Raw genomic sequence first — 57671 nt, forward strand, 5'->3', positions numbered from 1 at the left:
CATGCTGAACGGTCTTTAAGACCAATGACAAACTGTGGCTTGGCCCAATGGGGTACCACCACAAACATATGATGACGTTCATCTGTTTAGCCCCGCGTTACTCCGATTCGCTGCCGTCGGGCCGGCCCCGCTTGGGGCCTTTGATGATGCCGCGCGTGGCGGCGCGCACAAAGTCAACGGCCGTGTCGCGCTCCGGAGTAGCCGGCAATTCCCGTTCAATCTGGGCCAGGGCGTCGTGGTTGTTGAGGCCTCCCAAAAAGAGCGTGCGGTACAGCTGTTGCACCAGGTTGATGGCGTCTTCGCTGAAGCCACGGCGGCGCAGGCCCACCGAGTTGGCCCCGGCGTAGGAGAGGGGCTCCCGGCCGGCTTTCACATACGGCGGCACGTCCTTGCGTACGAGCGAGCCGCCCGAAATCATGGCGTGGGCGCCGATTTTTACGAACTGGTGCACCGCCGACGAGCCGCCGACAATGGCGTAGTCCCCGATTTCGACGTGGCCCGCCACCTGCACCGTATTGGCCAGAATGCAGTGGTGGCCAATGATGCAGTCGTGCGCTACGTGCACGTAGGCCATGAGCAGGCAGTGGCTGCCCACGCGGGTTTCGCCGCGCTCCACGGTGCCGCGGTTCACGGTCACGCACTCCCGAATCACGGTATGGTCGCCGATAACGGCAGTGGTTTTCTCCCCGGCAAACTTCAGGTCCTGCGGCACCGCGCCCACCACAGCCCCCGGAAATACCTGGCAGTGCGCCCCAATGCGCGCCCCGCTCATGACGGTCACGTTCGGCCCAATCCAAGTGCCCTCTCCAATTTCGACATCGGCCGCAATGGTCGTAAACGGTTCAACGATTACGCCCGGCGCAAGGCGAGCTTCGGGGTGAATATGGGCAAGGGGAGAAATCATTCTACTCAATTAACAATTAACAATGAGCAATTAACAATTATCAGACAAGGAGCGTGAAAGGTTTAGTAGCCAATTGCTCATTGCTCATTGATAATTGTTCATTGATTTTTAGGCGTCTTTGCGGACGATGGCAGCGCTCATCTCGGCTTCGCACACCACTTTGCCGTTCACGAAGGCTTGGCCCCGCATTTTGGCAATGCCGCGCTTGATGGGGGCCAGCAGCTGGCAGTGGTAGATAATGGTGTCGCCGGGCAGCACTTTTTTGCGGAAGCGGGCATTTTCGATGCCCAGAAAGTATTGCCAGTAGTTTTCGGGGTCCGACACGGTGTTCATCACCAGAATGCCGCCGGTCTGGGCCAGGCCCTCAATCTGCAGCACGCCGGGCATCACCGGGTTGCCGGGGAAGTGGCCCTGGAAGAAGGGCTCGTTGATGGACACGTTTTTCACGGCCGTCACCACCTGGTCGTCCAGGTGAATGACTTTGTCAATCATCATGAACGGGTAGCGGTGGGGCAGCACCTGCATGATGCGGTTGATGTCCATCACCGGCTCGCGGTTCATGTCGTACACCGGCACGGGGTTGCTGCGCGCCTCCAGCATCTTTTTCTTAATCTTCTTGGCGAAGGCGACGTTGGCCGCGTGGCCGGGGCGGGCGGCCAGAATCTGGCCTTTCAGCGGGCGGCCCACCAGGGCCAGGTCGCCCACAAGGTCGAGCAGCTTGTGGCGGGCCGGCTCGTTTTTGTGGCGCAGGTCCACGTTGTTCAAAATGCCTTCCTTCTTCACCGACACGCGGGGCTTGCCCAGCATCTTGGCCAAGTCGTTCAGCTCGTCGTCGGTCACCACGCGGTCGACCACCACGATGGCGTTGCTCAGGTCGCCGCCCCGAATCAGGTTGTTTTTGTAGAGCATTTCCAGCTCGTGCAAAAAGCAAAAGGTGCGCGACGAGGCAATTTCTTCGCTGAACAGGCCAATATCCGTGAGCGTGGCGTGCTGCGAACCCAGCACCGGCGAGTTGTAGTCCACCATCACCGTCAGGCGGTAGTCGGACAGGGGCAGGGCCGCGATTTCCACGCCACGGGCGTTGTCGACGTAGCGAATGCTTTCCGGGATTTCGTAATAGTTGCGCAGCGCATTCTGCTCCTCGAAGCCCACCGTCGTCAGCGCCTTAATGAACTCCGCCGACGACCCGTCCATGATGGGCGGCTCGGGGCCGGAGAGCTGAATCAGCACGTTGTCAAGCTGCAAGCCCACCAAGGCGGCCAGGGTGTGCTCCACGGTATTCACGCGGGCTCCGTTCTGCTCGATGGTGGTGCCGCGGCTCAGGTCCACCACGTTGTCTACGTCGGCATCCACGATGGGCTGGCCGGGCAAATCCACGCGTTGAAACTTATAGCCGTGGCCCACCGGGGCGGGGCAAAACGTCATGGTGGCTTCCACGCCGGTGTGCAGGCCAATGCCGCGCACGGTCACGGGCGCCTGAATGGTGTGTTGCTTGTCGTTCATTTCGGTTAGTTGTCAGTTGTCAGTTGTCAGTTGTGAGCACGCTAAGCCGGAAAAGCCCTAGCAACTGACAACTAGCAACGAACAACTAAGAGACTACAAAGCTAGGGCTTTTCCGTCGCGTTTTTTGCCTTTTCCAACTCGCTCACGCGCTGCTCCAATTCGGGCAGCCGGCGAAAAACGATTTGGGCTCGCTGGTTTTGCTTGAAGTCGAAGGCGGTAGACCCCTGCAGAATGGTGCCTTCCTGCTTCACGTTCTTGCCGATGCCCGACTGGGCCGTGACGGTGGTTTTGTTGGCCAGGGTGACGTGGCCGGCCATGCCCACCTGCCCCGCCAGCACGCAATGGTCGCCGATTTTGGCCGAGCCCGCGATGCCGGTTTGGGCCGCGATGACGGTGTGCTGGCCGATTTCGACGTTGTGCGCCAGCTGCACCAGGTTGTCGATTTTGCTGCCCCGGCCCACGCGGGTTGAGCCCAGGGTGGCGCAGTCGATGGTGGCGTTGGCCCCGATGCTCACAAAATCTTCCAGCACCACGTTCCCGATTTGGGGAATGGCCTTATAACTGCCATCGGGCTGCGGCGCGAACCCAAAGCCGTCGGTGCCCACCACGGCGCCCGCCTTGACGACGCAAAACTGCCCGATGACGGTGTCCGAATAAATTTTGGCCCCGGCGTGGATGATGCTGCCCGCCCCAATCGTGACCCGGTCGCCGATGTAGGCGTGCGGAAAAATCAGTACGTTTTCGCCCAGCTTGCAGCCTTCGCCGACGTAGGAAAAAGCGCCCCGGTAGTGCCCGGAACCTATTTCGGAACTTGCGCCAAAGTAGGAGGGCTGCTCCACGCCGCGCTTGCCGGTGCGGGTGGCCTGTGCGTAGAATTCGAGCAGCTGGCTGAAAGCAAGGTAGGGATTCTCGACCCGGATGAGGGTGGGCTTGACGGCTTCGCGCAGTTCCTGCTCGCGGCCCACAATGACCGCCGAGGCCCCGGTGGTGTACAAAAAAGGCTCGTATTTGGCGTTCGAAAGAAACGTGAGGGAGCCCGCCTGGGCTTCTTCAATCTTGGCCAGGCTGGAGATGCCCTGGGAAGCATCGCCCTGAACGGTGCCGCCGAGAACTTCGGCAATTTGCTGAACGGTAAATTCCATAGGCAGCAAAATTAGGGGGCGGTTGCTATCCAGAACGTCATGCCGAGCGCAGCGCAGCATCTTTACGGCTGTAGTAAATCAATCGATTGGATTAGTATCGAGGCAAAGATGCTGCACTGTGCTCACCATAATGCTCATTTACAATTGATTATACTATTTCTTTTGGGTAGCAGATGTAGAATTTCTCAACCCGTTGGCTCAGGGCTCGAATGTTGGGCAGGTCGGAGGCTTCCATGACGTTTACTACATCGCCTTTTTTGGTCAGTATTTCGATGGGCTCGCCGCTGGGATTATAAGCGCTATTGCTCAGGCGGCCGGATATCATCAGCAACTCGGCTTCTTCGGGCGACAAGCCGAATTTCTCTTCGATTAGCTCGCGGATGCCCAGGCGGAACTCTTCGTCGAAGGCCTCGGGCGCCAGCACAATTTTGAGCAGGTTGCGGTGCAGAATGCTTTTGGCGAGGTAGCTGAGCACCTTATCGGGGTGGCCGGCCCAGGCCTTGATGGCCGACCAGATATCGTAGTCGTCCAGCTCCACAAAATGGCTGAGGATTTTCTCGTTTTTCTCGAACTCCTCCAGGCTCACGGCCCGGCCCAGGAAGTAGCCCAGGCAGGTATTGGCGGGCACCTCTACGCCGCGCCGGGCCAGGTCGCGGGCGCGTTGCACCACCCGGATAACCATTTGCTCGGCCGAAGTCACGGTTTTGTGCAGGTACACCTGCCAGTACATCAGCCGCCGGCTCACCAGGAAGTTCTCGACCGAGTAGACCGCTTTTTCTTCGAGCACCAGCTGTTCGTCGTGCACGCGCAGCATTTTGATGAGGCGGTCGGCACCGGGGCGGCCTTCTTCCACGCCGGTATAAAAGGAGTCGCGGTTGAGGTAATCGAGCCGGTCCATGTCGAGCTGGCTGCTCACGAGCTGATGAAAAAACGGTCGGGCATACGTGCCGTCAAACATGGCAATGGCCAGGCTCAGCTTGCCGTGAAACTCGGCGTTAAGCCGCTGCATCAGAAACAACGAAAGCTGCTCGTGCGGCACGTCCTGAAAAATAGCCGTTTCAAGCGCGTGGGAGAGGGGGCCGTGCCCCACGTCGTGCAGCAGAATGGCGGCCAGCGCCGCTTCGCCCTCGGCGGCCGAAATCTTTACCCCTTTGTCCTTGAGCGTGCGCAGGGCCAGCGACATCAGGTGCATGGCACCCAGCGCGTGGTGAAAGCGCGTGTGCAGCGCCCCCGGATACACAAACCCCGTGAGCCCGAGCTGCTGAATGCGCCGCAGCCGCTGAAAGTAGCGGTGCTCGATGAGGTCGAACAAAAACTCCGTGGGGATGGTGACGAAGCCGTAGACGGGGTCGTTGAAGATTTTTTTCTTATTCACAGAGGCGGCCAAAAGGGGAAGGAGCGGAAGGCAGAAAACAGAAATGCGGGCATACTGCCACGAAACAGGCAACATTTGCACCCGCCGCCCGTCCCTGACTGAACGCGAAACTACGGCGCACCGTTTGAGCAAGCTCATCACTCCGTAGCTGAACGCAATTGCGTTTTACGATATCCATTCGGGACGTCTTACGTTACTAACGCAAACCAAGACCCCAAGTCCCCAAGACCCTCAGTCCCTATCTATGCAACAAACCACCATTCTCTGGGCCGACGACGAAATCGACTTGCTCAAGCCGCACCTGCTGTTTCTCAAGGAGAAAGGCTACGACGTGACCCCCGTCAACAGCGGGGCTGATGCCATCGAGGAAATTCAGGAGAAGAGTTACGACCTCGTGTTTCTTGATGAGAACATGCCCGGCCTCACCGGCCTGCAAACCCTCACCGAAATCAAAGCCATCCGGCCTACCGTGCCCGTGGTGATGATTACCAAGAGCGAGGAAGAGCACATTATGGAGTCGGCCATTGGTGCGAAAATCGCCGATTATTTAATTAAGCCGGTTAATCCGAGCCAGATTCTGCTGTCGGTGAAAAAGGTGCTGGATAACAAGCGCCTCATCAGCGAAGCCACCAACTCGGGCTACCAGCGCGATTTTCGCCAGCTCGGCATGCAGTTGTCCGACCGCCTTTCGCCCTCGGAGTGGGCCGAGGTTTACAAGAAGCTGGTGTATTGGGAGCTGGAAATCAACGAGACCGAAGGCAAAAGCATGGCCGAAGTCTTTAACATGCAAAAGGACGAAGCCAACTCGTATTTCGGCCGCTTCATCACCGAGAATTACGAGGATTGGGTGAACGGCGACGACAAGGATGCGCCGCTCATGTCGCACCAGCTGTTCAAAGAGCGGGTATTCCCGACGCTGAAAGCCACCGGCGACACCCCCGTGTACTTTGTGCTCATCGACAACCTGCGCTACGACCAGTGGAAAGTGCTCGAGCCGATTATCACCGAAATGTTCACCGTGGACAGCGAGGAAATGTACTACGCCATTCTGCCCACCACGACGGCTTATGCGCGCAACGCCATTTTCTCGGGCATGATGCCGTCGGATATCCAGAAAAAATACCCCAACCTCTGGGTGACCGACGACGACGACGAAGGCAAAAACCTGCACGAGGCTGAATTCATGGAAATTAATTTCCAGAAGAATAACCAGAAGGCCAAGCACAGCTACCACAAGGTAACGAACCTGCAAGCCGGCAAGGATTTGCTGGGCAAAATGAGCAACCTGCACAATAATTACAAGTGCAACGTCATTGTCTACAATTTCGTGGACATGCTCTCGCACGCCCGCACCGACATGGCCATGATTCGGGAGCTGGCGGCCGACGAATCGGCCTACCGCAGCATCACCCGCTCGTGGTTCCTGCACTCGCCGCTGTATGAGATGATGCAGCAGATTGCCGAGAAAAAAGGCAAGCTCATCATCACCACCGACCACGGCACCATCCGCTGCAAGCGCCCGTATAAGATTGTGGGCGACCGCAATACCAACACCAACCTGCGCTACAAGCACGGCAAAAACCTGGGCTTCGACGACTCGCGCGACGTGTACGTGGTGCGCAAACCGGAATCGATTTTCCTGCCGCGCGAGAATGTGAGCACGGCGTACGTATTCACCATTGGCGACTACTTTTTCGCCTACCCCAACAACTACAACTACTACGTGAACTACTACAAGGACACGTTCCAACACGGCGGCATTTCGCTGGAAGAGTGCATCATTCCTTATGTGACGCTCACGCCGAAAGGGTAGTAATTGCCTTATGCAAACAAAGAAGAAAGCTGCCTCAATTGAGGCGGCTTTCTTCTTTTGCAGGCTGATAGAGGTATTTTCGGGGGCGGTGTTTCAGCGTGATTATAATGGCTCCGTTGGCAGCCCTGCTGCCGTAAAGGGCAGTGGCGGCGGCCCCTTTCAGTACCTGCAGGGCTTCAATGTCATTCGGGTTAATTGACTTTAGGTCCTGTTCCTGCATCAACTTTCCATCTACTACACACAAGGGCATATTGCTGGCGGTAAGCGTGCTGGCGCAGGTTATTCGAATGGGCTTATTCTGTGGTTTCGCCAATTCAGCGGATTTTGTGACCTCGATACCGGGCTTGCCCTGAGCAGATGAATCATCGGATGACTGCGCCTGGGCACGATTGATAAGCATCGTTCCCAGACTCAACAACCCGGCTAAATAAGTTGTCCTGAACAGCATGTTGGAAAGAATTGAAGTGAGAAGGGACACGCCAGAAGTGGCGTATTGATAGGATGCCTTTTTCATTCAAATGACACATTGCTGGTGTTAAAAGTGATTCAGCATGGTTGCCCTGGTATGTTGAATGCCACCTGCAACCAGCCTGACTTATGCACCTTGCCGGCCTACTTTTAGCGCCCTTTCTGCTGACGCGAGGGCTTGGGTGTAGCCATCAGCTCGCTGCTGCTGGCCAGGCTGTTGAGGTACTCTTCGAGGCGGGTGTAGCCAGCGGTACCAAGGGCGTTGCGGTCGGCTTCGTTCCTGGGGTTCAGGCCGTGGCTGGTTTCCCAGGCATCGGGCATGCCGTCGTGGTCGGCATCGGGGGGCGCAGTGCCGCCCCTGTAGGCGGGCCAGCCGCCGACATCTGTTTGCGTGTCGATAATGCCCTGATGCAGGCCATACGTGGCGCTGCCGCCCGGGCTGCTGCCGCTGGCCGTGCCGGTGCGGGTTTCCTGCACAATGCGCGCGTCCACCGCGTCGCGCACCGGCACGGTGGCCCCGGCGTCGGCCAGTACGGCACGGTAAGCGGCCTCGGCCGATTGGGTAGTGATGGGCGCCAGATTAGGCGTTTCCGCCTTTTGCCGGAAGCGAGCAAAGTTGGCCGCTGTCTCGGGGTAATAATGCAGCCGGATGCCCTTCCAGTTATCGGCCGTGACGGCGGGGTAGCCCGCATCGTAATTGCCTGCTGTGTATACTGTAGCAACCGGCTTATCCGGCTTGGCGGCATCGTAAGCTTCGGTAATGTCGAAGATAACGGCTGCCCGGTCCGCCGGGGTCGCCGGCCCGCTTTTGTAGTAGTTGTTCACCATGTTCAACTGGCCCGCGCCGCCGTTGATTTTAACTTCGTTGCCGTAGGCGGCGCGCATGTTACCCCAGTTGTAAATCACATTGTTGCGGTAGTCGACCACGGCCGTGGTGTCGTGGGCCCGGGCGCCGTTGAAGCGGATGGCGCGGCTGTGGTGGTGCGCCACCAGGTTGTGGTGGTAGGAGGCGTACTGCCCGCCCCACACACCGGCGTAGCCGTGGTCGCCCTTGCCATTGAACGACGAGTTCAGGCTTTCGCTGATGATGCACCACTGCACGGTGGAGTACTTGTTGTCGTAGAACGTGGCCGCTTCTTCAATCGACCAGCTCATGGAGCAATGGTCGACGATGAAATTGCGGCAGTTTTCCATGTTCAGCCCATACACACCAGACACGTTGGCCCCCGACGTATTGCCGGGCCGCGAGCGCAGGTAGCGCACAATCAAGTTGTCGCCGTGTAGTTTAAAACTATAGTTTTTCAGGCAGATGCCATCGCCCGGCGCCGTCTGCCCCGCAATGGTGACATTAGAGCGCGAGGGTTTCAGGGCAGATTTAAGCTCAATCAGTCCGCCCACCCGAAACACAATGGTGATGGGCTCGCCGGGGTACTGCGCGAAGGCTTCCCGGAAACTGCCCGGCCCCGCGTCGGCAAGGGTGGTCACCTCGACAACTTTGCCCCCACGGCCACCGGTGGCCAAGCGACCGAACCCCTCGGCTCCGGGGAAAGCAACGACTTGGGCGTGAGTAGGCATAGCGGCTGCCGCACCCATTGCCAGGGCCAGCGAAAAGGTGTGCAGGGGGTGGTTGCAGGAAGCAGTCATGAACTGAACAAAGTGGTAAAAGAGGCTGATTCACGCGCGGTAGGTAACGGACGCGGTGTCGGTGCAAGTCGGCTGAAAGCAGTCGCAATTTCTCCCTTTACTCAGTTCATATAGCTATAGCATCTTAGCCCCTTACTGGTCGGCATTCACTATTTCATTGCAGAAAGAGGCCCATGCATCAATCAGCTTTCACACCTAATGAAGTAGAACTTAATTCAGGCGCCTACAATTTGGCGTGAGCCTGCAGAGCCCGCTTTATTCAGCTTTATCCTCATAATGAGGAAGAAGGAAGTAAAAAAGGTATAATCCAACAGAAAAGTGCAAAATTAATTTGCACTATCACCGAAACTCACTATACATTTGTGACGTAATATGTGAGAATAATTAGTGCTTTTGCAAGAATACTATCCGGTATTTGCGCTGTCAGTAGAACTATAATTAGCTAGTCACAAAACGCTGGTATAGTACGTGTTTATAAATTATTATATTTTATCATTAGGTAAAAGCCAATTTGCGACCGGTGAAACTGCTTGATTAAGCAAGAAAGCAGAGTACTGATTTGCATTTGGCCTTGCTCAAAGGCTGTCAGCACTGCTGACAGCCTTTTTTGCACTAAAAGAGGGGCGTCGGTAACGACGTCCCTCTTTTACATAGTTATCTTCCTTAGCCAAGCGTAAGTACCGGCTAAGCTAGTTTCCCCTACTTCAGCTTGTCCAGGGCCGCTTTCAGACGCGGCAGGGCTGCCAGAATCGATTCTACGGTTTCAGCGCCAACCGAGGCGCGGAACCAAGGCTCTGAAGCGGGCGAGCCGAAGGCGCTAAAAGGCACCAGCGCCAACTTTGCTTCCGAAATGAGGTAGGAGGTGAGTTCGGCCGTGGTGGTGAGCGCCGTACCGTCGGGGGCGGTGCGGCCCAGCACGTCGATTTTGGCGGTGAGGTAGATGGCGCCGGCCGGAGCCACGGCATCGACGGGGTAGCCCTGGGCTTTGAGTTCTTTCAGCCCCTCGAATAGCGCAGTGAGCGAGGTTTGCAGGCGGCCTTTAATACTGGTTAGAAACTCATCGACGGCGTCGGTTTGGGGCAGAAATTTGCCGGTGGCTACCTGCTCGGCCTTGGGCGCCCAGGCGCCGACGTGGCCCAGGATGGACTTCATCTTGTTGATGATGGTGGCCGGACCGAAGCTATAGCCCACGCGCACGCCCGTGGCAGCGAAGCACTTAGAAGTGCCGTCGATGTAGATGACGTAGTCGCGCAGCTCGGGGCGCAGGCTCACGGGGTCGAAGTGCTTGGCCTGGCCGAAGGTGAGGAGCCAGTAAATCTGGTCGTAGAGAATGTAGAGGGGCTTTTCGTCGGGGCCGCGGCGCTTGTTTTCGGCAATCACCAAGTCGCAGATTTCCTCCAGGCCTTCCTTGGTGAATACCGTACCGGTCGGGTTCAGCGGCGAGCACAGGGCCAACAGGTTGGCGCCCGCTACGTGCGGCGCCAGGTCGGCCGCCGTGGGCATGAAGTTGTTTTCGGGCTGGGTAGCCACGGCAACGGGCGTGGCCCCTACGAGGTGGCAGTAGTGGTTGTTGTTCCAGCTGGGAAGTGGAAAAATGGCCCGGTCGCCCTCGTCGAGCAGCGCCCGGTAGGTAGCGTAGATGAGCGGGCGCGAGCCGCCAGCAATCAGAATATCGTTGGGGCTGTACACCAGGCCCTGGCGGTTTTTCAGAAAGTCAGCCACACTTTGGCGCAGGTCGGCCATGCCGGCAGCGGGCGGGTAGTTGGTTTGGCCGGCCTGGTAAGCCCCGATGATGCCGCTGGTGAGCCCGGCCGGAATCGGAAAAATCTTGGAGTCGAAATCGCCAATGGTCAGGTTGCAGATGTTCGCGCCCTGGCGCACCTGTTCGCTTACCTGGTTGCCAATTCGAATGATTTCAGAGCCGATGAGTCCGGCTGCCATTTTAGATACTTGCATGAAAAAACGGGGGTATAAATGCCGCTTCGGCCCACGAAGGTAAAGGACTGGGTGGGGAAAGAAGGAGGAAATGTTGCCACCAAGGCTCCGGAAATACCCCGTCGGCCCTTAAATCCCATGGTTTTGGATTCGTTAACCGATGCGCTGCTCCGGGTTTTCTCCAGGTTTGGAATCAGCCGGAGCAAAAGGGAAAAGGCCGTTGCAACCCGAATTAATCCCGCTTACCTCCGCCGTATGTCGCGGGCAGGGGGTAATTTTGTGGCATGTCGCCTTTGTCAATCCCTATTCCCACCCAGGCAGCGCTGCCGGCTGCCGCTGCCCAGCTACGCGCCGCCATTGCCGAAGCAGGCTGCTCGGTGGTTGCTTTCGAGGGCGAAATGGGAGCGGGCAAGACCACGCTGATTCGTGCCCTGGCGGCGGAGCTGGGCGTGGCCGACGACGTGAGCAGCCCCACTTTTTCCTTGGTCAACGAGTACCGCGACGGCCACGACGAACCCGTGTACCACTTCGATTTCTACCGCATCGATTCGGTGGAAGAAGCTGAGCGAATGGGCGCCGCAGAGTACTTTGATTCCGGGTATCTTTGTTTGGTGGAATGGCCCGCCCGTGTGGCGGAACTGTTGCCGGCGCCCCATCTCAAAGTTCAATTGGACGTGCTGAATGCCGAAAGCCGGAAAATCGAAGTAAAAATTATCAATTAAGAATTAGCGATGACGCATTAGCAGTTGATAACCGATGCTTGGCGTCAGGTTTCAATGCTCAACGGCTGCATTTTGAATTCACACCGTCCCCATGCCCGAACAGCTACCCTCCGGTTTTGAGTCCCTGGCCACGAGCCGCGCCTATTTCACGCAGGAATCGATGCTGGCGGTGGAAACGCGCAAGCGAAAACTGTTTATCGGCCTGCCCCGCGAAACCTCGCTGCAGGAAAACCGCATCGGCCTCACGCCCGAAGCCGTGCAACACCTCGTGACCGAAGGCCACGAAGTGCTGATTGAAGCCGGCGCCGGCGAGCCCAGCAAGTACGCCGACCACGCCTACTCCGAAGCTGGCGCTCAGATTGCCTACTCCACCGAAGAAGTTTTCAAGGCCGATGTGCTGCTGAAAGTGGCCCCGCCGACGCTAGAGGAAATTGAGCTGCTACACCCCGGCCAAACCCTGATTTCGGCCCTGCAAATGGGTTCCATGACCCAGGAATACATTGCGGCGCTGGCCCGCAAAAAAATCAATGCCATCGGCTTCGAGCTGATGAAGGACCCCAGCGGCGCCCGCCCCGTGGTGCGCGCCATGAGCGAAATTGCGGGCTCGACGGTGATGCTGATTGCGGCCGAATACCTGGCCCGCTCCAACGAAGGCAAGGGCATTATTCTGGGCGGCATCACGGGCGTGCCACCGTCGCAGGTCGTCATTCTCGGGGCCGGCACGGTGGCCGAATACGCCGCCCGCGCCGCCACTGGCCTCGGGGCCGAGGTGAAGGTGTTCGACAACCACCTCTACAAGCTGCGCCGCCTTAAGCACAACCTGGGCATGCAGCTCTACACCAGTACGTTGGATACCTTCGCGCTCAGCCAGCAAATCCGTCGGGCTGATGTGGTGATTGGAGCCTTGGCCGTGGAGGACGGCCGCATTCCCTTCATGGTGCCCGAGGAAATGGTGGCCAGCATGTCGCCCGGCTCCGTGGTTATCGACGTGAGCATCGACCAGGGCGGCTGCTTCGAAACCAGCGAGATGACCAGCCACAGCAAGCCCGTGTTTCGCAAGTACGACGTGGTACACTACTGCGTGCCCAACATTGCCTCGCGCGTGCCCCGCACCGCCACCAACGCGCTGAGCAACATCTTCACGCCCATTCTGCAGGAAATCAGCCAGCACGGCGGTATCAACGAGGTGCTGTTCACCAACGAGCATTTCCGCAGCGGCGTGTATATCTACCGCGGCTCGCTGACCAATGCGATGATTGCGAAGAAATTTAATTTGCGGTACAAGGAATTGGGGCTGTTGATTGCGGTGCGGAATTAATTATTGAATTTTGAATAAGGTAGCAGGTTCATTATTTCCGGATTATAATCCCACAGTAGAAAATTGTGTTCTCACCCCCGCGCTCAAATGGGCGGGAGGCAAGCGTTGGTTACTGCCATACTTACAGCCTATTTGGCAGCAGTTTCATCGCCGCCGACTAGTAGAGCCATTTGTTGGGGGAATGGGCGTTGCGTTGGGTTTGAAACCGAGACAAGCACTATTGTCAGATAGCAATGAGCACCTGATAAATTTTTATCAGTGGTTACAGAAAGGCTTGGTGACAAATACCGATTTCTATAATGAAGAATCTGCGTTTTATGAGGCGCGGGCACAATTCAACAGTTTAATTAAAGCGGGCCAGGCGCATTCTAAAAAAGCAGCCGAGTTATTCTATTATTTGAATCGAACGTGCTTTAACGGTTTGTGTCGTTTTAATAGCAAAAATGAGTTTAATGTTCCGTTCGGACGATACAAGAAAATCAACTATACACAAGACTTTACTTCGTACCAGTCAGGCTTGAACAAATGGCAGATAACGTGTCATGACTTTGAACACACGAAAGTGGCAGGCAATGATTTTCTCTACGTTGACCCGCCCTACGATACGCCATTCAGTCAATACGGAAAAGAGGATTTTACTTGGGACGACCAGTTGCGTTTAATAAACTGGCTAAATCGCCAGGAAATACCGATGGTCGTTACCAACCAGGCAACGGCGCGCATTATAGAGACTTATAAAGCTGCCGGTTTCTCGATTATTACCTTACTGGCGCCCCGACGCATTGCTAGTTCGGGTGACAGAACCCCGGCGCTAGAAATGCTGGCTACCAAGAACATCTAAATGGAGAGAGCCGACGCGGTCAGACTGTTGAATCAGCTAATTAATAAGGACTTGGTGCAGGTCGCTCACGCCCATGGGGTCACTATTTTTAAGGGTGGCAAAAAAAACAAAGGTTGGGCCGGTCACACGCTGGAACGGTTTTTGTCCCTGCCATTAAATAGCTCGCGGGCGCCCAATTTTGGAAGTTGGGAATTGAAATCGACTTCACTGGTGCGTAGCAAGCGCGATGGTAGCCTGCGGGTAAAAGAAACCATCGCCATCACGATGCTCGACCCTGTGGAAATCACACAGAAAGAGTTCGAGGAAAGTCATCTATATAACAAGCTGCGCAAGACGCTGATTGTGGCCCGAATCCATGAAAACCAACGGGAAGAGCAATCCTTGTTGCATAGCATTGCCGAATTTGATTTAACCAATCCAGCACTGCACCGGGCTTTAAAAGCCGATTATGACCTCATCCGGGAAAACGTGCGGCAAGGTAACCCCCTGTCTGGCCGCTTAGGGAAATATATTCAGCCGCGCACCAAGGGAGCGGGGCACGGCAGTACTTCCCGCGCCTTTTATGCCCGACCCGTATTGGTGGCTCATTTGCTCAATATTGCGCCTATACGATTTGATGACGAATCGGTGGTGTCTCTCAAATAGAGGGAAATTTAATTAGCAACACCTTCCACGCCTCCACCAGCCGCCCCTCAGCTAGAAACTGGCGACCCAGCAGCAACAATTGTTTCTTGAGTTCCGGCGCGTCGTCGCGGTATTTATTTAACAGGTAGGCCACCATCGGCTCGGATTTAAATTCCTCCACTTGCTCCGGTGTGGGCAGGGCGTCGCGCTCGATGTTGGCAAGGCGGCCCAGCTCGTTGCCGGTGAGCACGTCGGAGTTGCGCAGGTGCTCAGGTAGCTGGTCGATGCCGATGCCAATGTGGCGGTTGGGCTTGGGCACTTCGAACAGGCTGGCGCCGCTGGCGCGGCAGTACCAATCGCCGCCCAGGCGGGCCACGGCGTCGAGCTTGTACGGGTCGATGCCGGTGGCGTCGGGCAGGAGGATGTCATGGCGAAAGTGGGCGCGCACGACGCGGCAGATGATGAGGTTACCGGCCCCGTTGTTCTGGCCCAGCTCAATTACTTGCTCCACTACGCACTCGAAGGCGGCCGGCGCTTCGGCCACGCGGGGCGGGCGCACGAGTTCGGAAGCCAGCTCGGTGAGGCCGGCTTTGGTGAATTCGTTCACGCCCTTGGCGTACTCGGTGCTGGCCAGCGACATCTGCTCGACCAGCGCGTAATCGCAGATGTTGATGACGACTTCGGGCACCTCGCGCACGTTTTGCAGGGTGTGCTTTTGGGTGTTGTCGCGCACGCGGTTGGCGGGCGAGAATACGAGGATGGGCGGGTTGGAGCTGAATGCGTTGAAGAAGCTGTAGGGACTCAGGTTTACGCGGCCCTCGGCGTCGATGGTGCTGGCAAAGGCCACCGGGCGCGGGGCCACGGCGCCCACCAGAAACGGGTGCCACTGGGCGGGCGTGAGGTCGGAAGGGGTGAGGGAGTGGAAGTCGGCCATAAGGCTGCAAAGGAAACACCGAAGCGGCCGAACGAAGCCGTCGCTTTGGGATTATGCGCCAGGCCGTAGCTTTAGCCGCATGTACAAGGCGTTGCTGTTTTTAGTGTTCTCCGGGTTTAATATGGCGGCCCAGGCTGCGCAAAACGGCCCCACGCCACCCGCAGCCGATACCGCCCGGCTGCGGCAGCACCTCCGGTATCTGACCAGCACGGAGCAGCCTCGCAACTACCAGCATCCGGCCGTGCTCGATTCCGTAGCGGCTTATTTGGCACAGCAGCTGCGGACGGCTGGGGCCTACGAAGTTGGCGGACAGCCTTATGCCGTGCGTGGGCAGACTTACCGCAACGTGCTGGGCTCGTTTGGGCCCGCTACCGGCCCTCGGCTCATCATTGGGGCGCACTACGATGTGTGCGGCAACCAAACCGGCGCCGACGACAACGGCACTGGCGTGGCCGCCCTGCTGGAGCTGGCGCGCCTGTTGGGCCAACAAGCGGCGCTGCTGTATCGAATTGATTTGGTCGCTTATACCCTGGAAGAACCACCGTTTTTCCGTACCCAACAGATGGGGAGCTACGTGCATGCCGCTGGTCTAAAAGCCGCCGGTGTGCCGGTGCAGGGGATGGTGGCGCTCGAAATGCTGGGGTATTTCGACGACCGGCGCGGCACGCAGCACTACCCCATCGGGCCGCTAAAATTCGTGTACGGCAGCCGGGGCAACTACGTGACGGTGGCCCAGAAATTCGGCAACGGTCGCTTCGGCCGGCGGTTTGCGCGCCACTACCGGGCCCATGCTCACTTGCCCGTCAAACGATTTAAAGCGCCTGCCTGGCTGCCGGGCATCGACTTCTCTGACCACCTCAACTACTGGCGTTTTGGCTACCCCGCCGTGCTGCTTACCGACACCGCTTTTTATCGCAACCAGAACTACCACCAGTCTACCGATACCTTGGGGCGGCTGGATATGCGGCGGCTGGGGCTGGCCGTCGATGCGCTGCTGGCCACGGTGCTGGCGGGAAAGCAGCAGTAAGCCTGTGCCCGGAACGGAAACTCCTTTTTAATCTGGGAGGCCGCGCGCAACAAAGCACCATACCCATGACACCACTTCCCAAACCGCTTCGGAAAGTCAACATAGCTTTGCTACATTAAAATTTTTAATACCAGCTTAACTTTCGCGACCACAACGCCCTACCTTCACTTTTATGACCCAAAGACTACGCTATATCCTGCCGGTTGGCGGCCTGTTGCTCGCCACCGCTGCCATTGGCCAAACGGTGCCGCCCGTGACCAGAACCCCCGGCCAGCCGCCCGAGGCGGCGCCGGTGCCCCCGGCACCGCCCAAACCCGTGCCGTATGGCGCAGGCATGAAGGTGAACCTCTCGCCCGATGGCTCCAAATACCTGCGCTTTCAGGGCTGGACGCAGGTGTGGGCCCAATACAATGAAAACAACAGCAACACCTTGCGCAACAACAAGCTCACGAGCGACCAGCTGGCTTTTTCGTTGCGCCGCTCGCGCCTGGTGATACTGGCGCAGCTCAACGCCCGGTTCCTGACTTACATTGACTTGGGCATGGAAAACCAGGCTGCCGTGAGCGGCGGTGTGCCCAACGACCCCAACGGGCCCGGCAAACGCTCGCCCCTGTACCTGCACCAGGCCGTGGCCGAATACCGCATCAACAAATACCTGAACATTGGCGGCGGCCTGCACGCTCAGGCAGGAGTTTCACGCTTCACCGCGGCCAGCACGGCCTCGATGGTGGCCATCGACATTCCCACGGTGAACTTTCCGACGGTCGACCAGACCGACCAATTCAGCTACTTTCTGGGTTTTTATGGCAAAGGCCGCATTGGTAATTTTGACTACCGACTGGCCGTTGACGATGCGTTTCTGACCAACCAGGCCAGCAACCCGCTGCCCGTTTCGGCCACCAACCCGAGCGGTTTGCGAACCAACGTGGCCCAGTTCAACCCCCGGAATACCAGCAAAATTTACCAAGGGTATTTCTCGTATGCTTTTCTGGAAAAAGAGGCCAATCTGGTGCCCATGACCGTTGGCACCTACCTCGGCACCAAACGGGTGCTGAATATCGGCGCGGGCTTTCATTACAACGCTAACGCCACGTATTCGCGCGCGGCCGACTATCCGTATTCCGACCTGACGCCCCAGCCCGCCGGCACCACGCCCACGCCCAAGGGCTTCGACCCGTACTCGCTCACCACTACGCACGACATCAAGCTCTTCGGCGCCGATGTGTACTACGACGCGCCCATTGATACGGCCTCGAACACCTCGCTGACGGTGTATGGGGTGTACTATAACTACGATTTTGGGCCCAATTACGTCCGCAACGTTGGTGTTATCAATCCGGGGACGGGCATTGGCGGCGGCACAGGGCCGGCCAGTCTCACGGGCAATGCCTTCCCGGTCATTGGCACGGGCCACACCTACTACCTGCAAAGCGGCCTGCTGCTGCCCCGCAAACTGCTCGGACCCAAGGCGCGCCTGCAGCCTTACGTGACCTATCTGCACAATAGCCTGGAGGGCCTGTTGAACCCGGATGGCACCCGCAAAGCGGTGAACGTGTACGATGCCGGCCTCAACCTGCTGCTGGATGGCCACAACGCCAAAATTACCCTCAACTACCGCGCCCGGCCCGATTTCTCCGACCAGGTTTTCCTGCCCGCCAACAACGGCGCCGCTACCGTGAACAGCGTGCAATACCGGCCTGAAGTGACCATGCAGTTCCAGGTGTATTTGTAAACTGCTGGCAGCGGCCAGTACCTTGGCTTCCGTTCCCAATCTTTTCTTCCCACCCAATCAAAACCCTTTCAACCCGATGCCCATAGAACAACGTTTAACCCAGCCCGATGGAACGGCGGTGGCGCACGACAACAACACGACGCCCACTCGCCAAATCTGGCAGGTTATCACGGCCTCGTCGGTGGGCACGGTGATTGAGTGGTACGATTTTTACATTTTCGGTTCGTTGGCGGCCATCATCGGGCCGGTGCTGTTTGGGCAGGCCGGCGACCTCACCAAGTCCTTGCTCGGGGCGCTGGCCGTGTTTGGGGCGGGCTTTGTGGTGCGGCCATTCGGGGCCGTGTTTTTTGGCCGCATCGGCGACATGATTGGGCGGAAATACACCTTTTTGGTCACGCTGCTGATAATGGGCGGGGCCACATTCATCACCGGCCTCATTCCGAGCTACGACACCATTGGCATTGCCGCCCCGGTTATCGTCGTAATTCTTCGCCTGTTGCAGGGCTTGGCGTTGGGCGGCGAGTACGGCGGGGCCGCCACCTACGTGGCCGAGTACGCGCCCGACCAGAAGCGGGGCTACTACACCAGCTTCATCCAGATTACGGCTACCGGCGGGCTGATTCTCAGCATTACCGTCATCCTCATCACCCGCAAAGTCTTGGGCGAGCCCGCCTTCAAGGAGTGGGGCTGGCGCATTCCGTTCCTGCTGTCGGGCTTTCTGGTTATTGCCTCGTACTACATCCGCCGCCAACTGCACGAGTCGCCGCTGTTTGCCAAGGCCAAAGCCACCGGCACCACCAGCAAGAGCCCCTTGCGCGACTCGTTCGTGAACCCCGTCAACCGCCGGCTGGTGCTCATTGCGCTGTTTGGCGTCACCATGGGCCAGGGCGTTATATTCTACACCAGTCAGTTTCAGGCCTTCACCTTCATGAATGCCACGCTGAAGCTGGACATTGTCGATTCGAGCATCATCATGGTGGTGGCCATGCTGCTGGCCACGCCGTTGTTCGTGTATTTCGGCTCGCTGTCGGACCGCATTGGGCGCAAGCGCATCATCATGACGGGCATGATTTGCGGGGCGCTGTTCACCATGCCGCTTTTCTACGGCCTGAAGGCCTTTGCCGGGCCGCTTACCGAAATCACGCCCGCCACGGTCGATGCCGCGGGCCAAGCCGTGCCGGCCGTGATGAAAGCCCTCACGCCCAACGTACCGGCCATGATTGCGCTGGTGTTCTGCCTTGTGCTGTTCGTGACCATGGTGTACGGCCCCATTGCCGCCTACCTCGTCGAGCTGTTCCCCACCAAGGTGCGCTACACCTCGCTGTCGGTGCCCTACCACATTGGTAACGGCATTTTCGGGGGCTTCGTGCCGCTGGTCGCCACGTCCATTGGAGTGTGGGCGGCGGCGCAACCAGCCGGCACATTTGCCAAAGAGCACAGCAGTATTGTGGGCTTGATTTACCCGGTGGTTATCGCCCTGATTTGCTTCTGCGTGGGCGTAGCCTACATGAAGGACGTGCGCAACGTGAAACTGATGGAAGACCAGCCCGACGCGGCCTAGCGATGGCAACAGCGTCGGCACGGCACTGACGCATATTTTAGGTCCCTAACCCAGCCCCGGCCATGCTCTAGGCCGTTCGGTGTGCCCAAGCACCGATTCGGAACCAAGCAGCAAGTGTTAGTGTGCGCCGACAAGGAGGTAGATAGGCCCGAAACACTATTTGTACTGCCGGGATTTAGTTTGTGGAGAGCCGAATTTAGTCCGGCATGAGCAGCGTTTCGTTTAGCCCAAGCAGGCCTCCGTGCGATGCAATCCCGCATTTCCTGCCTCTACCAACTTATAACGTGTCATTCAACACTCATCATTCCTCCCAAATGTCCGCCATTCGCACCCGCACGCCAGAAGAATACCAAGCCGACTACCAGCAGTCCGTTGCCGAACCCGACGCCTTTTGGGCCACCGTAGCCGAGCCCTTCACCTGGCGTAAAAAGTGGAAATCGGTCCGTGGTGGCGAATTTTCGCCCGCTGGTACCAGCACTTGGTTCGATGGCGCTACGCTCAATATTACCGAGAACTGCCTCGACCGCCACCTTGCCCAGCGGGCCAACAAGCTGGCCATCGTTTTCGAGCCGAATGACCCCAAAACCCGCCACCTGCGCCTGACCTACCGTGAGCTGCACGAGCAGGTGTGCCAGTTTGCCAACGTACTCAAGAAAAACGGCGTGCAGAAAGGCGACCGGGTGGTGCTCTACCTGCCCATGATTCCGCAGCTCGCCATCGCCACGCTGGCCTGTGCCCGCATCGGGGCCGTGCATTCGGTGGTGTTCGCCGGCTTCTCGGCCACCGCCATTGCCGACCGCATCAACGACGCCGATGCCCGTTTCGTCCTCACCGCCGACGGCCTCAACCGCGGCGCTAAGCAAATTCCGGTCAAAAGCGTGGTCGATGAAGCCCTGGAGCAATGCCCCGGCGTGCGCTGCGTCATCGTGGTGGAGCACACCGGCTGGCCCGTGCAATGGAAAGCCGGTCGCGACGTGTGGTACCACGATGAGGCAAAAGGCATCCCAACCGACTGCCCCGCCGAAGAAATGGCCGCCGAAGACCCCTTGTTCATCCTCTACACCAGCGGCAGCACCGGCAAGCCCAAGGGCGTGGTGCACACCCAGGCCGGGTACATGGTGTGGGCCGATTACACCTTCCGCAACGTGTTTCAGGTGGAAGAAAACGACGTGTACTGGTGTACCGCCGACATCGGCTGGGTGACGGGCCACACTTATGGCCTCTACGGCCCGCTGTTGGCCGGCAGCACCACGCTGCTGTTTGAGGGCGTGCCCACGTTCCCGTCGCCAGGCCGTTTCTGGGAGGTAATTGACAAGCACCGCGTTACCATTTTCTACACCGCGCCCACGGCCATCCGCTCCCTCATGGCCCATCCGGTCGACCACGTTTTGGCCTATTCGCTCAGCAGCCTGCGCGTGCTCGGCTCGGTGGGCGAGCCCATCAACGAAGAGGCCTGGCACTGGTACCACCAGCACGTGGGCAAGGGCCGCTGCCCCATCGTGGATACCTGGTGGCAGACCGAAACCGGCGGCATCATGATTTCGGCCCTGGCCGGCATCACGCCCAGCGTGCCCGCCCGCGCCGGCCTGCCACTGCCCGGCGTGCAGCCCGTACTCCTCAACCAGGACGGCACCGAAATCGAAGGCAACGACCAGGAAGGCTACCTCGCCATCAAGGCCAGCTGGCCGGGCGTCATCCGTACCACCTGGGGCGACCACGAGCGGGCCCGTCAGACGTATTTCACGCCCTACCCCGGCTATTACTTCACCGGCGACGGCGCCCGGCGCGACGAAAACGGCCTCTACCGCATCATCGGTCGCGTCGATGACGTTATCAATGTCTCGGGGCACCGCTTCGGTACCGCCGAAATCGAAAATGCCATCAACCAGAGCGACTACGTAGTGGAAAGCGCCGTGGTGGGCTACCCGCACGATGTGAAGGGGCAGGGCATCTACGCCTACGTCATTTGCCAAAACGGTTTGCCCACCACCGAGCTGGAAGTGCAAATGGCTGAAGCCAGCATCCTCGAAGCCGTGGTGGCGCAAATTGGCCGCATCGCCAAGCCCGACAAAATTCAAATCGTAAGCGGCCTGCCCAAAACCCGCTCCGGCAAAATCATGCGTCGCATCCTGCGCAAAGTAGCCGAAGGCGAAACCAGCAACCTCGGCGACGTAACCACCCTCCTGGACCCGCTCATTGTGGATGAGATTGTGGCAGGGAAGAAATAACGGTTGACCTAAAACCAGAAGCGCCGCCCGATGCATTTCGGGCGACGCTTCTGGTTTTGGCTAATGCGCGAAAGCCCTTACCCAAATACCTTCACCCGTTCGCCCTTGTGTTTGGTGCGCAGGTGCTGCCGGATAATCTGTTGCACGTCCTTATTATCGATATAGGGTCGGATTACGTCCCTGAAATCGGCCAGCTTGCGGGCGGTGAACGTTTCATCAACGTAGCCGAAGCCCCGGTAGCGGCCATTTTCTACCAGCACAATGCTCTTTTCCAATTCGGTGCGGCCGGCCCCGATGACCACAAACGTCTCGTGGTCGTAGCTGATGCTGTCGATGGCTTCGTCTACCCGTAAGTTGTAGGTTTCGGGGGGTTCCTGGCCCACGCAGGCGCCCTGGCAGCGGTGCACCTGGTAGTCGAAGCACGGGCCCTGGGTTTTGTAAAGGCCGCACAGCTTCTGGCAGAGGTTATACTTGGCCACTTTGTGGTAGAGAAAGCCCTGGGCCTTGTATTGATTGCCGAGCGCAATGATGGGGATTTCGGCGTTGCGGGCGTCGGCGCGGCCGTAGGCCAGGCGCTTGTAGCCCTGCTCGTCGACCCGCAGGTAGATGCCTGCCGGGAACACCGAGCGGCGCTGGGCACGGTTATACGCCGGCTTGAGCTGCTTGATGAGGTGCGACTCGTAGAGCAGCGCCACCAGTTCCGAACCAGTCAACTCCCACGTGATGTCGGCAATAGAATTCTTGAATTCCAGGCTCTTGCGCGACTTCACATCCACGGCAAAGTGCTGCTGGATGCGCTTGTAAATGTTGATGGATTTGCCAACGTAAATCACCTCGCCGGCCTCGTTGTGGAAGTAGTACACGCCCGTGGCCTGCGGCAGGCTGGCCACCACGGCGGCCGGCAGCAGCGGCGGCATCAACGCCTCGCGGATGGCGGTTTGCACGGCGGCCACGCGCTTGGGCGACGGGGCTTTGGTACCGTCGGGCCTGCGGCCGGCCGGGGCGAGGGCATCTACGCGGGCCAGGGTATGGCTCGCATCGGCGCCGTGGGGCAGGTCCTCGCTTTCGGACGTGATTTTGAGCAGCTTGCCGAACAGTAATGCGGTGGCGTGGGCATCGCCGGCGGCGCGGTGCCGGCCTTCGAGCGGAATGCCGATGTTTTGGCACAGCTTGCCGAGGCTGTAGCTGGGCTGGCCCGGAATGAGGCTGCGCGACAAGCGCACGGTGCACAGCGTTTTGCGCGAGTAGTTGTAGCCCAGGTCGGCAAACTCCTTCTTCAGAAAGGAGTAATCGAAGCGCACGTTATGGGCCACAAATACGCAGCCTTCGGTCATTTCCACCACCTTGCGGGCCACTTCGTGGAACTTGGGCGCGTCGCTCACCATGTCGTTGGTGATGCCGGTGAGCTGTGTGATGAAGGGTGGAATGGCCCGCCCCGGATTGAGCAGGGTGGCGTACTCGTCCACGATTTTCTCGCCGTCGTGAATGTAGATGGCTATTTCGGTGATGCGGTCCTGGGTGGGCTGCCCGCCGGTGGTTTCAAGGTCGATAATGGCGTACAAAGCGGCGCGCAGAAGGTGGTCGGTAGGAATGCTAACAAACGTAGCCTAGTAGAAGGTTGCAGAAAGTGACAGCGGCGTAAAACCAGCAGGTTATGCTTCGGCCCCGCGCGGCATCGCCTTCAAAAACGCTTCCCTAACTCCTCTTTACATCCGCTTCACCATGTGCCAGAACGTGCCCCAGGCTTTGCGCAAGGCGCCGGGTTTATCGTCCGACTTATCTTTGGGCGTTTCCTCGCCCTCGGTCACATCACCCAGCAGGAAGCCCCAGGGCTCGGTGGTTTTGCTGGCATCGAACACCACCTTGAGTACGGCCACCAATGGAATGCTCAGAATCATGCCCGGTGTGCCCCACAGCTCGCCCCCCAGAATGAGGGCCACGATGGCGGCCATGGGGTTGATGCTTACTTTGGAGCCCGTTATCATGGGCGTAATGAAGTTGCCTTCCAGAAACTGCACGAACATAAACACGCCCACCACGGCCGCTGCCTTGCCCAAGGAGCCGGTTTCGACCAGCGTGACCAAGGCCGGAATGGTGGCGCCCACCATGATGCCGATGTAGGGAATGACGGCCATGACGGAGGCAAAAACCGCGAAGAAAATGGCAAACTTCACGCTGAGCAGCAGCAGCCCAATGGCATTCAGTACCGACACGACCACAATGACCGTGAGCAGCCCCTGGATGTAAGCCTGCACCACGGTCTGGATACTGTCCATGGTGTGCAGCACGGTGGTGCGCTTGTCGGGTGCCACAAAGCGGAACATGAACTGGCGCATGTGGTCGCGGTAATACAAAAAGCAGAAAATGTAGATGGGCACCAGCGTCGTCACGCTCAGAATGCCGGCCGTCAGGCTCAGCGTGGAGCCGAGGTAGCCACCCGCCGACTTTTTTACCGATTTCATCGACGTGGCAATCAGCTCTTCCTTGCTCATGGGGTGGTAGCCGAATTTCACGCTGGCCCACTGCTGAAACTCGTCGAAGTACACCAGCGCCTTGTCTTGCAGCTTGGGCAACTCGTCGCGCAAGGTCAGGAGCTGGGTGCCGAATAGATAAATCAAGCCGGCCAGTGCCAGCACCAGCAGCAGGAGGGTGGCAATGATGGCCCAGACGCGCGAAAATTTCCAGCCCTCGAAGCGGACCACCAACGGCAGCAGCAGTACCGACAGCAAGCCGGCAAACAGGATGGGCAGCAGCACCCCGTCGAGCTTGTGCAGCACAAACACGAGCAGCGACAGCCCAATCAACAGAAACGTGTACTTGATAATCGGCGACTGCTTCACCTCGGCCGGCGCGTGGTGCTCCGTGGCCGAAGGAATGTTGTGCGGGCGGTTGAAGGTATTGGGACGAGGAAGCATTAACATCAAATAAGGAAGCCGGGGGTGGAGAATTGGTGCGGAAGGCGCGGTGCCGGGTGAACCAGTGCCCGGACTGCGGTGTTGGAAACTAAATAATTTGGCGGGGCTAACTAAGCTCACTGGCAGGGGCTGGCTTGGCGCGCCGCCGTTTTCTGCGTTATTTTACTCCAAACTGCCCTGCTTACGTATTTTTTGTAATGAACGACGAACAATTACCGCTCGCGCCCGCCATGCCCGACCACGGCTATAATGAAGACAGCATTCGCTCGCTGGACTGGCGCGAACACATTCGCCTGCGGCCGGGCATGTACATCGGCAAGCTCGGCGATGGCTCGGCGTACGACGACGGCATTTATGTGCTGGTGAAAGAAGTCGTCGACAACTGCATCGACGAGCACGTCATGGGCCACGGCCGCACCATCGACATCAAGATTTCGGACTCCCGCGTGCAGGTGCGCGACTACGGCCGGGGCATTCCGCTGGGCAAGGTGGTGGACGTGGTAAGCAAAATCAACACCGGCGGCAAGTATGACAGCAAGGTGTTTCAGAAGTCCGTCGGCCTCAACGGCGTGGGCACCAAGGCCGTGAATGCTTTGAGTGGCTATTTCCTGGTGCAAAGCGTGCGCGAAGGCATTATGAAGGCCGCCGAGTTTGCCCAGGGCAAGCTGGTGAGCGACCCCAAGCCCCAGAAAACCAGCCAGCGCAACGGCACGCTCGTCACGTTCCAGCCCGACGACACCATTTTCAAGAACTACCGCTTCATCCCGGAGTACCTCGAAAATCAAATCTGGAACTACGTCTACCTCAACGCCGGCCTCACCATCAACTTCAACGGCCAGAAGTACTACTCCGAAAACGGCCTGCGCGACCTCCTCGCCCGCAAAGCCGATGAGGAAAGCATGCGCTACCCCATTATCCACCTGAAAGCGCCGGATATTGAGATGGCCATGACCCACGGCAACGACTACGGCGAGGAATATTATTCCTTCGTGAACGGCCAGTACACCACCCAGGGCGGTACCCACCTGGCGGCGTTCCGCGAGGCCGTGGTGAAGACCGTGCGCGAGTTCTACAAGAAGGACTACGACGCCACGGACATTCGCGCCTCTATCATTGCCGCCATCTCGGTGCGGGTGCAGGAACCCGTGTTTGAGAGCCAGACCAAAACCAAGCTCGGCAGCGTGAACATGGGCGAAGACGGCCCCACGGTGCGCGGCTTCATCCTCGATTTCGTCAAGGAGCACCTCGACAACTACCTGCACAAAAATGCCGATGCCGCCGAGAAATTGCGCAAGCGCATCGAGCAGAGCGAGCGGGAGCGCAAGGACATGGCCGGCGTGAAAAAGCTGGCCAACCAGCGCGCCAAAAAAGCCAACCTGCACAACCGCAAGCTGCGCGACTGCCGCTTCCACCTGGGCGAAAACGCCAAGGACGGCGCCGAGAAAGAGCTTTTGACCACGCTCTTCATCACTGAAGGCGATTCGGCGTCGGGCTCCATCACCAAGAGCCGCAACGTGGAACTGGAGGCCGTGTTCAGCCTGCGCGGCAAGCCGCTGAATTGCTTCGGGCTGAAGAAGAAAATTGTGTATGAAAATGAGGAACTGAACCTGCTGCAGCACGCCCTCAACATTGAAGAAGGTATTGAGCACCTGCGCTATAACCGCGTGGTGGTGGCCACCGACGCCGACGTCGACGGCATGCACATTCGGCTGCTGCTGCTCACGTTCTTCCTCCAGTTCTTTCCGGATTTGGTGCGCAACGGCCACGTTTTCATCCTCGAAACGCCGCTGTTCCGCGTCCGCAACAAAAAGGAAACCATCTATTGCTACAACGAGCAGGAGAAGCAGGAAGCCATGCGCAAACTGGGCAGGAACCCCGAAATCACCCGCTTCAAAGGCCTCGGAGAAATCTCGCCTGAAGAGTTTGGCAAGTTCATCGGCGAGAACATCAAGCTCGAACCCGTCATCCTGCAATCGGACCGCAGCATTCAGCAGGTACTCACCTATTACATGGGCAAAAACACGCCGGCCCGCCAGGAATTCATCATCGAGAACCTGCGGCTGGAAAAAGACCTCATCACCTCCGACGTGCTGCCAACTGCTGAGGTAGTTGAAGTCGTCTAGGTCAAGCATGAATTGGTAGTGTTAGCAATGCTAGTGCCCAGCTTATCGAGAGCTGAAAAAAAAACTTCAAGACATATAAATTAATTGATTTATAATTAAATATATTTTATAAAAACCAAATTTTAGGGCCTACAAGACGTAAAAATTGATAGCTGATTCAATCAGCTATTTGGTGAAAACTAATTTTTATTGTACGTTTGATGCGTCGCCTAGGGGTAGACTAGTCGACACATTCCACGGAAAAGCCCGAGCCCTTGGCTCGGGCTTTTTTCGTGTTGGACTGTTCAACCCAATTGCTGCGCTTTGGCGGCGGGCTGTCTGGCAGAAATAGCTATCAAGATTAGCTTGTTTTGCAAAACTAAAACGCCTTATTTTGAGAAATAAACGCTGTTTGCTACTAGCCCGGCTGGAGTCGTTATTGGAAATAGGCTAATATTTTTGGGAACTTTCCAGCCGGGCTAAGAATTGTAATTTGTTGCGCTCCGCGCTGATTCCGGTATTTTTGACGGCAGTTTGCCGACCTCATTCGTTTCCCTCGTGGCTACTCTCGATACTCCAGCTCCTGACTCTTCCGACCAAAATTTTTTGCAGCCCGGCGATTCGGTGGATTTTGACCTTTCGGCCTTTTCTCCGGCCGCGGCGGCGGATGCCGAAACCCCGGCCGAATTTTCAGACGATGCGCCGCTCGACGCGGACGCCAGCGCTTCGTCGGCTGGAGCTGCCGATTTATTTGGCAGCCTCTCCGGCGATGCGCCAGAGGCAGAACCCGTGCTGGTGGAGGAAACCGAAGAGGAGCCCAAATTCGCCCCCGGCGAAACCATCCACGACGTGGCCACGGTGCGCGGCATGTACCAGAACTGGTTTCTGGACTACGCCAGCTATGTGATTCTGGAGCGGGCCGTGCCGGCTATCGAAGATGGCCTGAAGCCCGTGCAGCGCCGCATTCTGCACGCCATGAAAGAGATGGACGACGGCCGCTTCAACAAGGTGGCCAACGTCATCGGCCAGACCATGCAGTACCACCCGCACGGCGACGCCAGCATCGGCGACGCCATGGTGAACCTGGGCCAGAAAGACCTGCTCATCGAAACCCAGGGCAACTGGGGCGACGTGCGCACCGGCGACGGCGCCGCCGCCGCCCGCTACATTGAGGCCCGGCTGAGCAAGTTCGCGCTCGACGTGGTGTTCAACCCCGACACCACCGAGTGGCAGCTCAGCTACGACGGCCGCAAGCGCGAGCCCACCACGCTGCCCGTGAAATTTCCGCTGCTGCTGGCGCAGGGCGTGGAAGGCATTGCCGTGGGCCTGAGCACCAAGATTATGCCGCACAACTTCCGTGAGCTGTGCCGGGCCAGCATCGACGTGCTGCGAGGCCGCGAGGTGCAGCTGTTTCCGGACTTCTCGACCGGTGGCTTGTGCGACGTGAGCAACTACAACTCGGGCATGCGCGGCAGCAAAATCCGCCTGCGCGCCACCATCGAGAAGGTCGACAAAACCCTGCTCGTCATCCGCGACATTCCCTACGGCTCCACCACCACGGCGCTGATGGAAAGCATCGTGAAAGCGGCCGAGGCCAATAAAATCAAGATTAAGAAGGTGGTCGACAACACGGCGAAAGACGTGGAAATTCAGGTGCAGCTGCCCGCCGGTGTCTCGCCCGATTTGACCATGGACGCGCTGTACGCCTTCACCGATTGCGAAATCAGCATCTCGCCCAACACCTGCGTCATCATCGACGACAAGCCGCGCTTTATTGGCGTTGAGGACGTGTTGCGCCAGAGCACCAAAGCCACGGTGCGGCTGCTGGAGCGCGAGCTGGAAATCCGGCAGGACGAGCTGTGGGAAAAATGGCACAACGCGTCGCTGGAAAAGATTTTCATTGAAAACCGCATCTACCGCAAGATTGAGGAGTGCGAAACCTGGGAGGAAATTCTCGAAACCATTGACAAGGGCCTGAAAAAGTTTGTGCGCCTGGCCGGGGACAAAGCCCGCGCCGACGACCAGCGCATTGTGCTCCGCCGCCCGATTGAAGCGGACGACCTGATGCGCCTGACCGAAATCCGCATCAAGCGCATCTCGAAATTCGACGGTTTCAAGGCCGATGAGTACATCCAGCGCCTCGAAGCCGAGCTGGCCGAAGTGGCCGACCACTTGGCCAACCTCACCCGCTACGCCATCAGCTACTTCGAGGGCCTGCTGAAAAAGTACGGCGCGGGTCGCGAGCGCAAAACCCAGCTCCGCACCTTCGACGTAGTGACGGCCCAGAAAGTGGCCGTGGCCAACCAGAAGCTGTACGTGAACTACGCCGACGGCTTTGTGGGCTACGGCCTGAAAAAGGACGAAAACGCGGTGTTCATCTGCGACTGCTCCGACCTGGACGACATCATTGCCATCCGGCGCGACGGCACGTTCACGGTGTCGAAAATTGCCGAAAAGACCTTCGTGGGCAAAGACATTTTGCACGTCGGCGTCTACAACAAGAACGATGACCGGCTGGTGTACAACATGGTGTACCTCGACGGGGCCTCGGGCATCAGCTTTGCCAAGCGCTTCCTGGTATCGGGCATCACGCGCGACAAGGTGTACGACCTCACCAAAGGCACCAAGGGCACCAAAACGCTCTACCTCACGGCCAACCCGAACTCGGAATCGGAAATTGTGAGCATTCAGCTTTCCGACAAGGCTCCGGCGCGGGTGAAGCAGTTCGATTTTGATTTTGCCGAGCTGGCCATCAAAGGCAAGGGCTCGATGGGCAACATTGTGACCAAGCAGCCCATCAAGAAAATCACCCAGAAGGAGCGGGGCGACTCCACCCTGGGCGGGCGCGAAATGTTCTTCGATAGCGTGGTGGGCCGCCTCACCACTTCGGCCCACGGCCGCTACCTAGGGGCCTTCGATACTGACAATACGGTGCTGGTGGTGTACAAAGACGGCTCGTACGAGCTGAAGTCGCCCGACCCGGCGCTGCACTTCGATGTGCCCAACATCTTGATTCTGCGCAAGCTGGAGCCCGATACCGTGCTGAGCGCCGTGTATGTGGACGGCGATACCAAAATCCACTACGTGAAGCGCTTCAAAATCGAAACCAGCACGCTGGAAAAGCGCTTCACCTTCATTGCCGAAACCAAAGGCTCCAAGCTACTGGCCGTGACGGCCCACCCCGAGCCACTGGCGGAAGTGACCATTCAGCGCGACAAGAAAGCCGACAAGGAGAAGGAAAAAATTGCCCTGAGCGAGTTCATCGACGTGAAGGGCTGGAAGGCCATGGGCAACAAGCTCAACTTCTACAAAATCCACGCCCTGAGCTTGCTCACCGACGAAGGCCCCGAGCCCCAGCGCCGCGAGGTAGCCAAAAAGCGTGCGCTACTTCCCAAAAGTACCGAAACCGGTAGCGAAACGCCCGAAGTGCCCCGCCCTGAGCCTACCGGCCCCGTCGACGTGACCGATGCTGAGGTGGCCCAGGCCCGCGAGCTGCTCAAGCGCCCCAAGGCGCAGCTGGGCTTGTTCTAACGGTTGCCTTACGGACAGAAACGGCAAGCACCTCCCGCCGTTGATTAAAAAAATGACCCGCCGCGTATGCTACGCGGCGGGTCATTTTTTTAATCAACGGGTGAAACCGACCTTTTTTTAGTGAACTGCTGCATTGGTTGCTAAGCTTATGTGCCTGGCAATTAGTTGCATGATGTATGAGTTGTCTTTTAAAAATACAATAAAATAGGGGGGGGTAAATAGGTTAAGTTCTAGTCACAAATAGGCAGAGAACTTCCTTTTTTGTGGCCGCTAACTGGGTCAGTTTTGCCCTGTCGAAAGGGCGAAGCGCTTAACTTGGCGCCCGTCCTTTTTCCCCTATTGCCATGTCGTCGCGCCTTGCTATCACCCTTTGGTTTCACCTGCTGCTGGTCCTCGGGGCCCGCACGGCGGCTGCCCAGCCCACTGCCGCCGTGCCCGATACGGCCCGCGCCTATAAGCACCACCTGGGCCTGACGGCCAGCCCGCAGCTCGACCAGTTCTTCACCGCCAACCGCGCGCTGCCCATCGGCCTGCTCTACCGCCGCCAAACCCGTCCCAACCGGGCCTGGCGGGCGCGGGCGGTGGGGCGCTACCAGTTCGACAGCGGCGACGCGCCGTTGCTGGTTGGCCATGCGTACCGCGAACACACCGCGAGCCTGGAGCTGGCGTGGGGAAAGGAGCGGTGGCTGCCACTCAGCCGTCGGTTTACGGCCTACGCGGGCGGGGAGGTAGGCGGCCGGTTGGATTTGTACCGGAAGAACAGCGAATACTACCGCTTCCTGCCGAGGTTCAATCCAGGCTACCCTTCCTATGTAGAAAATGCGGTAGGTGAGCAACAGGAAAGCAGGATTACTCAAGCCGCTTTTATACAAGCATACGCTGGCATTCGCCTGAGAATTAGCCAACGGTTGTATGCAGAAGCAGAGACGGGACTGCCGGTCACCTTTTCCCACCAAAGGTGGAAGGTCGACGGCGTCGAATACTTCTTGAGCGACCGAAATCCCACGGGAGCCACAAATAAAGGCGATAACACATATTACTCCCTATCTGCTCAGTTTAGGCCAATCAGTCGGATTCACGTTTTCTTTCTCTTCTAACTCATTTGCTCACCTTTTACCAACGCTGAAAATGAAACACAAGCTCCTCTCCATATTTCTCTTATGTTTTCTGCTGGTCACAGGCAGTAATTCAGCGCAAGCGCAATTCGTCGGAACTTGGTCTGGCATTCCAGTGGGTGGCGTGTGTCCAGGCCAAACTACGACGTTGACCCTCACAGCACCTGCTACTATCACCGCCAACGATTTCCCTGTTTATACGGGGTGTTCCATTACGGCTGGCCCCACTTTCACGAGAACCTCTACCAATCACACTAACCATTACCTACGTGGCAGCACGCGACCAGGCGACCATTGAGATGGGACTCACCAACACGGCCAGCAATGGCACCGTTACCTATCCTCAAGCTCCAAAACTTACCATCGGCATCCGCAACGTGTTCGGCAAGCTTCCCCAGCAAGTTAACGGTGCTTCGAGTACCAACCTGCCATTTTGTGGAGGTGGGCAACCTTTTACCCTGGCAGTGCCCACGGAAGCTTTTGCCGGTACGGGCGAAATTATCAACGACTACATCTGGGCCATACCGCCCACCTACACCGTGCAGGGCGCCACCCGGTTAACGGATGCCTACTGGTCGAATGTTTCGGCTAATACCGGATATTGGTATTATCTGGGCGGCCGAAGCATCAGCGTCACGCCCCCGGTAGGCGGCGGGAACCAACGGATATACGTGCAGTTTTATAACCGTTTTTGCTACGAAACGACGGCTTATGGTAATCTGATTTCCGGGATGCTCAGTGCGCAGCAAAGCTTCGACTTCATCCGCGAGCCCACTGTCACCGTTTCCAACGTGCCGGCATCGGTTCCGTGTGGCAGCCAGACTGGTTTTACTCCATCGGCCATTTCCAGCCAGTCCGGGGCAACGTTTACGTACTCGGTACCGAGTGGAAGCAGCTGGTCCGTCACTACCGCAAAGGGTGTGCTTTATGTGGTGCCTAGCGGTTCCAACGGCACCACGCTGACCATTACGCCCACCTGTAACTGCGGGGGCACTTCTTACTCCGGCACGCCCAAGACGGTTCAAATTACCTTGGGCCCCCAAGCCACTCCGGTGTTTACGGTTCCGGTACTGGAATTGTGCCCCGGCTACTCGCAAACGGTCGGGGTTTCCCAAGTGCCGGGTGCCACCAGCTACACGTTTAGCGGCATTTCGGCCCCGCTTACCATGGTACAAGCAAATACATACAATAATTTTGTGACCATTACGGCTCCGTCCAACTTAGCCGGTGGCGTTGCCCAAACCTTACACGTAGTAGCGAATAGCGGCTATGGCTGTGCGGCAACTTCCGCCGACTTGCCCGTGAAAGCTGGCTACGGCAGTTCAGCACTCACGGTATTTCCAGACCCAACCATGGTAGGGTCACGGCCGACGGTGTGCGGCAAAAGCTGGCTGGATTTCAGGCTGGAAGAGAGCCAGGCAATTGGCACTAGCACTGACATGCAGTGGACCGCGAATAATTGTACCATTATGACCGATACGGTGCGCGGAACCGCCCGGGAGATTACCGTCGAGGCTCCGCTTTCAGGCACCTTTTCAGTTTCGCTGCGGTTCCGCGACGGCTGCGGCGAATACCACGTTCCCCTCTATGCCAATTCGAGCTACAACACGTCGCTGTTTGCGGCCACCAGCATCAATGGAAATCCCTGCTCGGTGCCCAACCAGCCTCGCCCAACGGTCTACCCGAACCCAGCCGCCAGCAGCATCACGCTTGAGCACTTGTACGGCTCGGTGCGGCTATACAATGCGCAAGGCATAGTAGTGTGGCAGGCGCAGGTGTCGGCAAATACCGCTACCAGAATTGACACGCATAGCTTGCCAAATGGGCTGTATTATGTAGCCGGCAGCGATGCTGCCGGCCAACTCGTTCGGCAGACTCTTCAGATTCGGCAGTAGCCAGTTTGGCAGCGGTTCATATTTTCAGCCTGCGGATGCTTCTTTGAGGGGCATCCGCAGGTTAATTTTCCATCTACCTATGAAAGCAATTCATCTTTTTGTGCTGGTTGCCTGGCTGCTTCCGGTGCTCCCGGCTGCCGCCCAAACCAGCCCCACCCTCGACCCCAGCTTTCCGGTAGTTGGCATTTATCAGCCCACTATTGCCGAGGTCGCTCTGCAGCTCAGCAGCGGCGCACGGGTAGTGGCGGGAAGGTTTGACCGGGCCGGGGGGCAGCTCTACAGCCCCGCCTACGGCAGCAGTCTGGTGCGCTACCTGCCCGGTGGTGCGCCCGATGCCGTGTTCAATGCCACCGTGGCGGCTGGCCGCTTCTCGGTGCAAACCCTGGCCGAAGCCAGCAATGGCAAGCTCCTGCTGGGGCTAGCCGGCGCTGCCACGCTGGGTGGGCAGCCGGTGGCGGCGCTGGTGCAGCTCAACGCCGATGGCACCCGCGACGCGGCCTTTGCCAATCCGGCGCCGGGCATCGATGGTTTCGTGAGCCGCCTGCTGGTGCAGCCCGATGGAAAAATTCTGGTGGGCGGCAACCTGGCGTTTCTCCCGCAAACTCCGGTGCCCGGCCTGGCTCGTCTCAACGCCGATGGAACCCCGGATGCCACCTTCCAGGCCCAGCTCAGCACCGGCCGGATTGCGGACGTAAGCGGCCTGGCGCGGCAGGCCGACGGCAAGCTGTTGGTGGCTGCCTACGTGGTGCTGCCGGGCAGCAGCACCGGCGAGTATCAATTGGTGCGCCTGCTGGCCAATGGCGCCCAGGACCCCACGTTTCAGCCCGTGCTCACGGCTGGCGTCATCCTCAGCGACGTGGCCGTGCAACCCGACGGGCAGGTGCTGGTATCGGCGGCCGGCGGCCAGCCGGTGCGGCCGGGCAGCCCGGCGGGGCTGGCCCGGCTGAGTGCCACCGGGGCGCCCGATGCCACGTTTGCGCCCGACCCGGCCTTGTTTGTGCCCCGGCTGGCCGGTTTGCCGCTACTGGCAGTGCAGCCCGATGGCCGCATTTTGCTAGGGCATTGGCCGGCCAACCTGCCCGCCGGTCAGGCCCCGGTGGCCCGGCTGCTGGCTTCGGGAGCCTTCGACCCCGCCTGGAGCACCCCGCAGGTACCCGCCGATGCCCTCCTGCCCCGGCTCAACAGCCTGCAGGTGCTACCCAATGGCCAGCTATTGGTGGCCGGCACCCTGCAGCGCCTGGGCGATGCCAACGGGCTGGAGCGTGGGGCGGCGCTGCTCGGCAGTACTGGCCAGCCCGATGGGAGCTTCCTGCCGGTGCTGCAGCAAAACGGGGTGGTGCGCGACGTAGCCCAGCAGCCCGATGGCCGGCTGGTGGCAGTGGGTACCTTTAATGAAGTGGGCGATGCGCCGGCGCGGGGCATTGTGCGGTTTCAGTTGGATGGTAGCGTGGACACGGCATTCAGCCGGCGCGCCCGGCTCGGGGGCGGTTTTGCCACCCGCGTGCTGGTGCAGCCCGATGCTTCGGTGGTGGTGGGCGGCGACTTTGTGGCCGTGGGCGGCGTGGCCCAAGCAGCGGTGGTGCGCCTGCTGCCCGGCGGTACGCCCGATGCGGCGTTTCCGTCGCCGCTGGCCAGCGGGGCCAGCGTGACGGAAATGGCCCGGCAGCCCGATGGCCAGCTGCTGCTGGCGGGCAACTTGCGGCGGCCGTCCCCTGCCACGCCCGCGGGCTTTCTGCGCGTAAACGGGACGGGGGGCCTTGATGCTACCTTCCTGCCGCCGGCTGGGGTGACTCCGCTCGCACTGTTGGTGCAGCCGGACGGTGCCATTGTGGTAGGGAGCACGGCCACCGGCCGGCAAGTGCTGCGGCTGCTGCCCAGCGGCGCCCAGGACCCGGCATTCGCCTCGCCCACGCTGGGAGCGCCCAGCATTGGCGCGGCGGCAGTGCGCGCCTTGAGCCGCCAGCCCGATGGCCGGCTGCTGGTGGCCGGCAGCTTTGTGCAGGCCGGTGCGGTGAATACTGCCCAGGTGGCCCGGCTCTTGCCCAACGGCACCCCCGATGCCACCTTTGCCACGCAGCTGTTGCAGCCAAGCGGCCGGGCCACGGCCGTAGTGGTGCAGCCCAATGGACGGGTGCTGGTGGGCGGAACAACGGCGCTACCCAATTCGGCGGCTGCGCCTTCGCTCTTCCGCCTGCTGCCGGACGGCAGTACCGACCCCGACTTTGACAGCAACCGCGGCCCCGATTTGGGCCGGAACCAACTGGGCACTGTGCGGGTGCTCGTGCAGGCAAATGGAGCCATCGTGGCTGCTGGCGGCTTTGCTACCGTGAGTGGGCTGCCCGTTGTGGCGCTTACGCGCTTGCTCGATGCGAATGTGCTGGCCAGCCATCGGACCGAAGCTGGGCATGAAGTGCAAGCGTGGCCAGTGCCTGCCCACGGACTCCTGCACGTGGCGGTGGGAGCCGGCCCGCCGGCCCGTATCTGCTTACTCAACGTGCTGGGTCAAGTTGTTTTTACGCAGAAAATCCCCGTCAATAACGTATCTATTGCTACTAATTCCCTTCCACCGGGCACGTATCTGGTGCGGGTGGAGTACGCTGGCGTGGCCCCGATACTGAGGCGCGTGGTGCTGGAATAAACGTGCCGGGCCGCAGTACGGCTCTGCTGAGAAACTGCTTGCCTGATAAGTGGTCGCACAAATTATCTGGCTAACTTTGCACGATTTAGCGTGTGATGCAGTGGCTTACCGGGAGAAAACAATTAAGGCATTGGGAGGGATGCTGCTCTGGGTACTGACGTGGACGCTTTGCCTCGCCCAAGGGCCGCCAAAGGTGCATGCGCTAAAGCCCGGAATAGTGCCTGCCATCCAGCCGCCCGACCCGCCAGCGGTGCGCATTAAGCTGTTTCAGGCCGCCAGCCTGGCGAATAGTTTCAAGGATTCCGAGGCCTTGGCCATGTACCAGGACATTCTCAAGACTGTCCCAACGCACTATCTGGCGCTGTGGCAGTCCACGGTGCTCAGCGTGAAAATCGGCAGCCGCTATTCCGACGAGACGCGGAAAGCCGCCTATTTTAACGCAGCCCGCCAGTACGCCGACCGCGCCCTGCTGCTGCGGCCCGAAGGCGGCGAAAGCAACTACGCCGCGGCCCTGGCCCTCTTTCATCAGGCCACGCTTTACCGCGCCGGAGCCCGGCTGGCGGCATTCCGCGACTTGCGCTCCCACGTTTATCTGGCCACGGAGCGCCGGCCGGATTTGCCCGAAGCCTGGCAGCTGCGCGGCCGCTGGCAGTACCGCGTGGCGCACTATAATTTGCTCGAACGCCTCTACAGCAAGCTCGTTTTGGGCGGCGTGCCCGACGGCGGCGACAGCAAGGAAGCCATGGCCGACCTGGAAAAAGCCCACGACCTAGCCCCGCAAAACCTGCAATTCTGCTACGACCTGGCCCGAATGTACTTCTACCAGGGCCGCCGCCGGCGTGCCATTGCCATCCTGTATGAAGCCGAGAAGCTGCCGCTCATCACCAGCGAAGACCTGGTGGTGAGTCGGTTGTGCCGCAAGATGCTGCCGCCGCTTTTGCGTGCCGATGCCCGCCGCCAGAAGCGCCGGGCTCGCGCAGGCAAAGCTCCGAAACCTTCCATCCTCGTCCGGCCGGATGCCAGCAAATTGCCGGCCGATTCGGCCAGCCGCCGGCCCTAGCAGCTAGCTTTGCATGGCATGAAAAGGCATTTTCCGATTTCCGTGCAGCTGTTGTGGCGGTGGGCCTTGCCTGCTGCCGGTTGTGTGGTGGCCGCCTGCCAGAGCGCGCCAACCGAGCAGCCCGATACCCTCGTAAACCTCGCGACGGTGCAAAGCGGCCCCCGCGTGCAGGCCGATGAGCTGAACGGTGCCATTGCCCGCGAACCCCGCAACACCGCTTTGTTGGCCCGCCGCGCTGGCCTGCGGCTGGCGGCGGGCCAGCCCCGTGCGGCGCTTTCCGATGTAGACGCCGCCCTGGAAATTGATGATTCCGACGGCAGCCTCTACTTTCTGCAAGCCCGTGCCTACCGGGCCATGGGCCAGCTGGCCAATGCGCTCACGGCCGCCCGTCAGGCGGCCGAGCACGGCTTTTCCGGTCCGGAGCTGCCCTTGCTGCTGGGCGAAACCCACCTCGCGGCCCGCAACTACGCCGCCGCCCTCGACAACCTCGACCGTACCCTCCGCCTCGACCCTGACCAGCCGGCCGCCTTGTTCTACAAAGGGCTTGCCTACGCTGCCACTGCCGACACCAGCACCGCGGTGCAATACCTGCAGGACGCCCTGGCCCGTGACCCGCGCGAGCCGGAAATCCTGCACCAATTGGCCTTTTTGTTGAATGCCTGGCGCATCCCCGCCGAAGCGGCTCGCTACGCGGCCCAAGGCATGCGGCTCGACACCACTTCCGGCCTGCTGCGCTACGACTACGGCCGCCAGCTGGAGCTCCAGGGCCGGCCTGATAGCGCCCTGTGGTATTACCGCCGGGCTTTAGCCCTCGATACCACCGTGTACCGCGCCGATTACCGGCTTGGCCTCGCCGCCGCTAAGATGCATCAGCCCGCCGCAGTTATTCAGCACCTGGGCCGTGCCCTGCGGCGAAACCCGCGCCTGCCCGAGGCCCGAAGCCTCCTCGCGGAAGCACTGGAAACCCAAAACCGCTTGCCCGAAGCGCTGGCTCACTACCGCCAGCTGGTAGCCGAAAACCCCGGCAATCCGCATTGGACGTTTAAGGTCTGGAAGCTGAACGAGCGGGTACAGGCCTCGCTGCCCGATAGCCTGCGGACGGCTACCCCGCGCTATTACTACCGCCGCCCGGCCCCGCCCACCCGTCCTCAGCCGATTGCGCCGCTGCCTTCGCGCGCCCCCAGCGCTAACTAGGCCTTCCCTCTGGCCCTCAGAAGGGGATTTGAACGACAATTCTTCAATTCTTCTTCTTTATTCCTCATGAAGCAACGCGTAACTTGCGCCCCGCTTTGCCGCTTCGGCAACCTTTTTCGTTTATTATGCTCAATATCACGCTCCCCGACGGCTCGCTTCGCCAGCTTCCCGACGGCGCCAGCGGCTACGACCTCGCCGCCAGCATTTCCGAAGGCCTCGCCCGCAACGCCTTGGCCGTTTCGGTCAACGGTGAAGTCCGGGACCTGCACCGCCCACTCCCTGACAACGCGCAGGTGAGCATCCTCACCTGGAACGACACCGCCGGCAAATCTACCTACTGGCATTCCTCGGCCCACCTCATGGCCGAAGCCCTGGAAGCACTGTATCCTGGCGTGAAGCTGGCCATCGGCCCGGCCATCGAAAACGGTTTTTACTACGATGTGGACCTCGGCGAAGGCCGTAGCATCAGCAGCGAAGACTTCTCGGAAATTGAGAAGAAGATGCTGGAGCTGGCCAAAAACAAAAGCCAGTACATCCGCAAAGAAGTTTCGAAAGCCGACGCCATTGCCTACTTCACCGAGAAGCAGGACCCCTACAAGCTGGAGCTGCTCGAAAACCTCGAAGACGGCAACATTACTTTCTACACGCAGGGTGGCTTCACCGACCTCTGCCGTGGCCCGCATATCCCCGATACCGGTACCATCAAGGCGGCCAAGCTGATGAACGTGGCCGGCGCCTACTGGCGCGGCGACGAGAAGAACAAGCAGCTCACACGCCTCTACGGCATCACTTTTCCCAAAGCCAAGGACCTCGCTGAGTACCTCGAACGCCTCGAAGAAGCCAAGCGCCGCGACCACCGCAAGCTCGGCAAAGAGCTGAAGCTGTTCGCTTTCTCGGAGAAAGTAGGAGCGGGGCTGCCCCTGTGGCTGCCCAAAGGCACCGCCCTACGCGAGCGCCTCGAGCAGTTCCTGCGCAAGGCCCAGGTGAAGGCTGGTTACTCGCCCGTCGTCACGCCCCATATCGGCGCCAAAGAGCTCTACGTGACCAGCGGCCACTACGAAAAGTACGGCGCCGACTCGTTTCAGCCCATCAAAACGCCCAACCCCGGCGAGGAATTCTTCCTCAAGCCGATGAACTGCCCGCACCACTGCGAAATTTACAAAACCGAGCCCCGCAGCTACCGCGACCTGCCCGTGCGCCTGGCCGAATTTGGCACCGTGTACCGTTACGAGCAGTCAGGCGAGCTGCACGGCCTGACGCGCGTGCGCGGCTTCACGCAGGACGACGCCCACATCTTCTGCCGCCCCGACCAGGTGAAGGAAGAATTTATGAAGGTGATTGACATCGTGCTCTACGTGCTCAAGGCCCTTGATTTCCCCGACTTCACGGCCCAGATTTCGCTGCGCGACCCCGAGAACAAAACCAAGTACATCGGTTCCGACGAAAACTGGGTGAAGGCCGAAACCGCCATCCAGGAAGCGGCCCTCGAAAAAGGCCTGAATACCGTCACCGAGTACGGCGAAGCGGCTTTCTACGGTCCCAAGCTCGACTTCATGGTGCGCGACGCCATTGGCCGCCGCTGGCAGCTAGGCACTATCCAGGTCGACTACAACCTGCCCGAGCGCTTCGACCTCGAATACACCGCTGCCGATAACTCCAAGCAGCGTCCGGTGATGATTCACCGCGCGCCATTCGGCTCACTTGAGCGCTTCGTGGCCGTGCTCATCGAGCACTGCGGCGGCAACTTCCCGCTCTGGCTCACGCCCGAGCAGTTCATCGTGCTGCCCATCTCCGACAAGTACAGCGACTACGCCTACCAGGTGAAAGCCCAGTTGGAGCAACACGACCTGCGCGGCACCGTGGATGGCCGCGATGAGCGCATCGGCCGCAAAATCCGCGACGCTGAAATGGGCAAAATTCCCTATTTGCTGGTGGTAGGGGAGAAGGAGGCCCAGGATAACATCATCTCCGTCCGCAAGCACGGCGAGGGCGACCTCGGCTCCATGCCGCTCGAAGCCTTTGTGAAAAGCGTACAAAGCCAGATGGTGGAGGCAATGTAGTCTCGTCTAAGTGTATAGAAGGTCATGCTGAGCGAAGTCGAAGCATCTCGCGTGCTGTAGTAACTATTTACTATTACAGTAGAGATGCTTCGACAAGCTCAGCATGACGTTCTTTTTTGAGCGACTCGCAAATTCCTTCAATCATCGGCTTGGCTTTCCAATTATAAATGCCGATATTTGCCCCCTGATAGCCAGGCCTTACCCGGCCTGAATCGCCTAAATTCTCATTCCCCGCCACTTTTTTAGCAGGAGGACCAAACCATAGCAGCCCCGAACCGTCGGTACGTGCCCCGCCAGCAGGTGGAAGAGCCGTTCAAAATCAATCAAAAAATCACGGCCCGCGAAGTGCGCCTGGTTGGTGATAACGTCGAGCAAGGCGTGTATCCCATCGACCAGGCCCGCAAAATGGCGCAGGACCAGAACCTCGACCTTGTCGAGATTTCTCCTACCGCTACGCCGCCCGTTTGCCGCGTCATCGACTACTCGAAATTTAAGTACGAGCAGAAGAAGAAAACCCGCGAGCTGAAGGCCAAGCAGACCAAGGTCGTGTTGAAGGAAATCCGTTTCGGACCCAACACCGACGAGCACGACTTCGCCTTTAAAGTGAAGCACGCCCAGGAGTTTCTGCGCGAAGGCGCGAAAATCAAGAGCTATGTGCACTTCGTTGGCCGCAGCATCGTCTTCAAGGAGCGGGGCGAAATCCTGCTGCTCAAGTTTGCCCAGGCCCTTGAGGACCTGGCCAAAGTGGAGCAACTGCCTAAACTGGAAGGTAAGCGCATGTTCCTCTACCTCGCGCCCAAAGCAGCCGCCGTTGTAAAGCCGGCTGCCAAGCCGGCCGCAGCGTCTGAAGCCAAACCCGAGAAAAAAGCCTCCAAAGCTGACGCGGCCTCTGCCGACGCCGCCGAATAGATTTTACCCGGTTGCGGATGGCTTCCCGACCCCCGGTCAGTGAGCAATCAACAATCAACAACCAACCCTCCAACAACCACTACAATGCCGAAAGTAAAGACGAAATCCGGTGCTAAGAAGCGCTTTGCGCTCACCGGAACGGGCAAGGTGAAGCGGAAGCACGCCTTCAAATCGCACATTCTCACGAAGAAGACGACCAAGCAAAAGCGCGGCCTGACCCACACCGGCCTCGTGAGCAGCGCCGACATGAACCGCGTGCGTCAGATGCTCAACATCTGATTCGTTGTTAGTTGCTCGTTGTCAGCTGCTAGATTTTTTCTATTGCTGTCATTCGAGGCTAACAACTGACAACCAACAACTAACAACCAAATAATCACCAGGCTTCCGGCCCTAAGACTTAAACCCGTCGCCGGCTGCCAAAAACTCTCAAGGTTATGCCAAGAAGTGTCAACCACGTGGCCTCGCGCCACCGCCGTAAGAAAATCATGCGTTTGGCGAAAGGCTACTATGGCCGTCGCAAAAACGTGTGGACCGTAGCCAAGAACGCCGTTGAAAAAGGCCTTCTCTACGCTTACCGCGACCGTAAAGTAAAGAAGCGCGAGTTCCGCGCTCTCTGGATTCAGCGCATCAACGCCGGCGCTCGCGAGCACGGCCTGTCGTACTCGCAGCTGATGGGCGGCCTGAAAAAGGCTGGCATCGAGCTCAACCGCAAAGTGCTGGCCGACTTGGCGCTGAACAACCCTGCGGCCTTCAAAGGCATCGTGGAGAAGGTAAAATAATTGCCCCTGCGCGCTCATACCCAAGAAAACGCTGGCCCCTGGGTTCGGCGTTTTCTTGTTTTGAGCCCTCACTGATTAGCTTGGCGTGCCAGCCTTTGCCCCGAGCTGCACACCTTTGGGGCTTTATGCAATCCGTTTGCGCAAAGCAAGGTCAAACAAAAAAACCGCTCCAGCGCAGTGCTGAAACGGTTTCCGACGTAGCGGGAGGCGGGCTCGAACCGCCGACCTCAGGGTTATGAATCCTGTGCTCTAACCAGCTGAGCTACCCCGCCGGGTTTTTGTGGGTGCAAAGGTAGCACGACTTTCGGCCCCAAAGCAAGCTCAAAAGCCAAATAACACGACTTTTCTCCCGTATTCTGCCTGCGCTTTCTGAATTTTTGCGCTCGCTTTCTTGTCCATTCGTATGGCTTTGCCTGATACTCAAACCAAAACGCGCTTCGTGGTGGAATTTCCCATCAACGCTTCGCCCAAAATTCTCTTTCCCTATCTGGCCACGGCTTCGGGCCTGACGCAGTGGTTCTGCGACGATGTGCGCTACGTGGAAGGACAACGCCTCAATTTTATTTGGGACCACGAAAACCATTACGCCGAAATTTCAGGGCAACGCCTCAACCGGGCGGTGCGGTTTGTGTTTCTTGACGAGCAACGCCAGCCGGTCGTTGATGCGAATTTCCTGGAGTTTACTTTGGATTCTTCCCAAGTGACGGATGAAGTGTATCTGCGGGTGGTCGATTATTCGGCGGGGCACGATGCCGCCGAGCAGCACGAAATGTGGGAAGGACTTGTGGGCAAGCTGCGGGAGCAGGTAGGCGGCTAATGATGCCGCGGCGGGCAATGGCTTTGCGCAGGCGCCGGTACTTTTCTGCCGGATTCTGCGTTGGAGCGCTGGCCCAGCCGTGCTTCGCCACAACGCACTGTTTTTTATGCTCAAAAAGCTCGACAAACTCATCCTGAAGGCCTTTGCCGGGCCTTTTCTGCTCACGTTTGCGGTGGTGCAATTCATTTTGCTCACGCACACCTTGCTCAAGTACCTCGACGATATCATCGGCAAGGACCTGGGTGCCGACGTTTTGCTGAAGCTTTTGTTCTACTTCAGTGTGCTGATTGTGCCGGTTTCGCTGCCGCTGGCCGTGTTGCTGTCCTCGCTCATGACGTATGGTAACCTTGGGGAACACCACGAGCTGACAGCCATTAAAGCCTCGGGCATTGCCCTGACGCGGATTTTGCGGCCGGTGCTGCTGCTTACTGCCGCATTGGCTATCGGCGCGTTCTGGTTCAACGAAACCATTGTGCCCAAGGCTAATCTGAATGCCTATAGCCTGCTGTGGGACGTGCGGCAGCAAAAGCTGGCGCTCGATATCCGCGAAGGAGTATTCTACAGCGGCATTCCCGGCTACACCATCAAAGTCGACAAGAAAACCGGTAAGAATGGTGACCGGCTGCACGGGGTGATGATTTACGACCACACCCAAAAATCCGGCAATGCTACCGTCATGCTGGCCGATTCGGGGCGCATGTTTACCCGCAATGGCGGCGGATATTTGTGCCTGGAACTTTTCCACGGGCACAACTACGTGGAGCAACCCGATGCCCAGGACCGCGCCGGGGCCAGTTTCATCCGTCAAGGGTTTGACCACAACATTATCACCTTTTCGTTGGCATCGTTTGACTTGGGCCATACCAAAAAGGAGTTGTTTTCAACAAACCGGATGATGCTGAATATTCCGCAACTGCATCATTCGACCGATTCGGTCCAGAAAAAACTGCACACCGAGCAACTGATGCTGCCCCGGCAGATGAATTCTTACTACACCTTCGTGCGGTTTGATTCCACCAACCGCGCCGCAAACCACAAGGCCGAAGCCCTGCAGGTGGCAGCTTCTCGGTTGGCACCACCCTCGGCTACCATTATTCAGCAGGCAATTAGCCGGGCCAGCAACCTGCGTTCATTTGCCAATTCGACTACGGAGCGCCTGACCGATTTGGCGAAGAATTCGGCGCTGTTTCGGATTGAGATTTACCGCAAATACTCGCAATCGGTGGCGGTGCTGCTCATGTTTCTTATTGGCGCGCCGCTGGGTTCTATTATTAAAAAAGGGGGCTTGGGCGTTCCCATTCTCATTTCCATTCTCTTTTTTATCGTCTATTACGTGCTCAGCATCATGGGCGAAAAGTATGGACGCGAGTTCGTGATGCCCGTTGGGATAGGCATGTGGATGTCGAACTTGGTATTGCTGCCGGCGGGCTTGTTTTTCCTATACCAGGCCTACAACGACTCTGGCTTGCTCGAACTGGACTTTTGGCGGCGCTTGCTGGCCCGCTTTGGCCTCACGGGGCTGCGCAAGGCTCCGAAAGCGACAAGTGAATAAGCCCCGCAACCTACTTGCGTGATGGATGAAAGCAGACAAATGAAAAATGCCGGCAACGCGCTTTTATCCTGTTTTTAAATTGCGTACCTTTGCGGCACCCCAAGGTGTGGGGCAACAAATCAACATTTTTTACCAATCAAAATCTAAGACGGGGTAACACCTATCAACCGATGAAACTGACCACCGAAGCAAAGCAGGAAATTTTTGAAAAGAATAGCCTGCAAAAAGTAAAAACCGACACTGGCTCGGCCGAGGCGCAGATTGCCCTCTTCACCCACCGCATCACCCACCTGACGGAGCACCTCAAGGTGAACAAGAAGGACCACAGCACCCGCTTGGGCCTGCTGAAGCTGGTAGGTAAGCGCCGCAGCATGTTGGATTACCTGCAGCACCGCGAAATCAACCGCTACCGCGCCATCATCAAGGAGCTGGGCATCCGCAAGTAAGTCCAGAATCTGAGAGTAGGGAGCCTTCCAACGAAGGTTCCCTACTCTTTTTTTGTTCGGGTTGGTTTGGCTCCGAGGCCAGCTTTTGATAGTTGTTAGTTTTTGGTTGTCAGTTGTCAGTACGTTCTCGAAAAACTGACAACCGACAACGAGCAACTGACAACTAACTATCCATCGGCGCACTGCTGTTGTATTTAATTATGAGTAACGAGGGCCGTGCGCGGTGCTCGTTTTTGGCTGCTCGCCCGCTGTCGCTTTTCCAAGCAAATCCCGCTGATGTCCCAACCCCAAGCCATTACCAAAACCTTGGCGCTGCCCGACGGCCGTGTCATCTCCATCGAAACCGGCAAGCTGGCCAAATTCGCCGACGGCGCCGTCGTGGTTCGCCTTGGCGATACCATGCTGCTTGCCACGGTGGTTTCGGCCCCGAGCCAGCGCGAAGGCGTTGATTTTCTGCCCCTGTCGGTCGATTACCAGGAGAAATTCGGCTCGGCCGGCAAGATTCCCGGCTCGTTTCAGCGCCGCGAAGGCCGCCTGAGCGACTACGAAATCCTGATTTGCCGCCTCGTCGACCGCATCCTGCGGCCGATGTTCCCCAAAGACTACCACTACGAGGTGCAGGTGATGATTACCCTCATCTCGGCCGACAAAGAAGTGCAGCCGGATGCCCTGGCTGCCTTGGCCGCTTCGGCTGCGCTGTCGATTTCCGATATTCCGTTTGCTGGCCCGATTTCCGAAGTGCGCGTGGCGCGCATCGACGGCCAGTTCCAAATTAACCCCAAGACCTCCGACCTGGAGCGCGCCGACATGGACCTGATGGTGGGCGCTACCGCCGACTCCGTGGCCATGGTGGAAGGTGCCATGAAGGAAGTGAGCGAAGAGGAAATGGTGGCGGCCATTGCTTTCGGTCACGAAGCCATCAAGGCCCAGTGCCAGCTGCAAACCGAACTGGCGTTGGCCGTGGGCCGCACGCCGGAGTCGGCTCCCCGCGAATATCCGAAGTACGAGGAGAACGAAGCCCTCAAAAAGCTCATCCACGAAGGCGTTTACCAGGGGGCTTATGACGTGGCCCGCTCGGGCAACACCAGCAAAGGCGGCCGCAAGGAAGGCTTCTCGGGCGTGAAAAAGGCATTCCTTGAAAAGCTTGTGGCTGAGCAGCCGGAACTGGACATGAAGATGTTCAGCCGCTACTACGGCTCGGCCGAGAAGAAGGCCATCCGCGACATGATGGTGAAGGAGCGGGTGCGCCTCGACGGCCGCCAGCTCACCGAAATCCGCCCCATCTGGTCGGAAATCAACTACCTGCCCGGCGCCCACGGCTCGGCCATCTTCACCCGCGGTGAAACCCAGAGCCTGACCACGGCCACGCTCGGCACCAAGCTCGATGAGCAAATCATCGACCAGCCGCTGGCTAAGGGCTACTCGAAATTCATGCTTCACTACAACTTCCCCGGTTTCTCGACCGGCGAAGTGAAGCCGAACCGCGGCGCCGGCCGCCGCGAAATCGGTCACGGCAATCTGGCTTTGCGCTCGCTGCGCCAGGTGCTGCCTTCGGAAGAAGAAAACCCCTACACCATCCGCATCGTGTCGGACATTCTGGAGTCGAACGGTTCCAGCTCGATGGCCACGGTGTGCGCTGGTTCGCTGGCCCTGATGGACGCCGGTGTGAAGATTTCGGCTGCAGTGGCCGGCATCGCCATGGGTCTGGTGCAGGACAAGGAAACCGGTGAATATGCCGTGTTGAGCGACATTCTCGGCGACGAGGACCACCTCGGCGACATGGACTTTAAGGTGACCGGCACGGAGAAAGGCATTTGCGCCTGCCAGATGGACATCAAAATCCAGGGCCTGAGCAATGAGATTCTGACCGCCGCGCTGCACCAGGCACGGGAAGGCCGCCTGCACATCCTCCGTGAGATGGCGAAGACGATTTCGGCCCCGGCGCCGGAGTTGAAGCCTCACACCCCGCGTTCGCACAAGATGCTTATCGACAAAGAGTTTATCGGTGCGGTAATCGGGCCGGGCGGCAAAGTGATTCAGCAAATTCAGAAGGACACCAACGCCACGGTGATTATTGAAGAGAAGGACGAGAAAGGCCACGTAAGCATCTACGCCTCCAACCAGGAGGACATGCAGGGCGCCATCGACCGGATTCGCGCCATCGCGGCCCAGCCCGAAGTGGGCGAGGTGTACAAAGGCAAAGTGCGCAGCATTCAGCCGTATGGCGCTTTCGTGGAGATTATGCCGGGCAAAGACGGCCTGCTGCACATCTCGGAAGTGACGCACGAGCGGATTCAGACGCTGGAAGGCCTGTTGGAAGTGGGGCAGGACATTGACGTGAAACTGGTGGAAATCGACAAGAAAACCGGCAAGTACCGGCTCTCGCGCAAGGTGCTGCTGCCCAAGCCCGAGGCGGCCGCGGCCAGCAACGGCGAAGCGAAAGCTTAGCCAATCTGTTGAGGCCAGAACTTATCTCAGAGGAAGCCTGTTGGCTTCCTCTGACTTAGGGACTGCCCGAACGGACTTTTCTTACGTATAAACCCCCAGATTATCGTTCTTACCTAGTCCCATGAGACAGCTAAAAATTAGTAAGCAGATTACCAACCGCGAAAGCCAGTCGCTGGACAAATACCTCCAGGAGATTGGCAAGGTTGATTTGCTCACGCCCGACGAGGAGGTAACGCTCGCGCAGCGTATTCGCGACGGGGACCAGCAGGCGCTGGAGAAATTGACCAAGGCTAACCTGCGCTTCGTGGTGTCGGTGGCCAAGCAGTATCAGAACCAAGGCCTGAGCCTTGGCGACCTTATCAATGAGGGCAACCTCGGCCTCATCAAAGCGGCCAAGCGCTTTGACGAAACCCGCGGTTTCAAATTCATTTCCTACGCCGTGTGGTGGATTCGCCAGTCCATCCTGCAGGCTTTGGCCGAGCAGAGCCGCATTGTGCGTTTGCCCCTGAACCGGGTGGGTTCGCTGAACAAAATCAGCAAGTCGTTCTCGGAACTGGAGCAGAAATTCGAGCGCGAGCCTTCGCCGGAAGAAATTGCTGAAGTGCTGGAGTTGACCACTTCCGAAGTAGTGGACACGCTGAAAATTAGCGGCCGCCACGTGTCGGTGGACGCTCCGTTTGTGCAAGGCGAGGAAAACCGTTTGCTCGACGTGCTCGAAAACGAGGACGAAGAGTCGCCGGACATGGCGCTGATGAACGACTCGCTTCGCAAGGAAGTGCAGCGTGCCCTGAGTACGCTCACCAAGCGTGAGGCCGACGTGATTACGCTGTACTTCGGCCTGAACGGCGAAGCCGCCCTCACGTTGGAAGAAATTGGCGAGAAATTTAACCTGACCCGCGAGCGTGTGCGTCAGATTAAGGAAAAGGCCATTCGCCGGTTGCGGCACACGTCGCGCTCGAAGGCGCTGAAGCCGTATCTGGGCTAACTTCTGCTTAGTTTTGTTGTTGAAAAACCCCGGCTGTAAGGTTGGGGTTTTTTGTACCGTCTATGCGGCAAGCATTGGTTTGCCGTGGGGCTCTTATCTGAAAATTCGCTTCAAAACGGCAAGCCAACGCTTGCCGCACAACGCAATGGCTGAACACATTAAATGCCTGATTATTGGCTCTGGTCCTGCTGGTTATACTGCCGCTATTTACGCGGCTCGGGCCAATATGGCGCCGGTTATGTACATGGGTTTACAGCCCGGTGGGCAGTTGACCATCACCAACGACGTGGAGAATTTCCCCGGTTACCCGGATGGGATTATGGGTCCGGAAATGATGGAAGACCTGAAAAAGCAGGCCACTCGCTTCGGGACGGATATCCGCTACGGCATTGCTACGGCGGTGGACTTTTCGGTGACGCCGCGCCGCGTGACCATTGACGAAACCATTGAGCTGACGGCCGATGCCGTGATTATCGCCACCGGGGCTTCGGCCAAGTGGCTGGGGCTGCCTTCGGAAGCTAAGCTGAACGGCTCGGGCGTGTCGGCCTGCGCGGTTTGCGACGGGTTCTTTTACCGCGGGCAGGAAGTGGCCATTGTGGGTGCCGGCGATACGGCCGCCGAGGAGGCTACCTATTTGGCTAACCTGGCCAGCAAGGTAACCATGATTGTGCGCAAGAGCGAGATGAAAGCCTCGAAAATCATGCAGAAGCGCGTGTTGGAGAACCCCAAGATTGAGGTGCTGTTCGATACGGTGACGGATGAAATTCTGGGCGAACACTCGGTGGAAGGCGTGCGGGTGAAAAACCTGTTGACGCATGAAACCCGCGAGATTCCGCTGACGGGCTTCTTTGTGGCCATCGGGCACGAGCCGAACTCGAAGATTTTCCAGCCATACCTGCACCACGATGAGCAGGGCTATTTGAAAACGATTCCTGGCAGCAGCAAGACCAACATCGACGGCGTGTTTGCCTGCGGCGACGTCCAGGACTACACCTACCGCCAAGCGGTGACGGCCGCCGGCTCCGGCTGTATGGCCGCGCTCGACGCTGAGCGTTACCTGGCCGCGCTGGGCATACACTAAATTCGCATTTTGAACGTCATAACAACAGAACGTCATGCTGAGCGCAGTCGAAGCATCTCTACCGCGCAAGTAATTAGTTACTCTCGCGGTAGAGATGCTTCGACTGCGCTCAGCATGACGTTCTGTGTGGTTACTGGCTAAAAAATAAACTGCTTTTGACATTCCTGAAAACAACGTTTTGGCGCCCGGCGCTGCTGTTGCTGGCGCTGCTCTGGCTGCTAGTGGGGCTGAGTCCTGCGCAGGCCCAGCGCCGCAAGCCGCCGCGCACCAAGGCCAAAGCCGGCAGCACGTCCGGCAAGTCCGACTTTTTTCGCATCAAGACGCCCAAGATGCGCTACGTGCGGCCGGATACCACCACGGTGATTGAAACCGAGGAAATCCCCGACGAGAATTCCGACGCGGCGAAGTCTATCTACTTCAATCCGGCCAAGAAGCTCAGCATTGTGAGCGAAGACACGACGACCCTGAACGAGGGCGGGCAAGAAATCGTGGAGATGTCGGAGGAAGTGCTCATCGATTCCTCGTGGGTGAAGGTGGCGGGTTACTACTCCATCTGGGACACGCACCGCGTGAATCCTTACCGCGTGGACGGCCGCAGCTACCGCGACTCGCTGAAGCTGCGCCTTACCGACCCGCCCCGGCAGCGCTACGCCAAAATGCCCCTCGTGACGACGCCCATTACTTCGGGCTTTGCCTTCCGGGGCTACCGCTGGCACTACGGCATGGACCTGGATTTGGAAACCGGCGACTCGGTGAAAGCCGTGTTCGATGGCGTGGTGCGCATCCAGGCTTGGGATGGCGGCGGCTACGGCAACTACATTCTGGTGCGGCACTACAACGGCCTCGAAACCGTGTATGGCCACCTCAGCAAGGCGCTGGTGACGGTGGGCACCTTCGTGAAAGCGGGCCAACTTATTGGCTACGGCGGCAGCACGGGGCGCAGCACGGGCTCGCACCTGCACTTTGAGGTGCGCTACCAAGGCAACCCCATCAACCCGGTGCTCATGTATGATTTTCCCGGCTACAAGCTGCGGAAAGACAATTTCACCATCACCTCGCAGCTGTTTAACTACTACAGCCGGGCGCTGGGGCACCGCAGCAGCGGCAGCCGTAGTGGTTCGCCTTCCCGCGCCCGCCAGACGGTGACGCACAAGGTGCGTTCGGGCGATACGCTCTCGGAAGTGGCCGAGCGCTACGGCGTGCGCGTGAGCACGCTGAAAAAGCTGAATCCCGGCGTGAAGACGCTGCAGCCAGGCAAGAAGCTGCGGATTAAGTAAACAGATGACAATCAAAAAGAACGTCATGCGGAGCGGAGGCGAAGCATCTCTCCCGCAATGCTATTCCTGACGATTGGGATGAGTTGCGCGGTACAGAGGCTTCGGCTGCGCTCCGCATGACGTTCCCTTTTTAAATAGTACCCTCATGAAACTCGATGTCCTGGCCCTCGGTGCCCACCCCGACGATGTAGAAATGTCCTGCACCGGCACGTTGCTGGCCTCAATGGCCGCCGGCAAGAAAGTAGGCATCGTTGATTTTACGCGGGGGGAACTGGGCACACGGGGCACGCCCGAAACCAGGGCCGCTGAGGCCGAGGCATCCAACAAAATCCTGGGCATTGATATCCGCGAGAACCTGGGCATGGCCGATGGCTTTTTCCGCAACGACCGGGAGCACCAGTTGCCGCTGATTGCCGCCATCCGGCGTTACCAGCCCGATGTCGTGCTTTGCAACGCCATTCAGGACCGGCATCCCGACCACGGCAAGGCGGCCCAACTGGCCGTTGACGCGTGCTTTCTCAGCGGGCTGCGCATGATTGAAACGCTTGGTGAAAACGGCCAGCCCCAGGAGGCCTGGCGGCCCAAAAACGTGTACCATTACATCCAGGACCGTCAGCTGCCGCCCGCTTTCGTGGTGGATATTACGCCGTATTGGGAAAAGAAGTGGGAAGCCATTCAGGCTTTCAAAACGCAGTTTTTTAATCCTGATTTAGACGCGCCGCAAACCTATTTGTCGAGCCAAGCCTTCGGCCGCTTTATGGAAGCGCGGGCGCGGGAGTTCGGCCACATCATTGGGGTCGAGTTTGGCGAAGGCTTCACGGTGGCGCGGCCGGTGGGCGTGCGCGAGGTGGGCGACTTGCTGTAGAATAGTCAGACACAATCAATGAAGCATTTCTTCGATGGGGTCGCTCGTAAAGGCTTATTGCTAATTGTGGCGCTGCTTTTCAGCGGTTTGGCACTGGCAGCAACTCTGCTGCGGCCAGCTGCTGAATTTCCGGTACCAACCGGTATTCCGAACCAACTTTTCTACCTGCAGCGCGACCCCAATACGAATACCGTCGTGTACCAGCTGAATGTGAACGACGCGGGAAAAATCGATGAAGAGGAACCGGTTCGCATGTTTTGGATACGCTACGCTGAGCAAGGCGAGCGCAAGGAGCTGAATTTCATCCAACGAAAATTTGCTTACGGCCTCACGGCTCAAAAACTGGCCCCCGATAAGTACGAACTGAAGTTTGCCGCCTACAACAAGATTCGCTTCTTCCTGATGCGTTCGGGTATTGACAGAGCATTTCACGTTTTTGCCGCCATTGGCAACAAGCAAATCATTCTGAATCGGGTTTTTCTTCGAATTGAGGGCGGCACGTTTTGGGTGCCCAACGTTAAATACATCGAGTTCAAAGGATGGAACGCGGCTACCCGTGAGTCGGTAGTCGAGCGAATGAGCGTGTAGTCTGCGCGAATGTTTGGAAACGAAAAAAGGGAAATATTTCCGTTAATTATGGAAATGTTTCCCATCTTTGGGAAAGAAATTTACTCCCATACTCATGGCTGCTGTCGCTGCTCATCCCGCTGCCATTTATTCGCCCGCCTTGCTCGGGCTGCAAGCCACCGTGGCCGATTCTTTTGCCTTGGTAATGGCGGCCCGCACGGGTGTGCCTGCCAAAACTGCCTTCGACGTAGCGGCCCTCCTGAAGCTGAGCGCCGACGAGCTGGCCGTCCTTCTGCATACCACCACCAAAACCCTGCGTGCCTATCGCGAGGGCAAAAAGCGCCTCGGCCCCGCCGCCAGCGAGCAAATTCTCAAGCTGCTGGCCCTCGCCCGTCAGGGCGAGGAAGTCTTTGGCTCCCTCACCGCCTTCCGCCGCTGGCTCGATAAACCTGCCTACGGCCTCGACAATCAGCCGCCGCTGGCCCTCCTCGAAACCAGTGGCGGCATCGACCTGGTAGCCGACGAAGTCGCCCGCATTGCCCACGGCGACTTGGCCTAATTGTTTTTAGTTGTTTGTTGTCGGTTGTCAGTAAACGCTGCAACAGGGTGCTGACAACCGACAACGAACAACTGACAACTAAAGCGCAGTGGAAATCTACCGCATCTGCCTAGCCAAATACGCCAGCGAGCTCGTCGCCTCCGGCAACCCCGGCCGCTGGAACCTGCGCGGCCAGCTGGTCATTTACGCCGCCGGCAGCCGCTCCTTGGCCTGCCTCGAAAATGTGGTGCACCGCAGCGGCGAAGGTTTCAACAGCCTCTTCAAAGTCATCCGCATCGACGTGCCCGACACCCTGGCCATCGAAGAGTTGACCCTCGCCCCAATGCCGCCCGAGTGGCAGCTGCCGCGCCATTACGCCCGCTGCCAGCCGCTAGGTGCTGCCTGGTACCAACGTCAAACGGCGGCCATCCTGCGCGTACCGTCCTCCATCATCGCTCACGAATATAATTACGTGCTCAATACCCGCCACCCGGATTTCGCGCAGGCGAGGATTGTGGGTTGGGAGGATTTTGCGTTTGACCCGCGGATAAAGCAGGACGATGTTTAAAGCACCCGGACTTTTTCAAAATGAAGGCCTTCTAGTCCTTCGCATTTGGCAGCATCTCGAACTTCGTAGTTGACATAGATTCCGGTGGGAAGTTGCCAAAGCACTTCAGAACAAGCAAAAATGCATAGCCTGCCTATTTTTTGCTGAGAAAAAACTGGTTTGACAAGGTTGGCAGGTTTGTCAGGAAACCGATGAAAAACCGAGTGCTCTAAATCCAGAACGTCATGCGACTTGTTAAATCTGAGCACAAAGTAGGTGCGTGAATCGCCCTTTCTGGCATGGATATTAATAGGAAGCCATTCATACTGCTCCTCACCCGAAGCATAGTAATCAATAATGTCACGCAACTTTTGTGACATTAAAGGCCAAGCAAAGGAGTTGGGCTGATAATCAGACCACAGGCGTTTCAAGTTGCTTAGGTCGTCTGATTTAACGCTGCCGGTTTTGCTGAAAGAAACCTGCTTTAACATCAGGTCAAAAGGAGGCTTCAGGCAATTAGCCATTTCCTCCATCAAAGTAAAATAGGGAGGGGCACTGACTGGAGCACAGGCAACGGCAACATCCCGGCTATCTTGCGGACTAAGCAGGAAGTAATTCATTGGTTGCCTGAACTACCGTACCCCCAACCGATTCCGCCGCCAGCCCGAAACCTCCGCGCCCGCAGTTTCGCCAGTTGCCGCCGCCGCTTTGGGTTTCTTCTCACGGAGGAGCAGGGCGGCCAGCGCGACGGCTACTTTGGCCGTGGCTTCGTCTGGAGCGGTGGGGGCCAGGTCGGCGGGGGAGAAGTGGTTTTTGATGAAGTTCGTGTCAAAATCGCCGCTCACGAAGGCGGGATGCTGCAGCACGTAGGCTCCGAAAGGCAGTGTGGTTTCGATGCCCGTGATTTGATACTCTTCAATGGCGCGCAGCATGCGGGCAATGGCCTCGGCGCGGTCGGCCCCGAAGGTGACCAGCTTAGCAATCATCGGGTCGTAGTAAATCGGGATGTCCATGCCCTGCTCGAAGCCGTCATCGACGCGCACGCCGGGGCCTTGCGGGCGCACGTAAGTGGTTAGGGTTCCGATGTCGGGCAGGAAATTGTTTTGCGGGTCTTCGGCATACACGCGCAGCTCCAGGGCGTGGCCGGTGATGCTGAGGTCTTCCTGCGAGAAGGCGAGGGGCTCGCCCTGGGCCACTTTTATTTGCTCCTTCACCAAGTCGAGCCCCGTGATTTGCTCCGTCACGGGGTGCTCCACCTGGAGGCGGGTGTTCATCTCTAGGAAGTAGAAATTGCGCTTGTCGTCGAGCAGGAACTCCACGGTGCCGGCGCCTGCGTAGTTGCAGGCGCGGGCCACGTCCACGGCGCAGCGGCCCATTTCGGCGCGCAGCTCGGGCGTGAGCACGGAGGAGGGCGCTTCCTCAATCACCTTCTGGTGGCGGCGCTGGATGCTGCACTCGCGCTCGAACAAATGCACGATGTGGCCATGCTCGTCGCCCAACACCTGGATTTCGATGTGGCGCGGCCCGGTCACGAACTTCTCAATAAACACCGCGCCATCGCCAAAGGCCGACACGGCTTCATTAATGGCCAGCTGCATTTGCTCCTCAAACTCGTCGGCTCCGTTCACGATGCGCATGCCTTTGCCGCCGCCACCGGCCGAAGCCTTGATGAGAATGGGAAAGCCCACTTCTTCGGCAATGCGCTTGGCGGCCGGCACGTCGGAAATGGCTTCGTCGGTGCCGGGCACCAGCGGAATGTTGTAGGCTTTCACCGCCTGCTTGGCCGAGAGTTTGTCGCCCATCATCTCCATGGCCTCGGGGCTAGGCCCCACGAAAATCAGGCCCGCTTCGCGCACCATGCGCGCAAAACCAGCATTTTCCGAAAGAAAGCCGTAGCCGGGGTGAATCGCATCGACGCCCAGTTCCTGGCAGACGGCGATGATTTTATCGCCGCGCAGGTAGCTGTCTTTCGAGGCGGGCGGGCCCACGCACACGGCCTCGTCGGCGTAGCGTACGTGCAAGGCGTTGCGGTCGGCCTCGGAGTAGATGGCCACAGTGGCAATGCCCATTTCCTTGGCGGAGCGCAGGACGCGGAGGGCAATTTCGCCCCGATTGGCAACAAGCAGCTTGGATATTTTTTTCATGTGGGTGGGAGTGGGGGCGGATAACGAAAGGTCATGCTGAGCGCCGCCGAAGCATCTCGCGTGCATAGCTCAATCCATCGTTGCGGTAGCTATGGATTACTGCCACACGCGAGATGCTTCGGCTGCGCTCAGCATGACGTTCTCTTTTGGTCCTAACTGGTAAAAGCGGGAAAACTTTCACAAAGAAACTGCGAAACCGCAACCCGCCGGCAACCCGCAACGGGGCCAGCTGGTTGTTAAGCCCAAATTATGTACATCCGCGACGCGGGGGTTACCTTTGTGAGAAGGCCCGTTTGGAGTTGCCCCAGCAATTCACGTCACGGCTGTTTCCCCGCTTTTTTTCACCTCATTTACGTTTTTTCAGTGGATATTTTTGACCGGGTTTCGGCCAACCTCGGACCGCTGGGTTCGCACTCGCACTATGCGCACGGCTACTTCACCTTTCCCAAGCTGGAAGGCGAAATCAAGCCCCGCATGATTTTTCGGGGTAAGGAAGTGCTCACCTGGAGCCTGAACAACTACCTGGGCCTGGCCAACCACCCCGAAGTGCGCTGCGTGGATGCCGAAGCTGCCGCCGAATACGGCATGGCCCTGCCCATGGGCGCCCGCATGATGAGCGGAAACTCCAACCTGCACGAGCAACTGGAAAACGAGTTGTCCGAGTTTGTCCAGAAGCCGGCGACTTGCCTGCTCAACTTCGGCTACCAGGGCGTGGTGTCCATCATCGACTCCCTGGTGAACCGCCACGACGTCATTGTGTACGACGCCGAGTCGCACGCCTGCATCATTGATGGGGTGCGCCTGCACGCCGGCAAGCGCTTCGTGTACCGCCACAACGACATGGCCAGCCTCGAGAAGCAGCTCACGGCCGCCAAGCGCCTGACCGACGAAAACGGCGGCGGCATTCTGGTGATTACGGAAGGCGTATTCGGCATGTCGGGCAACCAGGGCGACCTGCGCGGCGTGGTGGCGCTGAAGGAAAAATTCGACTTCCGTCTGTTCGTCGACGATGCCCATGGTTTTGGCACGATGGGCGCTACCGGGGCCGGAACGGGCGAAGAACAGGGCGTGCAGGACGGCATCGACCTTTATTTTTCAACCTTCGCCAAGAGCATGGCCAGCATCGGAGCCTTTGTGTCGGGCCCGGAAAGCGTAATTGACTATTTGCGTTACAACATGCGCAGCCAGATTTTCGCCAAATCGCTGCCAATGCCCTTAGTAGTGGGCGCGTTGAAGCGGTTGGAACTGCTCCGCACCCAGCCCGAGCTGAAAGACAACCTCTGGACGATAGTGCATGCTCTGCAAAGCGGCCTGCGCGAAAAGGGCTTCAACATTGGGACCACCACCTCGCCCGTGACGCCGGTGCTGCTGGAAGGCGAAATCCCCGATGCAACCCAGATTACGCTGGATTTGCGTGAGAATCACGGGGTTTTCTGCTCCATTGTTGTGTATCCGGTGGTGCCCAAGGGCGTGATTATGCTGCGCATCATTCCGACGGCCGCGCACTCGCTCGACGATGTTCGGGAAACGATTGCGGCGTTCGAGGCCGTGGCGGATAAGCTCAAAAAGGGCCTATACAGCCGTGCCACGGCTATTCCGCAAGCTGTTTAAACCGATAGGGCCACCTAAGGCGCGGGCTGCTACATGAAGCGGCCCGCGCTTTTCGTTTTTGGATTATTCCGATGGGAAGGCCGTTTGCGCAATGTGCGCAAACGGCCTTTTTTTGTTGAAAATCGGCCTCTAAAAGCCGGGGAGCGGGTTTTTAAAAAAAAGTGAAAAACTTGCTTGCATTTGAAATCCCTGTATATTAGAGCCGGCTTAACACCACCGCAAATTCATTTTTCACCCCAAACCCAATTCCCAATGAACAACTTCGGTAAATTGAAGGACCTCGTAATGTCGCTCGAAGAGGACTTTTCGAAATTCTACGACAAGAACAATGCTGCTGCCGGCACGCGCGTGCGCAAAGGCATGCAGGAGCTGAAAACGATGGCCCAAGCGTTCCGCACCGAAGTGCAGAACACCAAAAATGCCGGTGCTGCCACGGCTGCTCCTGCTGCTAAGAAAGCCGCTCCGGCCAAGAAAGCCGCCGCTCCGGCTGCCGCCAAGAAAGCTGCTCCTGCTAAGAAGAAGTAATTCGGTCCCACAACGGGTGCGCCCTGATTCCATCGGGCTCACGAACGTTGTGCACAGCAAAAAGGCCCCGCCAACTGGCGGGGCCTTTTTTATGGGGCGGGCCGCCGGGCCGGCCTATGATACTAATTCTACTAGGAAGAAATTTCTCCTGCCTTTCTGCACCACCAGGTACTTGCCAGCGAGGTGTTCGAGCGCAGCCACGGAATCATCGGGTGAGGTCACTTTCTGCCGGTTGATGCTCACGCCGCCGGCTTGAATCATCTTGCGGGCTTCGCCTTTGGAGGGAAATATTTTGTGCA

The 57671-nt window shown here is 58.5% G+C and carries 44 protein-coding genes, 1 tRNA gene and 2 pseudogenes (1 of these 47 running past the window's edge); 33 read left to right on the forward strand and 14 right to left on the reverse strand.

Translation table 11 applies throughout. The features are described 5' to 3' along the window. Positions 1-97: 97 nt before the first annotated feature. The 4 genes from lpxA to JKL48_RS16565 all read right to left on the reverse strand — a co-directional run bounded on the left by lpxA (position 98) and on the right by JKL48_RS16565 (position 4924). Positions 98-904 (reverse strand): acyl-ACP--UDP-N-acetylglucosamine O-acyltransferase, encoded by an 807-nt coding sequence (lpxA, locus tag JKL48_RS16550; protein WP_201984785.1) that lies wholly within the window; start codon positions 902-904, stop codon positions 98-100. A 108-nt stretch (positions 905-1012) separates the two neighbouring features. Beyond that, positions 1013-2407 (reverse strand): bifunctional UDP-3-O-[3-hydroxymyristoyl] N-acetylglucosamine deacetylase/3-hydroxyacyl-ACP dehydratase, encoded by a 1395-nt coding sequence (locus JKL48_RS16555; RefSeq protein WP_201984787.1) that lies wholly within the window; start codon positions 2405-2407, stop codon positions 1013-1015. Positions 2408-2508: 101 nt separating this feature from the next. Continuing rightward, positions 2509-3549, reverse strand: coding sequence for a UDP-3-O-(3-hydroxymyristoyl)glucosamine N-acyltransferase (lpxD, locus tag JKL48_RS16560; protein ID WP_201984789.1), 1041 nt, complete (start codon positions 3547-3549; stop codon positions 2509-2511). Positions 3550-3697: 148 nt separating this feature from the next. Continuing rightward, on the reverse strand, positions 3698-4924 hold the full coding sequence (locus JKL48_RS16565) for an HD domain-containing protein (protein ID WP_201984790.1): 1227 nt from the start codon (positions 4922-4924) through the stop codon (positions 3698-3700). Between the two features lie 244 nt (positions 4925-5168). On the opposite strand from JKL48_RS16565, the gene porX reads away from it, so the two are divergent. Then, positions 5169-6737 (forward strand): T9SS response regulator signal transducer PorX, encoded by a 1569-nt coding sequence (porX, locus tag JKL48_RS16570; RefSeq protein ID WP_201984792.1) that lies wholly within the window; start codon positions 5169-5171, stop codon positions 6735-6737. 34 nt (positions 6738-6771) lie between these two features. On the opposite strand, the gene JKL48_RS16575 is transcribed toward porX, so the two are convergent. The 3 genes from JKL48_RS16575 to JKL48_RS16585 form a co-directional block, all read right to left on the reverse strand. After that, on the reverse strand, positions 6772-7251 hold the full coding sequence (locus tag JKL48_RS16575; RefSeq protein WP_201984794.1) for a TonB-dependent receptor plug domain-containing protein: 480 nt from the start codon (positions 7249-7251) through the stop codon (positions 6772-6774). A 104-nt stretch (positions 7252-7355) separates the two neighbouring features. Continuing rightward, complete coding sequence (locus JKL48_RS16580; RefSeq protein WP_236668858.1) at positions 7356-8849, reverse strand: pectate lyase family protein; 1494 nt, start codon at positions 8847-8849, stop codon at positions 7356-7358. A gap of 699 nt (positions 8850-9548) precedes the next feature. After that, positions 9549-10805: a pyridoxal phosphate-dependent aminotransferase gene (locus tag JKL48_RS16585; RefSeq protein WP_236668859.1), complete on the reverse strand. Its 1257-nt coding sequence runs from the start codon at positions 10803-10805 to the stop codon at positions 9549-9551. Positions 10806-11068: 263 nt separating this feature from the next. Between JKL48_RS16585 and tsaE the strand changes: the two genes are divergently transcribed. From tsaE to JKL48_RS16605, 4 genes are all read left to right on the forward strand, one after another. Beyond that, complete coding sequence (gene tsaE, locus JKL48_RS16590; protein ID WP_201984802.1) at positions 11069-11506, forward strand: tRNA (adenosine(37)-N6)-threonylcarbamoyltransferase complex ATPase subunit type 1 TsaE; 438 nt, start codon at positions 11069-11071, stop codon at positions 11504-11506. 91 nt (positions 11507-11597) lie between these two features. Further along, entirely contained in the window at positions 11598-12824 is a 1227-nt protein-coding gene (locus JKL48_RS16595) for an alanine dehydrogenase (protein WP_201984805.1), read from the forward strand. A gap of 10 nt (positions 12825-12834) precedes the next feature. After that, a complete protein-coding gene (locus JKL48_RS16600; protein WP_201984807.1) occupies positions 12835-13665 on the forward strand; it encodes a DNA adenine methylase in 831 nt (276 codons plus the stop codon). Beyond that, positions 13666-14310 carry an MvaI/BcnI family restriction endonuclease gene (locus JKL48_RS16605; RefSeq protein ID WP_201984810.1) on the forward strand — a complete coding sequence of 215 codons (645 nt, stop codon included), beginning with the start codon at positions 13666-13668 and terminating at the stop codon, positions 14308-14310. On the opposite strand, the gene JKL48_RS16610 is transcribed toward JKL48_RS16605, so the two are convergent. Then, positions 14303-15223, reverse strand: coding sequence for a flavin reductase family protein (locus JKL48_RS16610; protein ID WP_201984812.1), 921 nt, complete (start codon positions 15221-15223; stop codon positions 14303-14305). The genes JKL48_RS16605 and JKL48_RS16610 overlap by 8 nt on opposite strands. A 79-nt stretch (positions 15224-15302) precedes the next feature. Here JKL48_RS16610 and JKL48_RS16615 point away from each other — a divergent pair, with 79 nt between their 5' ends. From JKL48_RS16615 to acs, 4 genes are all read left to right on the forward strand, one after another. Next, positions 15303-16250, forward strand: coding sequence for a M28 family peptidase (locus JKL48_RS16615; RefSeq protein WP_201984814.1), 948 nt, complete (start codon positions 15303-15305; stop codon positions 16248-16250). A gap of 172 nt (positions 16251-16422) precedes the next feature. Beyond that, entirely contained in the window at positions 16423-17982 is a 1560-nt protein-coding gene (locus JKL48_RS16620; protein ID WP_236668860.1) for a hypothetical protein, read from the forward strand. 76 nt (positions 17983-18058) lie between these two features. Beyond that, positions 18059-19543 carry an MFS transporter gene (locus JKL48_RS16625; RefSeq protein ID WP_201984822.1) on the forward strand — a complete coding sequence of 495 codons (1485 nt, stop codon included), beginning with the start codon at positions 18059-18061 and terminating at the stop codon, positions 19541-19543. 314 nt (positions 19544-19857) lie between these two features. Further along, positions 19858-21771, forward strand: a complete 1914-nt coding sequence (gene acs, locus JKL48_RS16630) for an acetate--CoA ligase (protein ID WP_201984825.1) — start codon at positions 19858-19860, stop codon at positions 21769-21771. Positions 21772-21848: 77 nt separating this feature from the next. Here acs and JKL48_RS16635 read toward each other — a convergent pair whose 3' ends face one another. Both JKL48_RS16635 and JKL48_RS16640 read right to left on the reverse strand, forming a co-directional pair. Continuing rightward, positions 21849-23333 (reverse strand): exonuclease domain-containing protein, encoded by a 1485-nt coding sequence (locus tag JKL48_RS16635; RefSeq protein WP_201984833.1) that lies wholly within the window; start codon positions 23331-23333, stop codon positions 21849-21851. Between the two features lie 144 nt (positions 23334-23477). After that, complete coding sequence (locus JKL48_RS16640) at positions 23478-24686, reverse strand: AI-2E family transporter (protein WP_201984835.1); 1209 nt, start codon at positions 24684-24686, stop codon at positions 23478-23480. A gap of 197 nt (positions 24687-24883) precedes the next feature. On the opposite strand from JKL48_RS16640, the gene JKL48_RS16645 reads away from it, so the two are divergent. From JKL48_RS16645 to rplT, 11 genes and pseudogenes are all read left to right on the forward strand, one after another. Beyond that, on the forward strand, positions 24884-26809 hold the full coding sequence (locus JKL48_RS16645) for a DNA topoisomerase IV subunit B (RefSeq protein ID WP_201984837.1): 1926 nt from the start codon (positions 24884-24886) through the stop codon (positions 26807-26809). A gap of 774 nt (positions 26810-27583) precedes the next feature. Continuing rightward, a complete protein-coding gene (locus JKL48_RS16650; RefSeq protein WP_449555696.1) occupies positions 27584-30319 on the forward strand; it encodes a DNA gyrase/topoisomerase IV subunit A in 2736 nt (911 codons plus the stop codon). Between the two features lie 344 nt (positions 30320-30663). Beyond that, complete coding sequence (locus tag JKL48_RS16655) at positions 30664-31416, forward strand: hypothetical protein (RefSeq protein ID WP_201984839.1); 753 nt, start codon at positions 30664-30666, stop codon at positions 31414-31416. 287 nt (positions 31417-31703) lie between these two features. Next, complete coding sequence (locus JKL48_RS23605; RefSeq protein ID WP_201984841.1) at positions 31704-33329, forward strand: T9SS type A sorting domain-containing protein; 1626 nt, start codon at positions 31704-31706, stop codon at positions 33327-33329. Between the two features lie 79 nt (positions 33330-33408). Then, complete coding sequence (locus JKL48_RS16665; protein ID WP_201984848.1) at positions 33409-35967, forward strand: T9SS type A sorting domain-containing protein; 2559 nt, start codon at positions 33409-33411, stop codon at positions 35965-35967. A gap of 217 nt (positions 35968-36184) precedes the next feature. Beyond that, entirely contained in the window at positions 36185-37027 is an 843-nt protein-coding gene (locus JKL48_RS16670) for a tetratricopeptide repeat protein (RefSeq protein WP_201984850.1), read from the forward strand. A gap of 18 nt (positions 37028-37045) precedes the next feature. Further along, positions 37046-38221 (forward strand): tetratricopeptide repeat protein, encoded by a 1176-nt coding sequence (locus JKL48_RS16675; RefSeq protein ID WP_201984851.1) that lies wholly within the window; start codon positions 37046-37048, stop codon positions 38219-38221. A 125-nt stretch (positions 38222-38346) separates the two neighbouring features. Further along, positions 38347-40281, forward strand: a complete 1935-nt coding sequence (thrS, locus tag JKL48_RS16680; protein WP_201984853.1) for a threonine--tRNA ligase — start codon at positions 38347-38349, stop codon at positions 40279-40281. 261 nt (positions 40282-40542) lie between these two features. Next, positions 40543-41100: pseudogene (gene infC, locus JKL48_RS16685) on the forward strand (translation initiation factor IF-3); the annotation flags it as partial. Positions 41101-41274: 174 nt separating this feature from the next. After that, on the forward strand, positions 41275-41469 hold the full coding sequence (gene rpmI, locus JKL48_RS16690) for a 50S ribosomal protein L35 (protein ID WP_046242504.1): 195 nt from the start codon (positions 41275-41277) through the stop codon (positions 41467-41469). 155 nt (positions 41470-41624) lie between these two features. Next, entirely contained in the window at positions 41625-41969 is a 345-nt protein-coding gene (gene rplT, locus JKL48_RS16695) for a 50S ribosomal protein L20 (protein WP_201984855.1), read from the forward strand. 198 nt (positions 41970-42167) lie between these two features. Here the strand turns inward: rplT and JKL48_RS16700 are convergent. Next, a tRNA-Met gene (locus JKL48_RS16700) sits at positions 42168-42241 on the reverse strand. Between the two features lie 137 nt (positions 42242-42378). On the opposite strand from JKL48_RS16700, the gene JKL48_RS16705 reads away from it, so the two are divergent. The 11 genes from JKL48_RS16705 (at position 42379) to JKL48_RS16755 (ending at position 53113) form a co-directional block, all read left to right on the forward strand. Then, the gene (locus JKL48_RS16705) at positions 42379-42786 is read left to right on the forward strand and encodes an START-like domain-containing protein (RefSeq protein WP_236668861.1); all 408 of its coding nucleotides are present in this window, start codon (positions 42379-42381) and stop codon (positions 42784-42786) included. A 106-nt stretch (positions 42787-42892) separates the two neighbouring features. Beyond that, positions 42893-44338 carry an LptF/LptG family permease gene (locus JKL48_RS16710; RefSeq protein WP_201984856.1) on the forward strand — a complete coding sequence of 482 codons (1446 nt, stop codon included), beginning with the start codon at positions 42893-42895 and terminating at the stop codon, positions 44336-44338. Positions 44339-44508: 170 nt separating this feature from the next. Beyond that, positions 44509-44784, forward strand: coding sequence for a 30S ribosomal protein S15 (gene rpsO / locus JKL48_RS16715; RefSeq protein WP_201984864.1), 276 nt, complete (start codon positions 44509-44511; stop codon positions 44782-44784). A gap of 276 nt (positions 44785-45060) precedes the next feature. Beyond that, entirely contained in the window at positions 45061-47232 is a 2172-nt protein-coding gene (gene pnp / locus JKL48_RS16720; RefSeq protein WP_201984866.1) for a polyribonucleotide nucleotidyltransferase, read from the forward strand. Between the two features lie 121 nt (positions 47233-47353). Then, positions 47354-48217: a sigma-70 family RNA polymerase sigma factor gene (locus tag JKL48_RS16725; protein ID WP_035566352.1), complete on the forward strand. Its 864-nt coding sequence runs from the start codon at positions 47354-47356 to the stop codon at positions 48215-48217. A 145-nt stretch (positions 48218-48362) separates the two neighbouring features. Further along, on the forward strand, positions 48363-49298 hold the full coding sequence (trxB, locus tag JKL48_RS16730) for a thioredoxin-disulfide reductase (RefSeq protein ID WP_201984875.1): 936 nt from the start codon (positions 48363-48365) through the stop codon (positions 49296-49298). Positions 49299-49453: 155 nt separating this feature from the next. Further along, positions 49454-50575, forward strand: coding sequence for a peptidoglycan DD-metalloendopeptidase family protein (locus JKL48_RS16735; RefSeq protein WP_236668862.1), 1122 nt, complete (start codon positions 49454-49456; stop codon positions 50573-50575). Between the two features lie 145 nt (positions 50576-50720). Next, complete coding sequence (bshB1, locus tag JKL48_RS16740) at positions 50721-51440, forward strand: bacillithiol biosynthesis deacetylase BshB1 (protein ID WP_201984882.1); 720 nt, start codon at positions 50721-50723, stop codon at positions 51438-51440. Positions 51441-51506: 66 nt separating this feature from the next. Further along, positions 51507-52028, forward strand: a complete 522-nt coding sequence (locus JKL48_RS16745; RefSeq protein ID WP_201984885.1) for a DUF4833 domain-containing protein — start codon at positions 51507-51509, stop codon at positions 52026-52028. Positions 52029-52122: 94 nt separating this feature from the next. Then, the gene (gene parS, locus JKL48_RS16750) at positions 52123-52566 is read left to right on the forward strand and encodes a type II RES/Xre toxin-antitoxin system antitoxin (protein ID WP_201984888.1); all 444 of its coding nucleotides are present in this window, start codon (positions 52123-52125) and stop codon (positions 52564-52566) included. 88 nt (positions 52567-52654) lie between these two features. Next, entirely contained in the window at positions 52655-53113 is a 459-nt protein-coding gene (locus tag JKL48_RS16755; protein ID WP_201984891.1) for an RES family NAD+ phosphorylase, read from the forward strand. Here JKL48_RS16755 and JKL48_RS16760 read toward each other — a convergent pair. Next, positions 53110-53712, reverse strand: coding sequence for an imm11 family protein (locus tag JKL48_RS16760; protein WP_201984893.1), 603 nt, complete (start codon positions 53710-53712; stop codon positions 53110-53112). The two genes, JKL48_RS16755 and JKL48_RS16760, sit on opposite strands and share 4 nt — an antisense overlap. 12 nt (positions 53713-53724) lie before the next feature. After that, positions 53725-55236, reverse strand: coding sequence for an acetyl-CoA carboxylase biotin carboxylase subunit (accC, locus tag JKL48_RS16765; RefSeq protein WP_201984898.1), 1512 nt, complete (start codon positions 55234-55236; stop codon positions 53725-53727). A gap of 363 nt (positions 55237-55599) precedes the next feature. Between accC and JKL48_RS16770 the strand changes: the two genes are divergently transcribed. Both JKL48_RS16770 and JKL48_RS23610 read left to right on the forward strand, forming a co-directional pair. Continuing rightward, complete coding sequence (locus tag JKL48_RS16770; protein ID WP_201984900.1) at positions 55600-56847, forward strand: aminotransferase class I/II-fold pyridoxal phosphate-dependent enzyme; 1248 nt, start codon at positions 55600-55602, stop codon at positions 56845-56847. Positions 56848-57099: 252 nt separating this feature from the next. Beyond that, positions 57100-57270, forward strand: a pseudogene (locus JKL48_RS23610) (histone H1); the annotation flags it as partial. Positions 57271-57486: 216 nt separating this feature from the next. Here JKL48_RS23610 and tyrS read toward each other — a convergent pair. Next, positions 57487-57671: the 3' end of a tyrosine--tRNA ligase gene (gene tyrS / locus JKL48_RS16780; protein ID WP_236668863.1), read on the reverse strand. 1345 nt of this gene lie beyond the right edge of the window; only the last 185 of its 1530 coding nucleotides appear in the window; the start codon falls outside the window, past its right edge; the stop codon is at positions 57487-57489.

It is taken from the genome of Hymenobacter rubidus (assembly GCF_016734815.1).
GTDB classification, from domain to species: Bacteria; Bacteroidota; Bacteroidia; order Cytophagales; family Hymenobacteraceae; genus Hymenobacter; species Hymenobacter rubidus.

Coding starts and splice junctions, on each gene's coding strand:
- JKL48_RS16620 (WP_236668860.1), top strand. CDS start 16,423: ATGACCCAAAGACTACGCTATATCCTGCCGGTTGGCGGCCTGTTGCTC.
- JKL48_RS16610 (WP_201984812.1), bottom strand. CDS start 15,223: ATGGCCGACTTCCACTCCCTCACCCCTTCCGACCTCACGCCCGCCCAG.
- pnp (WP_201984866.1), top strand. CDS start 45,061: ATGTCCCAACCCCAAGCCATTACCAAAACCTTGGCGCTGCCCGACGGC.
- parS (WP_201984888.1), top strand. CDS start 52,123: ATGGCTGCTGTCGCTGCTCATCCCGCTGCCATTTATTCGCCCGCCTTG.
- lpxA (WP_201984785.1), bottom strand. CDS start 904: ATGATTTCTCCCCTTGCCCATATTCACCCCGAAGCTCGCCTTGCGCCG.
- trxB (WP_201984875.1), top strand. CDS start 48,363: ATGGCTGAACACATTAAATGCCTGATTATTGGCTCTGGTCCTGCTGGT.
- accC (WP_201984898.1), bottom strand. CDS start 55,236: ATGAAAAAAATATCCAAGCTGCTTGTTGCCAATCGGGGCGAAATTGCC.
- JKL48_RS16675 (WP_201984851.1), top strand. CDS start 37,046: ATGAAAAGGCATTTTCCGATTTCCGTGCAGCTGTTGTGGCGGTGGGCC.
- rpmI (WP_046242504.1), top strand. CDS start 41,275: ATGCCGAAAGTAAAGACGAAATCCGGTGCTAAGAAGCGCTTTGCGCTC.
- bshB1 (WP_201984882.1), top strand. CDS start 50,721: ATGAAACTCGATGTCCTGGCCCTCGGTGCCCACCCCGACGATGTAGAA.
- JKL48_RS16710 (WP_201984856.1), top strand. CDS start 42,893: ATGCTCAAAAAGCTCGACAAACTCATCCTGAAGGCCTTTGCCGGGCCT.
- JKL48_RS16615 (WP_201984814.1), top strand. CDS start 15,303: ATGTACAAGGCGTTGCTGTTTTTAGTGTTCTCCGGGTTTAATATGGCG.
- rplT (WP_201984855.1), top strand. CDS start 41,625: ATGCCAAGAAGTGTCAACCACGTGGCCTCGCGCCACCGCCGTAAGAAA.
- acs (WP_201984825.1), top strand. CDS start 19,858: ATGTCCGCCATTCGCACCCGCACGCCAGAAGAATACCAAGCCGACTAC.
- JKL48_RS16575 (WP_201984794.1), bottom strand. CDS start 7,251: ATGAAAAAGGCATCCTATCAATACGCCACTTCTGGCGTGTCCCTTCTC.
- JKL48_RS16640 (WP_201984835.1), bottom strand. CDS start 24,686: ATGCTTCCTCGTCCCAATACCTTCAACCGCCCGCACAACATTCCTTCG.
- JKL48_RS16645 (WP_201984837.1), top strand. CDS start 24,884: ATGAACGACGAACAATTACCGCTCGCGCCCGCCATGCCCGACCACGGC.
- JKL48_RS16760 (WP_201984893.1), bottom strand. CDS start 53,712: ATGAATTACTTCCTGCTTAGTCCGCAAGATAGCCGGGATGTTGCCGTT.
- JKL48_RS16625 (WP_201984822.1), top strand. CDS start 18,059: ATGCCCATAGAACAACGTTTAACCCAGCCCGATGGAACGGCGGTGGCG.
- JKL48_RS16725 (WP_035566352.1), top strand. CDS start 47,354: ATGAGACAGCTAAAAATTAGTAAGCAGATTACCAACCGCGAAAGCCAG.
- thrS (WP_201984853.1), top strand. CDS start 38,347: ATGCTCAATATCACGCTCCCCGACGGCTCGCTTCGCCAGCTTCCCGAC.
- JKL48_RS16595 (WP_201984805.1), top strand. CDS start 11,598: ATGCCCGAACAGCTACCCTCCGGTTTTGAGTCCCTGGCCACGAGCCGC.
- JKL48_RS16580 (WP_236668858.1), bottom strand. CDS start 8,849: ATGACTGCTTCCTGCAACCACCCCCTGCACACCTTTTCGCTGGCCCTG.
- lpxD (WP_201984789.1), bottom strand. CDS start 3,549: ATGGAATTTACCGTTCAGCAAATTGCCGAAGTTCTCGGCGGCACCGTT.
- JKL48_RS16555 (WP_201984787.1), bottom strand. CDS start 2,407: ATGAACGACAAGCAACACACCATTCAGGCGCCCGTGACCGTGCGCGGC.
- tsaE (WP_201984802.1), top strand. CDS start 11,069: ATGTCGCCTTTGTCAATCCCTATTCCCACCCAGGCAGCGCTGCCGGCT.
- JKL48_RS16605 (WP_201984810.1), top strand. CDS start 13,666: ATGGAGAGAGCCGACGCGGTCAGACTGTTGAATCAGCTAATTAATAAG.
- JKL48_RS16585 (WP_236668859.1), bottom strand. CDS start 10,805: ATGCAAGTATCTAAAATGGCAGCCGGACTCATCGGCTCTGAAATCATT.
- JKL48_RS16665 (WP_201984848.1), top strand. CDS start 33,409: ATGAAAGCAATTCATCTTTTTGTGCTGGTTGCCTGGCTGCTTCCGGTG.
- JKL48_RS16655 (WP_201984839.1), top strand. CDS start 30,664: ATGTCGTCGCGCCTTGCTATCACCCTTTGGTTTCACCTGCTGCTGGTC.
- rpsO (WP_201984864.1), top strand. CDS start 44,509: ATGAAACTGACCACCGAAGCAAAGCAGGAAATTTTTGAAAAGAATAGC.
- porX (WP_201984792.1), top strand. CDS start 5,169: ATGCAACAAACCACCATTCTCTGGGCCGACGACGAAATCGACTTGCTC.